This window comes from Actinophytocola glycyrrhizae (assembly GCF_042653545.1).
GTDB classification, from domain to species: Bacteria; Actinomycetota; Actinomycetes; order Mycobacteriales; family Pseudonocardiaceae; genus Actinophytocola; species Actinophytocola glycyrrhizae.
Genome location: NZ_JBHSIS010000017.1, coordinates 114171 through 171841 on the forward strand (window position 1 = coordinate 114171; position 57671 = coordinate 171841).

Annotated in this window: 42 protein-coding genes (2 of these 42 cut by a window edge); 25 read left to right on the forward strand and 17 right to left on the reverse strand. The window is 71.1% G+C overall.

What is annotated here, in order from left to right; translation table 11 throughout:
• Positions 1 to 1083, reverse strand: partial view of an NDP-hexose 2,3-dehydratase family protein gene (locus ACFPCV_RS26390; protein ID WP_378059034.1) — the 5' end (the start) only. 1314 nt of this gene lie to the left of the window's left edge; only the first 1083 of its 2397 coding nucleotides appear in the window; its start codon is at positions 1081 to 1083; its stop codon lies beyond the left edge, outside the window.
• A 194-nt stretch (positions 1084 to 1277) separates the two neighbouring features.
• Here ACFPCV_RS26390 and ACFPCV_RS26395 point away from each other — a divergent pair, with 194 nt between their 5' ends.
• Together ACFPCV_RS26395 and ACFPCV_RS26400 are read left to right on the forward strand one after the other, a co-directional pair.
• Positions 1278 to 2252: an NAD-dependent epimerase/dehydratase family protein gene (locus ACFPCV_RS26395; RefSeq protein ID WP_378059035.1), complete on the forward strand. Its 975-nt coding sequence runs from the start codon at positions 1278 to 1280 to the stop codon at positions 2250 to 2252.
• Positions 2253 to 2606: 354 nt separating this feature from the next.
• Positions 2607 to 3770: a glycosyltransferase gene (locus ACFPCV_RS26400; RefSeq protein ID WP_378059036.1), complete on the forward strand. Its 1164-nt coding sequence runs from the start codon at positions 2607 to 2609 to the stop codon at positions 3768 to 3770.
• Between the two features lie 124 nt (positions 3771 to 3894).
• Here ACFPCV_RS26400 and ACFPCV_RS26405 read toward each other — a convergent pair whose 3' ends face one another.
• Positions 3895 to 4314, reverse strand: coding sequence for a TSCPD domain-containing protein (locus ACFPCV_RS26405; RefSeq protein WP_378059037.1), 420 nt, complete (start codon positions 4312 to 4314; stop codon positions 3895 to 3897).
• A gap of 543 nt (positions 4315 to 4857) precedes the next feature.
• Between ACFPCV_RS26405 and ACFPCV_RS26410 the strand changes: the two genes are divergently transcribed.
• The 4 genes from ACFPCV_RS26410 to ACFPCV_RS26425 all read left to right on the forward strand — a co-directional run bounded on the left by ACFPCV_RS26410 (position 4858) and on the right by ACFPCV_RS26425 (position 7918).
• On the forward strand, positions 4858 to 6036 hold the full coding sequence (locus tag ACFPCV_RS26410) for an acyl-CoA dehydrogenase family protein (protein ID WP_378059038.1): 1179 nt from the start codon (positions 4858 to 4860) through the stop codon (positions 6034 to 6036).
• Positions 6037 to 6068: 32 nt separating this feature from the next.
• Positions 6069 to 6497, forward strand: a complete 429-nt coding sequence (locus tag ACFPCV_RS26415; protein ID WP_378059039.1) for an SgcJ/EcaC family oxidoreductase — start codon at positions 6069 to 6071, stop codon at positions 6495 to 6497.
• Positions 6498 to 6568: 71 nt separating this feature from the next.
• Positions 6569 to 7612 carry an NAD-dependent epimerase/dehydratase family protein gene (locus ACFPCV_RS26420; protein ID WP_378059040.1) on the forward strand — a complete coding sequence of 348 codons (1044 nt, stop codon included), beginning with the start codon at positions 6569 to 6571 and terminating at the stop codon, positions 7610 to 7612.
• Positions 7613 to 7762: 150 nt separating this feature from the next.
• On the forward strand, positions 7763 to 7918 hold the full coding sequence (locus ACFPCV_RS26425; protein WP_378059041.1) for a hypothetical protein: 156 nt from the start codon (positions 7763 to 7765) through the stop codon (positions 7916 to 7918).
• A gap of 110 nt (positions 7919 to 8028) precedes the next feature.
• Here ACFPCV_RS26425 and ACFPCV_RS26430 read toward each other — a convergent pair whose 3' ends face one another.
• From ACFPCV_RS26430 to ACFPCV_RS26440, 3 genes are all read right to left on the reverse strand, one after another.
• Positions 8029 to 11109 (reverse strand): AfsR/SARP family transcriptional regulator, encoded by a 3081-nt coding sequence (locus ACFPCV_RS26430; RefSeq protein WP_378059042.1) that lies wholly within the window; start codon positions 11107 to 11109, stop codon positions 8029 to 8031.
• A gap of 265 nt (positions 11110 to 11374) precedes the next feature.
• Entirely contained in the window at positions 11375 to 11917 is a 543-nt protein-coding gene (locus ACFPCV_RS26435) for a carboxymuconolactone decarboxylase family protein (protein WP_378059043.1), read from the reverse strand.
• Positions 11918 to 12023: 106 nt separating this feature from the next.
• A complete protein-coding gene (locus ACFPCV_RS26440; RefSeq protein ID WP_378059044.1) occupies positions 12024 to 17837 on the reverse strand; it encodes a type I polyketide synthase in 5814 nt (1937 codons plus the stop codon).
• Between the two features lie 370 nt (positions 17838 to 18207).
• On the opposite strand from ACFPCV_RS26440, the gene ACFPCV_RS26445 reads away from it, so the two are divergent.
• The 7 genes from ACFPCV_RS26445 to ACFPCV_RS26475 all read left to right on the forward strand — a co-directional run bounded on the left by ACFPCV_RS26445 (position 18208) and on the right by ACFPCV_RS26475 (position 26452).
• Complete coding sequence (locus tag ACFPCV_RS26445; RefSeq protein WP_378059045.1) at positions 18208 to 19206, forward strand: DUF1702 family protein; 999 nt, start codon at positions 18208 to 18210, stop codon at positions 19204 to 19206.
• Positions 19203 to 21173 carry a CRTAC1 family protein gene (locus tag ACFPCV_RS26450; RefSeq protein WP_378059046.1) on the forward strand — a complete coding sequence of 657 codons (1971 nt, stop codon included), beginning with the start codon at positions 19203 to 19205 and terminating at the stop codon, positions 21171 to 21173. Before ACFPCV_RS26445 ends, ACFPCV_RS26450 begins: the two co-directional genes overlap by 4 nt.
• A gap of 8 nt (positions 21174 to 21181) precedes the next feature.
• The gene (locus tag ACFPCV_RS26455) at positions 21182 to 22213 is read left to right on the forward strand and encodes an enediyne biosynthesis protein (RefSeq protein ID WP_378059047.1); all 1032 of its coding nucleotides are present in this window, start codon (positions 21182 to 21184) and stop codon (positions 22211 to 22213) included.
• 17 nt (positions 22214 to 22230) lie between these two features.
• Positions 22231 to 23589, forward strand: a complete 1359-nt coding sequence (locus ACFPCV_RS26460) for a cytochrome P450 (RefSeq protein WP_378059048.1) — start codon at positions 22231 to 22233, stop codon at positions 23587 to 23589.
• 23 nt (positions 23590 to 23612) lie between these two features.
• Positions 23613 to 24791, forward strand: coding sequence for a class I SAM-dependent methyltransferase (locus ACFPCV_RS26465; protein ID WP_378059049.1), 1179 nt, complete (start codon positions 23613 to 23615; stop codon positions 24789 to 24791).
• 3 nt (positions 24792 to 24794) lie between these two features.
• The gene (locus ACFPCV_RS26470) at positions 24795 to 25826 is read left to right on the forward strand and encodes a carboxymuconolactone decarboxylase family protein (RefSeq protein ID WP_378059050.1); all 1032 of its coding nucleotides are present in this window, start codon (positions 24795 to 24797) and stop codon (positions 25824 to 25826) included.
• Positions 25827 to 26011: 185 nt separating this feature from the next.
• On the forward strand, positions 26012 to 26452 hold the full coding sequence (locus tag ACFPCV_RS26475; protein WP_378059051.1) for a peptidoglycan-binding domain-containing protein: 441 nt from the start codon (positions 26012 to 26014) through the stop codon (positions 26450 to 26452).
• Between the two features lie 6 nt (positions 26453 to 26458).
• Here the strand turns inward: ACFPCV_RS26475 and ACFPCV_RS26480 are convergent, their stop codons facing one another.
• Positions 26459 to 27274, reverse strand: a complete 816-nt coding sequence (locus tag ACFPCV_RS26480) for an alpha/beta hydrolase (RefSeq protein ID WP_378059052.1) — start codon at positions 27272 to 27274, stop codon at positions 26459 to 26461.
• A gap of 149 nt (positions 27275 to 27423) precedes the next feature.
• Between ACFPCV_RS26480 and ACFPCV_RS26485 the strand changes: the two genes are divergently transcribed.
• The 9 genes from ACFPCV_RS26485 (at position 27424) to ACFPCV_RS26525 (ending at position 39743) form a co-directional block, all read left to right on the forward strand.
• Positions 27424 to 29079 carry an ABC transporter substrate-binding protein gene (locus ACFPCV_RS26485; protein ID WP_378059351.1) on the forward strand — a complete coding sequence of 552 codons (1656 nt, stop codon included), beginning with the start codon at positions 27424 to 27426 and terminating at the stop codon, positions 29077 to 29079.
• The gene (locus ACFPCV_RS26490; protein WP_378059053.1) at positions 29076 to 30122 is read left to right on the forward strand and encodes an ABC transporter permease; all 1047 of its coding nucleotides are present in this window, start codon (positions 29076 to 29078) and stop codon (positions 30120 to 30122) included. The genes ACFPCV_RS26485 and ACFPCV_RS26490 overlap by 4 nt, the downstream gene beginning before the upstream one ends.
• Positions 30123 to 30216: 94 nt before the next feature.
• A complete protein-coding gene (locus ACFPCV_RS26495) occupies positions 30217 to 31116 on the forward strand; it encodes an ABC transporter permease (protein WP_378059054.1) in 900 nt (299 codons plus the stop codon).
• Entirely contained in the window at positions 31116 to 32144 is a 1029-nt protein-coding gene (locus tag ACFPCV_RS26500; protein WP_378059055.1) for an ABC transporter ATP-binding protein, read from the forward strand. The genes ACFPCV_RS26495 and ACFPCV_RS26500 overlap by 1 nt, the downstream gene beginning before the upstream one ends.
• A complete protein-coding gene (locus tag ACFPCV_RS26505) occupies positions 32141 to 33124 on the forward strand; it encodes an ABC transporter ATP-binding protein (RefSeq protein ID WP_378059056.1) in 984 nt (327 codons plus the stop codon). Before ACFPCV_RS26500 ends, ACFPCV_RS26505 begins: the two co-directional genes overlap by 4 nt.
• Complete coding sequence (locus ACFPCV_RS26510; protein ID WP_378059057.1) at positions 33121 to 34158, forward strand: LacI family DNA-binding transcriptional regulator; 1038 nt, start codon at positions 33121 to 33123, stop codon at positions 34156 to 34158. The genes ACFPCV_RS26505 and ACFPCV_RS26510 overlap by 4 nt, the downstream gene beginning before the upstream one ends.
• A 19-nt stretch (positions 34159 to 34177) precedes the next feature.
• On the forward strand, positions 34178 to 35773 hold the full coding sequence (locus ACFPCV_RS26515) for an FAD-dependent oxidoreductase (protein ID WP_378059058.1): 1596 nt from the start codon (positions 34178 to 34180) through the stop codon (positions 35771 to 35773).
• 21 nt (positions 35774 to 35794) lie between these two features.
• Positions 35795 to 38215, forward strand: a complete 2421-nt coding sequence (locus ACFPCV_RS26520) for a glycoside hydrolase family 3 protein (RefSeq protein WP_378059059.1) — start codon at positions 35795 to 35797, stop codon at positions 38213 to 38215.
• Positions 38216 to 38267: 52 nt separating this feature from the next.
• Positions 38268 to 39743 (forward strand): family 16 glycosylhydrolase, encoded by a 1476-nt coding sequence (locus ACFPCV_RS26525; protein WP_378059060.1) that lies wholly within the window; start codon positions 38268 to 38270, stop codon positions 39741 to 39743.
• Between the two features lie 100 nt (positions 39744 to 39843).
• Here ACFPCV_RS26525 and ACFPCV_RS26530 read toward each other — a convergent pair whose 3' ends face one another.
• From ACFPCV_RS26530 to ACFPCV_RS26570, 9 genes are all read right to left on the reverse strand, one after another.
• Complete coding sequence (locus tag ACFPCV_RS26530; RefSeq protein WP_378059061.1) at positions 39844 to 40689, reverse strand: cytochrome c biogenesis CcdA family protein; 846 nt, start codon at positions 40687 to 40689, stop codon at positions 39844 to 39846.
• Complete coding sequence (locus tag ACFPCV_RS26535; RefSeq protein ID WP_378059062.1) at positions 40689 to 41270, reverse strand: redoxin family protein; 582 nt, start codon at positions 41268 to 41270, stop codon at positions 40689 to 40691. The genes ACFPCV_RS26530 and ACFPCV_RS26535 overlap by 1 nt, the downstream gene beginning before the upstream one ends.
• A 62-nt stretch (positions 41271 to 41332) precedes the next feature.
• Positions 41333 to 41818 (reverse strand): nitroreductase family deazaflavin-dependent oxidoreductase, encoded by a 486-nt coding sequence (locus ACFPCV_RS26540; protein ID WP_378059063.1) that lies wholly within the window; start codon positions 41816 to 41818, stop codon positions 41333 to 41335.
• Positions 41809 to 43017: an FAD-dependent monooxygenase gene (locus ACFPCV_RS26545; protein ID WP_378059064.1), complete on the reverse strand. Its 1209-nt coding sequence runs from the start codon at positions 43015 to 43017 to the stop codon at positions 41809 to 41811. The genes ACFPCV_RS26540 and ACFPCV_RS26545 overlap by 10 nt, the downstream gene beginning before the upstream one ends.
• Positions 43014 to 43577, reverse strand: a complete 564-nt coding sequence (locus tag ACFPCV_RS26550; protein ID WP_378059065.1) for a TetR/AcrR family transcriptional regulator — start codon at positions 43575 to 43577, stop codon at positions 43014 to 43016. The genes ACFPCV_RS26545 and ACFPCV_RS26550 overlap by 4 nt, the downstream gene beginning before the upstream one ends.
• Positions 43578 to 43786: 209 nt before the next feature.
• Entirely contained in the window at positions 43787 to 45265 is a 1479-nt protein-coding gene (arfA, locus tag ACFPCV_RS26555; protein WP_465251575.1) for an arabinosylfuranosidase ArfA, read from the reverse strand.
• Between the two features lie 7 nt (positions 45266 to 45272).
• Entirely contained in the window at positions 45273 to 46115 is an 843-nt protein-coding gene (locus ACFPCV_RS26560; protein ID WP_378059066.1) for a carbohydrate ABC transporter permease, read from the reverse strand.
• Positions 46112 to 46993 (reverse strand): carbohydrate ABC transporter permease, encoded by an 882-nt coding sequence (locus tag ACFPCV_RS26565; RefSeq protein WP_378059067.1) that lies wholly within the window; start codon positions 46991 to 46993, stop codon positions 46112 to 46114. The genes ACFPCV_RS26560 and ACFPCV_RS26565 overlap by 4 nt, the downstream gene beginning before the upstream one ends.
• A gap of 14 nt (positions 46994 to 47007) precedes the next feature.
• Entirely contained in the window at positions 47008 to 48324 is a 1317-nt protein-coding gene (locus ACFPCV_RS26570) for an ABC transporter substrate-binding protein (protein WP_378059068.1), read from the reverse strand.
• Between the two features lie 270 nt (positions 48325 to 48594).
• Here ACFPCV_RS26570 and ACFPCV_RS26575 point away from each other — a divergent pair, with 270 nt between their 5' ends.
• On the forward strand, positions 48595 to 49641 hold the full coding sequence (locus ACFPCV_RS26575; RefSeq protein WP_378059069.1) for a LacI family DNA-binding transcriptional regulator: 1047 nt from the start codon (positions 48595 to 48597) through the stop codon (positions 49639 to 49641).
• Between the two features lie 243 nt (positions 49642 to 49884).
• Here ACFPCV_RS26575 and ACFPCV_RS26580 read toward each other — a convergent pair whose 3' ends face one another.
• Positions 49885 to 50853: an arabinan endo-1,5-alpha-L-arabinosidase gene (locus tag ACFPCV_RS26580; RefSeq protein ID WP_378059070.1), complete on the reverse strand. Its 969-nt coding sequence runs from the start codon at positions 50851 to 50853 to the stop codon at positions 49885 to 49887.
• Positions 50854 to 50864: 11 nt separating this feature from the next.
• Entirely contained in the window at positions 50865 to 52349 is a 1485-nt protein-coding gene (locus ACFPCV_RS26585; RefSeq protein WP_378059071.1) for a family 43 glycosylhydrolase, read from the reverse strand.
• Positions 52350 to 52684: 335 nt separating this feature from the next.
• On the opposite strand from ACFPCV_RS26585, the gene ACFPCV_RS26590 reads away from it, so the two are divergent.
• Both ACFPCV_RS26590 and ACFPCV_RS26595 read left to right on the forward strand, forming a co-directional pair.
• Positions 52685 to 54499, forward strand: coding sequence for a rhamnogalacturonan lyase (locus tag ACFPCV_RS26590; RefSeq protein ID WP_378059072.1), 1815 nt, complete (start codon positions 52685 to 52687; stop codon positions 54497 to 54499).
• 393 nt (positions 54500 to 54892) lie between these two features.
• Positions 54893 to 57671: the 5' portion of an ATP-binding protein gene (locus ACFPCV_RS26595; protein WP_378059073.1), read on the forward strand. It continues 2702 nt past the right edge of the window; only the first 2779 of its 5481 coding nucleotides appear in the window; it begins with the start codon at positions 54893 to 54895; its stop codon lies beyond the right edge, outside the window.

Below are 57671 nucleotides of genomic sequence, written 5' to 3' on the forward strand. Positions count from 1 at the left end.
CCCGTGCTTCGCGGCGGCGGAGTCGGCGAGCCTGCCGGGCAGCGACAGGTCCTCGCGGGGCTCCAGCCGGATCGGAGCCGTGCCGCGGTCGCCGGCGGGCACGATCCAGGCGAACCTGCCGACCACGAAGTCACGCAGCGAGGTAGCCCTGACCGACGCGCCGTCGAACACGATCGAGTCGGTGAGCGTGGCCGCGTGGATCACGCAGTCCCTGCCGACGGCGGTGTTCGGCCCGACCTTGCTTCCCTCCACGACGGTGTCGGCACCGACGATCGCCGGCCCGACGATCCGGGACCGGACCACCCGCGCCCCGGCCGCCACCACGACCGGGCCCACCAGCTCCGTCTCGTCGTCGACGTCACCGGCGATGTCGCGGTGCAGCTCGCCGAGCATCTGGCGGTTGCACTCGAGCAGCGCGTCGGGGGACTCGACGGCACGCCAGAAGCCGTAGTACTCCTGCGAACCGATCTCGACGCCCCTGCCGTGCAACCAGCGGACCACGTCGATGACGCCGGGCTCGGTGGCACCGGAGGTGGCGGCGGAGACGGCCGCGGCGGCAGCGTGGATCTCGGCGGTGAAGAAGTACGCGCCGATGACGGCCAGGTTGGAGCCGCCGGAGTCCGCCGGGTGGTCCCGCAGGTCGAGCACGACGCCGTTCTCCCCGACCTCGGCCACGACGAACGCGCTCGGGTCCGGCACCTTGTGCACGAGCAGTTGTGCCACCGGGCGGGTGGACCTGAACTCCGCGGCCGCCGCACCGAGCCCGTCGGCGAGCAGGTTCCCGCCGGAGTACAGCAGGAAGTCGTCACCGTCGAGAAAGTCCCGGGCCGCGGCGAGGGCCGGCAGGGTCCCGGGGGCGCCATGGTGGGGAATCACGCGGACGTCGCCGCCGACCGCACCGACGGTCTGCGGCTCGCGGTCGTCGATGACGAGCCCGATGTCGGTCACACCGATGTTCCGGATGGTCTCCAGGACGTACTCGAGCAGCGGCTTGTTGGCGATCCGCACGAGGTGGGCCGGCGTGGACCGATCGACCGGGCTTCGCCAGCTGTCCCAGCCGCCCGGCAGCACAAGAGCCTTCATGAGCCCGTCCTCAGTGACCGTAACGGAGCTGGACTTCCTGCAACACACAGTGACCTGACCGGTGGTCGGCGGCATCTCCCGAGTTGCTTTCCCGCCATGGCAACGACTTCGTGCGAAGGCGCAACTCCGGAGATGCCCGGGGGACCGCCAGGAAGAAGGGTGGTAGCCGTCCGCCCGAGGTGAGGAGCCATTCCATGACCGAGCCCGAACGTCCCCTCGTCGCCGTGCTCGGTGCGTCCGGCTTCATCGGCTCGGTCGTGACCGCGGCGCTCGCCGAGCGGCCCATCCGGTTGCGCGCGGTCGGCCGCACCCGCAGCGTCGTGCCTGCCGGCGGGGCGGCCGACATCGAGATCCGGACCGCCGATCTGACCGTCCGCGGGGAACTCGAGGACGCGGTGGCCGGCGCCGACGCGATCGTCCACCTGGTGGCCCGCACCACCGGTTGGCGCGAGCCCGGGGCCACGGCGGCGGGCGAGCGGGTGAACGTCGGGGTGCTTCGCGACCTGCTCGACGTGCTGGCAAACCGCCGGGACACCAGCGGGCCCGCTCCGGTCGTCGTGTACTCCGGCTCGACGTCCCAGGTCGGGGTGCCACCGCGGACCCGGCTGGACGGCACGGAGGCCGACCGGCCGGAGATCCCGTTCGACCGGCAGAAACTCGCCGCCGAACGGCTGCTGCTGGCGGCCGGCGCGGCGGGCGTCGTCCGGGGGGTGTCGCTGCGCCTGCCGACCGCGTTCGGGCACAGCCCCGTCACCGGCGCGCTCGACTCCGGGGTGCTCACCTTCATGGCGCGCCGCGCGCTCGCAGGCGAACCGATCACGATGTGGCATGACGGGACGGTGCTGCGGGACCTCCTGTACGTGCGCGACGCCGCGAGCGCGATCGTCGCCGCGCTGGACCACGCCGACGCGCTCGCAGGCAGGCACTGGCTGGTCGGCACCGGTGTCGGCGCACCGCTTGGCGATGTGTTCCGCACGATCGCCGAGCTCGCCGCCGAGCGGACCGGGACCGAGCCGGTGCCGGTCGTGTCGGTCGAGCCGCCCGGCGTGGTGTCGGAGACCGATCTGCGCAGCGTGGTGATCGACGCAGGCGCGTTCCGCGCGCGCACGGGCTGGCGCCCGACGGCCGACCTGCGCGAGGCGTTGCGGGCCACTGTCGCGGCCGCCTGACCGTGCTCGCCGGGCCGAGGCCGGCAACGGCTACCCGACAATTCTTCGGTCGGAAATAGGGATTGTATTTTGGCTGCCATCTCCTGGTGTGCCGTGACCGGTCACGTGTCGGCATTGTTGAGGTCGGTGTTTGGCACGATGGGAGGAAGAAAAACAATTCGAAATCGATAGGGTTGGAACGTGGGATTCAGCGCCGACTCCGAGGACGTGCCCGCGGGCCGGGTCGGCTGAGCTGATGATCTCCGGCGGCCGGATCCGGGACAACTCGACGGTCGCCGGGTACACCCCGCTGCTCCAGTACGAACGCGCGACGGGGTGAGCCGGACCGCCGTGTGTCGCGTGTGGAGAGGCAAGATGCGGATACTGTTCACGACCGTTCCCCTGCCGGGGCACTTCTTCCCGCTGGTGCCGCTCGCGTGGGCGTGCCGGGCGATGGGCCACGACGTGCTGGTCGCCACCTCGGAGGACTTCGTGCCCGAGGTGCTGCGGTCCGGGCTCGCCGCGACGGCCACCGGAGCGGTCGCGAGTTTCGCCGGTCTCACCGCGGGTGGCGACCCGGACGGGCTCGCCGGGCGGCGGCACGTGAACGGCCGGGTGTTCGCGCGTATCGCGGCCGACAACCTTCCCGGCGCACTGTCTGTTGTGGACTGCTGGCGGCCGGACCTCGTGGTCAGCGAGCGCGCCGAGGTGGCGGGGCCGATCGCCGCGGCCACCTTCTCCCTGCCCACCGCCGAGCTGCACTGGGGTGTGGCGCCGCTGGTGGAGTATCGCGCGGCGGCGGCCGAACTGCTCGCCCCCGACCTTGCCGCGCTCGGCCTGTCCGCGCTGCCCACACCGGCGCTCGCGCTCAACCCGTGGCCGTCGAGCCTGCGCCTGCCCTACGCGGCGGGCCATCGGCGCATGCGCAACGTGCCCTACGACGGTGACTCCCGGGTGCCGGGGTGGGCGTTGCGCTCCCGCGAGGTGAAGCGGGTGTGCCTGACGCTGGGCACCGTGCTGCCCCGGCTCGGCGAGGACGGCGCCTACGAGACCGTGATCCCGATCGTCGAACTCCTCGCCACGCTGGACGTCGAGATGGTGATCGCCGTCGACGAGAAGATCGCGGTGAAGTGGCCCGCACTGCCGCCCGCGGTCCTGCAGGCGGGCAGGCTCCCGCTGTCGCAGGTGCTGCCCGCCTGTGACCTGGCGATCCACCACGGTGGCCAGGGCACCGCGCTGACCGCGATCGGTGCCGGCAAGCCACAACTGGTGCTGCCGATGCTGGACGACCAGTTCGACAACGCCGACGCCGTGGCCTCCTCCGGCGCCGGGCTGTGCCTGCGCCCGGAGGAGATGACCCCGAGCGGGGTGGCCGAGCACTGTCTCGAACTGCTCCACAACCCCCGGTTCGCCCAGGCCGCCACGGACCTCGCGGCCGAGATGGCGGCCCAGCCCCCACTGGTCGACCTGGTCGGTGAGCTGGCCGCCGTCGCAGATGGCGGAGCTGTCCGCGCGACCCAGGAGGGGGAGAGCACCTGAGCGGCACCTACGCCACCGGGACGACCGCGGCCGCACCGTCCCGCGGCCTGTCAAGAACGTGGTGCTGTGGGTGCTCCATGCACTGATGGCGACCCCGGCCAGGCTCGCCCGCCCGGCGGCCGGGTCACTCTGCCTTCCTGCGCACGTCGTCGAGGATGAACAGCTGCCCGGTCGTCTCGGTGTCCTCTTCGGACACGTGGTCGAGCGCGATCCGCCGCGCCACCCAGTCCACGACGCTCGTCACCTGGGGAAGGTCGGGGTCGTCGGTGCCGCCGAGCGGCTCGAACCGGATGTCGGCGAGCTTCGCCACGACCACCTCGGCAGGCACGCCGTACTGCAGGGCGAGCGACAGCACGATCGAGAACGCGTCCATCAGACCGTGCGTCGTCGAGCCTTCCTTGCCCCACTTGGCGAACACCTCGGCAGGTCTGCCGTCGGCGAACCGGTTGGCGGTCATGGACACGGCCGCACCGCCGATCACGACGGTGTGGGTGACACCGGAACGGCGCCGGGGGAGGGGCTCCCGGGAGGACGTGTGGTTCATGCCGCTACCTCCGATGTACTACTGGCCCTTGGGAACCGTAGGCCCCGCGGGTACCCGCAGCCATCTCCGAGGCTGCCGCCCCGACAGCCGCACATGGACCCAACATCCTGCCGCCCGGTCCGGGACAGGAACATCTCCGTGAGTGCGTAGGACTCTTGCGATCCTGGACCGAACAAAACCATGCCCGCACAGCACCCGCCGTGCGCCCCCGGCGTCGTGAATGGCGCATCGACGGCACAACGAGTGCCGTGAATGGGCCGTTCAGGGCGCTGAGCGCCCTGAACGCGCCTTTCAGGGCATTGCCACATGCCCCTCCGCCACCCCCGAGACCTGCCCGTCCGGCGAGGACAAAGACCCACCAGCAGGACCCTGCCGAAGCCTCACGGAGACCGAAGCCCCACGAGCGAGAAAGGTGGCCGCACGCCGGGAGATGCGCCGGAGGGCGTGCCAAGGGACTCTCGATGAAGAACAGCCGCGGACGCAGGCGCCGCCTCGCGCGACAGGTGTTCGTGCTTGTCAGAAATCCCTTGCTTGGAGGACATCTTGGCCACCACGATCCCATCGCGCGAGGACATCGTGCGCAAGGCGACGGAGCTGACCCCGCTCCTGCGCAAGCACGCGTCCTGGGCCGAGGAGAACCGCAGGCTGCACGACGAGTCGATCGAGGCGCTCGCGGACGCCGGTGTGTTCAGACTGCGGCGGCCCAAGCACTTCGGCGGGTACGAGGCGGACACCCGCACGCTCGCCGAGGTCGGTGCCGCGCTCGGCCAGGGCTGCGGCTCCACCTCGTGGGTCGCGTCGGTGTACTGGATCCCGACCTGGATGGCGTGCCAGTTCCCGGACGAGGTGCAGGCGGAGGTGTTCGCGACCCCGGACACCCGGATCTGCGGGACGCTGAGCCCGTCCGCGATGGCGACGCCCGTCGACGGCGGCATCGTCGTGAACGGCAGGTGGGGTTTCATCAGCGGCGCCCACCACGCGGACTGGCAGGAGGTCATCTCGATCCTCGTGCCGCCGGACGGTGAGCCGTACCCGGTGATGGCGCTGGTGCCGATGTCGGACCTGTTGATCGTGGACGACTGGGACACCTCCGGCCTGCGCGGCACCGGCAGCGTCAGCACGGTGGCGAAGGACCTGTTCATCCCGCAGGAGCGCGTGCTGCCGCTGCCGGTCGTGCTCGGCGGCCAGACCGCGTCCAAGCGCAACGCGAACACCCCGATCTACCGTGCGCCACTGCTCCCGGTCGCCGCCGCGTCCTCTGTCGGCACGATCGTCGGCATGGCGAAGGGCGCCATGGACGCCTTCCTGAAGCGGCTGCCCGATCGCAAGATCACCTACACGGACTACGGCAGCCAGCGCGAGGCGCCGATCACCCATTTCCAGGTGGCCGAGGCGACGCTGAAGACCGACGAGGCCGAGTTCCACGCCACGCGGCTGGCGACCCTGGTGGACGCCAAGTGCGAAGAGGGCACGGAGTGGAAGCTGGCGGAGCGCGCGCGGACGCGGGCCGACCTCGGCGTGGTGGTCCGGCTGGCCAAGGAGGCCATCGACCTGCTCGCCACGGGCAGCGGTGGATCCTCGATCTACAGCGGAATCCCCATGCAGCGGATCAACCGCGACATCCAGGCCGTGCACCAGCACGCGCTCATGCACCCCAACACCAACCTGGAGCTCTACGGCCGGGTGCTCTGCGGCCTCGAGCCCAACACGCTCTACATCTAGTCCCGGTCAGCCGACATGAGGAGGAAGCCAGGATGACCACCGATGCGGGCAAGGCCGCGGTCGCCGCTCTGACCCAGAAACTCCTGGCCGCGTGGGCCTACAACGATGCCGACGCGTTCGCGGACCTGTTCGTCGAGGACGGCACCATGATCCTGGCCGGGGTGTTCTGCTCCGGTCGCGACGAGATCCGCGAGCACGTGGCCAAGGAGTTCGAGGGCCGCTGGAAGGGCACCCAGGTGACGGGCACGCCGATCAGCATCCGCTCCCTCGGCCCGGACGTGACGCTCCTGCTGAGCAACGGCGGCATCCTGGAGGCCGGGGAGACCGAGGTCTCCGAGGACAGCGCGATCCGCGCTTCCTGGCTGGCGGTCCGCCGCGACGGGGAGTGGCGGCTCGCCGCGTACCAGAACTCCCCGCGCCACGACGCGAGCGCCACCGGTTCCGCCGCCCGCGCGGCCTGACCGACGAGCGTCCACCTGGGCCGTTGCCCGTCCCCGACGGGCGACGGCCCTTGTCGCACCGGAGGCATTCGATGTTGGTGAGCGTCACCGGCGGCACCGGGCTCGTCGGTTCGCACACGGTCGCCGCGCTCGTGGCCGACGGGCACCGGGTGCGGCTGCTCGCCCGCGACGAGTCCACGGTGGACCGTGCGCTGTCGCCGCTCGGGGTCGGTGCGGGCGCCGTCGACGTGGTCACCGGCGACGTGCTCGACGAGTTGTGCGTCGCGCGGTTCGTGCACGGCGCGGACGCGGTGCTGCACGCGGCGTCGGTCTACTCGTTCGACAGCAGACGGCACCGGGAGATGGGTGCGGTCAACGTGGCGGGTACGGCGGCCGTCCTGGACGCGGCGCGCCGGGCGGGTGCCGGCCGGGTCGTGTACGTGTCGAGCTTCGGCGCGCTGCTGCCCGCCCGTGGCCGGGTGCTCGGCCCCCGGTCACCGGTCGGCCGCCCTCGGGAGCGCTATCTGGCGACCAAGGCCGCCGCGGAGACCGTCGCCCGCGAACACCAGGCGGCTGGCGCGCCGGTATCGATCACCTATCCGCCCGCCCTGCTCGGCCCGCACGACCCCAAGATGGGGGACCAGACCACCCGGCTGCTCAACACGCTGCGCGGCCGCATGCCGATCTGGCCGCTCGGCGGGCTCCCGGTCGGGGACGTGCGCGACACGGCCGCGCTGCACGCCGCCCTGCTCGCCGCCCCGGGGAACGGCTGGGAACGCGTGTTCGGCCCCGGCCACCACCTGACCACCCGCGCGTACGTGCGGACGTTGCGCGAGGTCACCTGCCGTGCCCTGCCCACGGTCTACCTGCCTGCCCGCGCCATGTTGCCGGTCGGCGTGCTCGCCGGCCTGCTGCAGCGGGTGTGGCCGTGGCACATCCCGGCCGAGTACGGCGCGATCTACACCTGTGCCTGTGCGGCGCGGGTCGACGCCGGCGCGGACACCGGCGGGGTGACCGCGCGGCCGGTGGCCGAGACGTTCACCGACACCGTGCGCTGGCTGCACCGCGAGGGCCACCTGTCCGCGCGGGCGGCCGGTGCCGCCGGTGTGCGTGTGCATGCGGGTGAACCTCGCTGATGGTTCTACCCGGTTCTTATCCGGTCGCTGTTACCCGCCGATAGCGGACCCTAAACCTCTTCAACATCAACTGAAGGCGTGCCGTCGTTGACTCGTTCTCGAGCGGGACCCCCGCCGAAACGGAAATCAACGAAGTCTCGGAGGCATTCCATGTCTGCCATTCGCAAGGTTGTCGTGTCCGCCGCCATGCTGTTCCTGGGCCTGTCAGGCGTGTTCCTGGCGGCCGGTGTGGCGTCCGCCGCGACCACCGAGAGCCGGGCGTACGCCATCGAGTGCGACGACGACTGGCAGACCCCCTGCCCGTGAGTCGCCGCAGTTGAGCCGCAGGTGAGATGACGCGGTGGCAGGCGACGACTCGGGGGAGTCGTCCTGCCGCCGCCCCGATGGCTCGACAGCTCGATGGCCAGCTCGACAGGTCAGTGGAAGATGGCGCTGCGGCGGTTGTGTTCCAGCTCCTGGCGCAACCGGACGGCCTCGGTGGACTTCACCGTGCCGAGCAGCTCGATGGCCTCGTCGAGGTCACGGGCCGCGCGGGCCTCATCGCCCCGGCCCAGGTGCAGGTCCGACCGCAGGACCAGCGTCTTCGCCTGCCAGATCGTGGTGCCCAGCTCGGTGAACAGCGTGCGTGCCGCGTCGACGTGGTCCGCCCCGGCCGCCTCCTGGCCGCGGGCCAGTGCGATCTCGCCGAGCGCGTAGTGCGCGCTGCCGGCCACCATCCGCTCGCCGACCTGGGTGGCCAGTGACAACGCGTGCTGCAGGGTCGTCTCCGCGTTGTCCAGCCGCCCGGAGCGCTGGCGCACCACCCCCAGCCGGTACAGCGCGTGCGCCTCGCCGATGCGGTCACCGATGTCCCGCACGATCAGCAGCACCCGGTTGAGCGCCTGGTGCGCCTGTTCGATCTGGTTGCCGAACAGGTGCAGCTCGGCGAACCGGTTCATCGCCTGCGCCTCGCCACGCAGGTACCCGACCCGGCGATAGCACTCGAGTGCCGTCTCCAACAAAGCTTGCGCGCGGTCGGCGGCCCCTTCGTCGATGCACACCTTGGCCATGTACTGCAGGACATGGGCCTCGCCGACCATGTCGCCGACCGCGCGCATCTTCTCCAGCGCCTTCTCGTACTTCGACATCGTCGCCGCGGTCCCGTACCGCAGCCGGTCGAGGGTGGTGGCGTTGCGCAGCGCGAGCGCGTAGCCGTGGTCGTCGCCCAGCCGTTCGAACAGCTCGAGCGCGGTGGCATAGCAGCGCTCGGCCTCGCCCCACCTGGTCTGCTGCGAGTGCATCCCGCCGAGCGAGTACAGCATCGCGGCCCGGCCGCGTTCGTTGCCGGTCTCCTCCGCCGCGGCCAGTGCCCGCTCCGCGGTCTCGCGCCAGTCGTCGAAGTGGCTCTTGACCTGGAACAACGTGACCCCGGTCAGTGCGAGGTCCCACGCCGCCTCCGACATCCCGTACTCGGTGGCGAGGTGGACGGCGGACACGAGCGAGCGGCGCTCGAGCTCCAGCCACTCCATGTGATCGCCCATCTCCTCGGCCTCCTCCAGCTCCGGCCCACCCGGCCAGCGCGGGAAGGTGCCGTGGAGGATCGTGTAGTCGCCGCCGTACTCCTTGCGGTGCGCGTGCTCCGCGCGGCCGAGCCAGGCACCGAGCAGCCGTGCGACCGCCTCGGTGCGTTCGTCCTCGGACTCGGCGGCACGCAGCTGTTCGGTGGCGTACACCCGGATCAGGTCGTGGAACCGGTAGCGCAGCCGCTCGCCCGGGTACTGCACCGTGTCCAGCAGCTGCGCGTCGACCAGCGTCTCCACGATCTCGAACGCGTCGAACGGGTCGATGTCCAGCAGCGCGGCCGCGCTCCACCCCGGGAAGTCCGGGGTGCCGATCAGCGCGAACCGGCGGAACAGGCGCCTGCCGAGCTCGGAGAGCGCCAGGTAGCTCTGGTCGATGTTGGAGCGCAGCACCAGGCCGCGGAAGGACAGCTCGTCGAGCCTGCGCACGCTGTTGCGCAGTCGCGTGACCAGCAGGTCGACCCGCCAGTGCGCGCGGGAGGCGAGCCGCGCGCCCGCGATCCGGATCGCCAGCGGGAGGCCGCCACAGAGGCCGACCAGCTCGCGGGTGGCCGCAGGCTCGGCCGCCAGCCGGTCCGCGCCGACGATCGTGGTGAGCAGCTCCAGCGACCGGTCGAAGTCGAACACCTCGACGTCGACCTGGTGGGCACCCGGCAGGCCGGACAGCCGCGCCCGGCTGGTCACGATCACCGCGCAGCCGGGGCCCGCTGGCAGGAGCGAGATGACCTGCTCCTCGTCGGTGGCGCCGTCGAGCACCACCAGCACGTTCTTGTTGGCCACCCGGCTGCGGTAGAGCTCGCCGCGTTCCTCGTCGTCGTCGGGCAGCGCCTTGCCGTCGACGCCGAGGGCACGCAGGAACCGTGCGAGCACACCGCGCACCCGGTCCTCGCCGTCCGGCGACTCCAGGTCGCCGTAGAGGTGGCCGTCCGGGAAGTCGGCACGCAGCTCGTGGGCCGCGCGCAGGGCGAGTGCGGACTTGCCGACGCCACCCTTGCCGGAGATCGAGACGATCCGGGTGCCGTAGTTGCCGTCCTGCGCCGCGCCGTCGTTGCGGAGCACGCGCTTGATCTCGGCCAGGTGGGCTTCCCGGCCGGTGAAGTCCGCGATGGTCGCCGGCAGCCTGCGCGGCACCACCGCCTGCGGCTCCACCACGGCATGCGCGCCCCCGGTGGCGCCGCCCACCTCGACGTCGAGCTTGGGGCTGCGGTTGAGGATCGCCGTCTCGAGCCTGCGTGTGCTCTCGCCGAGCTCGATGCCGAGCTCGTCCATCAGCGTGGCGCGGGCCCGCCTGCACACCTCCAGCGCCTCGGCCTGCCGCCCGCAGCGGTACAGCGCGAGCATCAGGTACTCGTACAGCCGCTCCCGCAGCGGGTGCTCCTTGACCAGCGCGAGCAGCTCCCCGACGACCTCCTCGTGCCTGCCGAGCTCGAGGTCGAGCCGGATCCGCTCCATCACCGCGGACACCTTGGCGTCCTCGAGCTGAGCCGCGCTCCTGCGCAGCGGCTCCGAGTTCATGCCCGCCAGGGCCGTCCCGCGCCACAGCGACAGCGCACTGCGCAGCGTGGCGACGGCCTCGGACAGGTGCCTGGCCCCGACGTGCGCCCGCGCGGCGCTCACCAGGCTGTTGAACCTGGCGACGTCCAGGTCGTCCTCGGGGATCTCGAGCAGGTAGCCGGGCGGCCGGGTGCGGATGAGCGCCGTCCCGCCCGCCGCGGCGAGCACCCGGCGCAGACCGGAGACGCAGATCTGGATCTGCACCCGTGCGGTGGTCGGTGGCGCGTCGTCCCAGACGGCGTCGATGAGCGACTCGACCGGCACCACGCGGTTGGCGTTGAGCGCCAGCATCGCGAGCACGATCCGCTGCCGGGCGCCGCCGAGGTCATGCTCCTCGTCGTCCGAGGACAGCGTGAGCGGGCCCAGCAACCGAAGCGCCAGCACCTCTCGCCCCCAGTCTCCCCGACTTCGTCCTGGTCACGCCGCCGCGCCCCCGCGACTCACCCGTTAAATCGACGACCAGTTTTCCCGCCATTCTCTCATACCGTGCGGATATCCCGGACGTACCGGTTTCCGTGGCAGCGCTGCCATTCCGGGCCGACACGGCGCTGTTGCTGTGTGTGATCGACGGTGTCGACGGCCATTTTTCGTGAATGGGCCGCCGGGTTCCGGTCCGAAAAGGGCGTTTCCGGTTTAGTGCCTTCGCCGGTCAGCTGTGGTAGCCGTGGCGCGTGATGCGGTCCGCCGCGTTCGCGTACGCCTGGGGGTCGGTGGGGGCGAACGTGCCGAGCCCGTCGACGTAGCGGTTGTACATGCAGAACGCGGCCGCGATCAGCACGGTGTCGTGGACCTCCAGGTCGGTGGCCCCCTCAGCGCGTGCCGCCGCCACCAGGTCGCGCGTGACCCCGCGGCCCGAGGCCTGCACGGCGGCGGCGATGCGCAGCAGCGCGCGCAGCTTCGCCGAGACGGGCGCGGCGTCCAGCCCGGCCCGGACCAGGTCGACGACCGTCGCGCCGTCCTCGAGCTGGGCGGCGGCGAACGCGGCGTGGGAGTTGCCGCAGTAGTCGCACTCGTTGAGCCAGGAGACGTAGGCGGCGATCAGCTCGCGCTCACCCTCCGACAGCGGGTGCGGGCCGCGCAGCAGCGCCTCCGCCAGGTCGAGCAGCGGTTTCCCGGTCTCCGGGCGGTACCGCAGCGGCCCGTTGATCCCGGGGAACCGGGTCTCGTCGAGGCCGAGGTCGATGTGTGCCATAACGTCCTGCTTCCTTGGTCGTTCCGATGTGCCCGGACCGGGGAAACGGACGAGGCGGCCGGCCGGGGGATCCCCGGCCGGCCGCCTCGTCACATGGTCGGATCGATCACTCCGTGCCGGACAGCACGGCGAACGCGACCGGGTTCTCGAGGTCGTTGAACGTGGTCACCCAGGTGGCGATCCTGGCTTCCCCGGCCGACAACACCACCCAGCCGTCCTCGTGGATCCGGTACACGGTCAGGGTCCGGTCGGTGACGCCCACCTTGCGCAGGCACTCCAGCGCACCCCACACCCTGGTGGCGGCCCGGTCGGCGTCCTCGCCGGTCTCGGTGGCCACCAGGTCACGGACGCGGACCAGGTCGGCGCCGAGCAGCCCGGCCCAGTCCTCGTCCGTGCGCGCCACGACGCTCTCCACGTCGCAGCCGAGCCTGCCTTCCCCGGTCACGACCAGGCTCACCCCGGCGCCGTGCGACGCCGAGATCGAGGCGCCGTCGACCTCCGGCTTGCCATCCGGCCGGTGCCGCACGTTCACCGGACCGCCGAGCGCGCGGCTCGCGGCGAGCTGGGTCTGCGCCCGCCGGTCCGACGGCACGTCCGGCCCGGGGCCGGGTTCGACGACCACGGCGCGGCTGCCACCGATGACCCGCTCCAGCGCCCGCTCCAGGTAGCCGGACAGCATCGAGGGCACCCACGGGCCGGAGCTGTCCTTCTTCCGCACCGCCCGCAGCGTCAGGCCCTCCCAGCGTTCCACCACCGTGCCGGACGGCTCGAGCACGTCGATGTCGTAGACGTAGCTGTCGCCGTCCTGCGACCGCTCCCGCGCGTCGAGCAGCACGTACTCGACGTACTGGGCGGTCGGGTTGGCCAGGTGCAGCTTCTCGACGCCCTGCGGCAGCAGCGTCGCGTCCGGGACACAGCACTGGAGCGCGTGCATCACCGCGTCGCGGGTGCCGGGGTCGGCCAGCACCAGGTCCTGCGGCAGGTAGGGCGCGAACCAGGGCGCGGGTGTCGTCGTCGACAGCTCCGCCACCGCGTGCCGGGCACTCGCCCGCCGGTAGCCGAGCACCCGCTGGAACCGCTTGCCCTGGAACATCACCCCGCCGTACAGCTCGGTGATCGGGTCGACCGGCACCGGCGAGAGCTGGGTGGCCTCGCGGGTGATGCCGTTGTCGGCCAGCTCGGGCCGGGGCAGGCGCAGCGTCGCCCGGAAGTGGTCGGCGCTGAACCCGGTGTCCTCGGCGCGGATGGCGACGGTCACCGTCTCCTCGTCGCGGACCAGCGCGGCGAGCCGCACCGCCGTCGTGGAGCCGGGCCGGACCACGACCGGCCGCAGGAACTCCATGTTCTCCAGCAGCGGCGTTGCGGTCCTGCCGAGCACGGCGGCCGCGACCTGGGTCATGGCCTCCATGCCCACCACGGCGGGGAACAGCAGGTCGCCGTCCAGTTCGTGGTCGGACAGGTACGGGTCGCTGCCCGCGGACAGCTCCACCTCGGTGATCAGCTCGACGTCCGGGTAGTGGACCAGGATCCGGTCGACGAAGCGGGTCAGCGGCAGCTCCTGGCTCATGTCCAGCGGCAGCGTCGGCAGCCCGCCCATCCGGCCGGTGATCGTCACGATCGGCCCGGCGTCCGGGTCGGCGAGCACCTGGCGCAGCACGGCGAGGCCGTCCTCCACCGAGATCGGGGTGATGCCGTCGCGCACCAGCGCCTCGACGACACCCAGCCGCTCACCCATGCCGGCGCCCGACCAGACCGACCACTCCATGGCGAGTGCCTTGGCCTCCGGGTGCCTGCGCTGGAAGTCGGCGGTCAGCTCGGACATCCAGTCGTTCGCGGTCGAGTAGTGCGCCTCGCCGCGCAGGCCGGCCCGGCCGATGATGCTGCCGAACGTGACCAGCAGCTTGACGTTGTCCTCGCCGACCGCGTCGAGCACCGTGCGCAGGCCCGCGATCTTGACGGCCAGCGTCTGGTGGAACCGCTCCTCGGTCAGGTTGGTCAACGCGGAGGGCTCGTTGCGCCCGGCGCCGTGCATCACGCCGGTCACCGGGCCGAGGCCGACCTCGAACGCCGCCACCGCGGCGGCGACCTGCGCCGCGTCGGTGACGTCAGCGCGCTCGTACTGCGCACGCACGCCCGCGGCCGCCATCCGCGCCAGGTTGGCCGAGATCTCCTCGTCGTCGGCCGGGTCGTCCCGGCCGATCAGCGCGAGGCTCGCGCCGGAGTCCTGTGCCATCGCCAGCGCGCACTCGGCGGTGATGCCCTTGCCGCCACCGGTGACCAGCAGGACGTCCGAGCTGTTCAGCGGGGTGCCGGTGCGCTCGTCGGCAGGTGGCTGCAGCACGTGCAGCACCGGCGTCCTGCGCTGGCCGTCCGCGTTGTAGCGGACCTCGCTGAACTCGGTGGTCGCCGCGGCCTCGGTGATGACCCGCCGCACCGCCTCGTCCACGTCGGCCGCGGAGGACGGCGCGAGGTCGGGCAGGGAGACGATCGTGGTCGGCACGCCCTGCGTCTCCAGGAACGCCGTCCGTGCCAGGCCGGAGGCGCCGTAGCGGTGCTGCACCACGACGAACCGGCTGCCCGGCTCCGCCGCAGCGGCCGTCTGGCCGGCCGACAGGATCAGGTCGACGTGCTCCTCACCGCTGTCCGGGAGGCACAGCAGCACACCGTCGCCGATGCCAGCCTCCGCCAGCGCGACCCGCAGCCGCTCGGCGAGCGGGTGACCGGCCGGTGCGAACACCTGCCAGCTGCCGACCGGGCCGGTGCCGACGGTCACCCTCGGTGTCCTGGCCGGCACGTAGTCGACGGAGAAGGGCCGCACCCACTGGCCGACACCGGCGACCTCGGTGCTGCCGCCGCCTGCCCCGCCACCCTCGGCGGCCTCGGCCATCTCGTCGATCAGCACGGCGAGCTCGCCGAGGGTGACGGTGGCGAAGTTGGTCGTCGCCTCCAGCGTCGGCAGGCCGAGCTGGCGGGTCACCTCGTTGACGATCTGGCCGACCGTGATCGAGCTCAGGTGCAGGTCGTCGAGCGGGTGGGTCGCCGCGGTCACCGTCTCCAGCGGCAGTTCGACGCGCTCGGCGGCGAGCTGGCGGAGCAGGTCGAGGGTGGACGTGCCGTCCTCGGCCGCACCGGCCTGACCCTCCTCCGCCGCACCGGCCGGGGCCTGCGCGCCGAACTCGGTGAGCCCGACCGCCAGGTCGGGTGCCGCCTCGCAGGGGCTCGCGAGGAACGTGAAGCTGCCATCCAGCTGCAGCGGGCGCAGCACCCGGTCGGCGAACAGCGCCTCGGCGTCCACGGCCGCACCGAGTGCGAACGCGGCGCCGACGACCGACAGCAGCGGGGTCAGCGACTGGCTGTCCGTGTCGACCGACAGCACCGGCACCTCGGGTGCGATGTCGCGCAGCAGCCCGGAGAGCACCCGGCCGGGGCCGATCTCCACCGCGAGGTCCGCGCCGTCGGTGGCCTTCGCGGCCGCCTCGTGGAAGCGGACCGGGAACACGATCTGGTCGCGCAGCAGCACCCGCAGGTCGGCGCCGGGGTCGAGCACGTCGCCGGTCACCGCGGACACCACGGTCCGCGTCGGCGTGGCGAAGTCGAAATCGGCGAGCCTGCCGGTCATCGCGTCGGCCGCGGGCTGGACCAGTGGCGAGTGGAAGGCGTGCGAGACGTTGATCCGGTTCGCGGTGACACCGGCGGCCCTGGCCCGGTCGCACACGCGGTCCACCGCACTCGCGTCGCCGGCGATGACCGTCTGCTTCGGCCCGTTGTACCCGGCGATCACGACCTCGTCGTCGCCGAACAGCTCCCTGGCCTTGTCCGCCGTGGTGGCGAGACCGGCCATCGCGCCGCCGCCCTGGCTGGCGTTGGCCATCACCGCGCCACGTGCCTTCGCCAGGCGCACGACGTCCTTGCCGCCAAGTGCGCCTGCCCACGCCAGCGCGGTCAGCTCGCCGAGGCTGTGCCCGACCGCGACGTCGGCGTCCACGCCGAGGGTGTGCAGCACCCGCAGGGCCGCGACGGACCCGGCGACGATGCGCGGCTGCGCGACCTCGGTGGCGACCTGGTCGCCGCCCGTGGGAACGTCCGCGTGGGTGAACACGGTCTCGGCCGCGGCGAACCGGCGCCGGATGGCACCGACCGAGCCCCGTCCCGAACCCTGACCGGGGAACAGGTAGGCGATCCTCGGCGAGTTCTGCCCTCGGTCGAGGTACACGCCGTCGGCGGTGAACAGGCGCTCACCCTCGTCGAGTGCGGCACGCACCCGCGCCAGCTTGGCGATGGCGTCCTCGGGGCTGGCGGTCACGATCGCGACGCGGACCGCCCCGCCGGACAGCTGCCCGGCCAGTGCCCCGGCCAGGTCGGCGACCTCGGCGAACGACAGCTTCTCGATGACCTCGGAGAGCCCGCTGATCCGCTCGGCGAGGCTCGCGTCGTCGTCGGCGTCGAGCAGCAGCAGTTCCACGTCCTGCCTGCTGCTGTTCAGCGCTGCCGTCTCCCTGGGCAGTTCCGCGCGCCGCGTGGTGCCCGGCGCCTGCTCCAGCGCGATGTGCGTGTTGATGCCACCGAACCCCATCGCCGAGACACCGGCGCGGATCGGGTGGTCCTGCGGCCACAGCTCCGGCTCGCTCGGCACGTACAGCGCCGGGGAGTCGCCGATGAGCTTCGGGTGCGGGTCGTAGTGCCCGGTCGCGGGCGGGATGACCTGGTGGTAGACCGACAGCGCGGCCTTGATCAGCCCGCCGACACCAGCGGCCGCCTTGGTGTGGCCGATGTTGCCCTTGAGCGAGCTGATCGCGGCCGGCCGGGCCGCCGGGTCGGAGTTGCGCCGGGCCGAGCCGATCGCCTCCAGCTCGGTGGCGTCGCCCAGTGCGGTGCCGGTGCCGTGGCCCTCGAAGTAGGCGACGGTCTCCGGGCCGTACCCGGCGCGGCCGTACGCGCGGCTGATGGCGAGCCGGTGCCCGGCCGCCTCCGGCCGGGTGATGCCGCCCTTGCCGTCCGAGGACATGCCCCAGCCGGTGATCGAGGCGTAGATCCGCAGTCCCCTCGCGATGGCGTCCTCTTCGCGCATCAGCACGACGACACCGGAGCCCTCACCCGGCCAGAAGCCGTTCGAGTCGGCGTCGTAGATCTTCATCTCGCCGGTGGACAGCGCGCCGGTCTTGGCGAACCCGATCACCTCGAACGGGTCGATGGACAGGTCCACGCCACCCGCGAGGCAGACGTCGAGGTCGCCGTCGGTCAGTGCCTTGGCCGCGGTCGCGATCGAGATCAGCGACGACGAGCAGGCGCCGTCGACGGTGTAGCCACCGCCGCCGAGGTCGAAGTAGTTGCAGACCCGGCCCGCGATGGTGTTGGCGAGCCCGCCTGCGAGGGTGTCCTCGTCGATCGCCGGGAACGGTGCCTTGTACACCGGTTCCAGGTCGCGCAGGAACGCGCTCGTCTCGTCGTCGTCCCAGCCCTTCGCGGCCAGGGCCGCCGCGAGCGTGCGCCGCACGTACGGCCAGCGCAGCCGCATGAGGTTGGCACGCGCGAACTCACCGGTGAGGCTGTTGCCGAAGACGACACCCGTGGCCTGCCGGGGGAGGCCCTCCGCCTCGGGGAAGCCGGCGTCGGCAAGAGCCGTCGCCGCGACGTCCAGCGCGAGCCAGTGGGTGAGGTCGGTCGACCGGTAGGTGCTGCCCGCCACCTTGTACTTGAGCCGGTCGAACTCGAAGTCCCGCAACACGGCCGCTTTCTTCGCATAGAAGCGGTCCGGTGCGGCCTGGTCGGGGGAGTAGTAGTCCGCCTGGTTCATCCGCTCGTCCGGGAGCCTGCGGAACGCACGGCGTCCGGCGAGGATGTTCTCCCAGAGGTCCTGGGTGCTGGCGGCGTCGGGGTAACGAAGTCCGATGCCGACGATCGCGATTCGTTCGGTGCTCAACCTGTACCGCCTATTCTCGACGACCATCCGAACGAATCGGCGCGGATTACGCCGGCCGCAGACCGCGGCGATAAGACCGAAGTTCGGCGACAGTCCTCGACACGCTTTTCCCAATGCCGTCTCCAAGGCTGCCCGACTGGTACGGCCTCTGCCATCTCCTCAAGTGCCATCCGATTACTTCTTCGAAAATGACACGAGACCGCATCGCCGGAGATGCGCGCCGCCGTTTGCACGACTGACTCTGACAATGTCACCTCGGACATCAGGAACGCCGGGGACGCGGCATGCGTGAAGTCGTGGCCGGTGCCCGTGGTGGGTGACGATTGTGGACGAATCACGAGGCCGTTTGCCGACGGTTAGGGGATGGAACTTGACCAGTTCATGGCGGGCGCTGCGGCGGCGCCTACTGACACCGAATGTCGCCGAGACCACTCTCGACAAGCGCGGCTTCCACAAGAAATCTCCCGCCGCACAGGAACGGCTCGAGAACGTCGGAAAGGCATTCATCACCGGTTACGCGCACGCGGTCGAGGCGCGCACGTCCGCCGACGCGATGGCGCGGATCGAGGAGCTGCCGGACTGGCTGCACGGCTTCGCCTGCGAAGGGGCGGCGATGGGCCTCGCGGTGCTCGACGGCCTGCCCTTCGGCCGCTCGGACAACGTGCGCCGGTTCCTCGCGACCCCGGGCGGGGCGGCCTACCAGCACCTGGCCTACGTCGGCATCGGCTGGGCGATGGCGCGGCTGCCGCGGTTCCGCTGGCCGAAGCCCTCGTCGCTGGACCCGGTGCTGGCGCCGCTGGTGCTCGACGGGTACGGGTTCCACCAGGCCTACTTCCACACCGCGCGCTACGTGGACGGCAAGTACCAGGACCAGAACTTCCCCTGGCCGGGCGGTCGGCACGGGTCGTATGCGAACAACGCGATCGACCAGGGCATCGGGCGCGCGTCGTGGTTCGTCCGCGGCACCGACCCGGTCCTGGTCGCCGACCTGCTCGACACGTTCCCGGAGCGGCGGCGCCCCGACCTGTGGGCAGGCGTGGGGCTCGCGGCCACCTATGCGGGAGGCGGGGACGACCGCTCCGTGGCCGAGCGGGAGCTGCGGACGCTGCGCGCAAGGGCGGGCGACTACCGCGGCAACCTCGCGCAGGGCAGCGCGTTCGCGGCCAACGCACGGGTGCGCGCGGGCGTCGTCCCCGCGCACTCGGCACTGGCCACCCAGGTGCTCTGCGGCAGCACGCCGCAGGAGGCGGCACGGCTCACCGACGAGCTCCGCCCCGGCTATCAGCCAGACGGCGACAAGCCGGCGTACGAGGTCTGGCGGCAGCGGCTCGCCGACGCATTCGTTTCTCTTGGAGGTGTGAACACATGACCGCGGTACTTGGCATGCTGCGCAGGCAGCTGACCGGTGTCATCGCGCTCGTGGTCGTCGTCGCTTTCTACTTCGTGGTCACCTTGCCGCAGAGTTCGGCGGACACCAGGAACGAGATGGCGAGCAACTACGCGTTCAGCGAGCACAGCGTGGCGTTGCCCGCGTCGGACAAGCAGCAGTCGATCCGGCAGGTCAACCAGGCGTACAAGCACATCGACGCGTGGATGTCCTCGGTCGGCGCCGCTGTGGCGATGAACGACCTGGACGGCGACGGCCTGCCGAACGACCTGTGCGTGGTCGACCCGCGCACCGACCAGGTGATCGTCACGCCGGTGCCCGACGCGCGGGGCGACCGGTACGAGCCGTTCGAGCTCACCCCGGCCCCGTTGCCGGTCAACGACGTGATGGCGCCGATGGGCTGCGTGCCTGCCGACCTCAACGAGGACGGCAGACTGGACCTGCTGATCTACATGTGGGGCCGCACCCCCGTCATCCACCTGCAGACGGCAGACCACGGCTCGCTCTCGCCGTCGGCGTTCGTCGCGACCGAGGCGGTGCCGGGCAACAACACCGCTCCGGACGGGCAGTACAACGGTCCACAGTGGAACTCCAACGCGGCGACCGTCGCGGACTTCGACGGTGACGGCCACGACGACATCTTCGTCGGCAACTACTTCCCCGACAGCCCCATCCTCGACCCGGACAAGGACGGGGGCGTGGAGATGAACCACTCCCTGTCCCACGCGCAGAACGGCGGCGGGAAGCACATCCTGCTCGGCAAGGGCGCCACGGCGGGTGCGAACCCGACCGCGACGTTCGAGGCGCTGCCCGCGGACACGCTGCCGGAGGAGGCACGCAACGGCTGGACGCTGGCGGTCAGCGCGAACGACCTCGACGGCGACCTGCTGCCCGAGCTGTACATCGCGAACGACTTCGGTCAGGACCGGTTGCTGTACAACAGGTCCCAGCCGGGCAAGGTGAGCTTCGACAACCTCGAGACGACCCGCACCCCTGGCACGCCGAAGTCGAAGCGGATCGGTGAGGACTCGTTCAAGGGCATGGGTGTCGACTTCGGTGACACCAACCACGACGGCCTCTACGACGCGTTCGTCTCCAACCTGACCGTCACCTGGGGCATCGTGGAGAGCAACTTCCACTACGTCAACACTGCCAAGGACAAGGCGGATCTGCGCACGCAGCTGCAGGACGGCGAGGCGCCCTTCGCCGACGTCAGCGGCGAGGACGGCACCGCGTGGTCGGGCTGGTCCTGGGACAACAAGCTCGCCGACTTCGCCAACCGGGGTGAGCTGGACATCGCGGTGACCAACGGCTTCATCCGCGGTTCCACGAACCGCTGGCCGCAGCTGCAGGAGCTGGCGATGGCCAACGACGCACTGGTGTCCAACCCGTTCTTCTGGCCCAACGCCAACGCCGGCGACGACATCGCGGGCAGTGAGACGCTGCACTTCTTCGTCAAGGGTGAGGACGGCCGCTACGTCGACCTCGCGCCGGAGCTCGGCCTCGCCGTGCCGATCCCGACCAGGGGCATCGCCACCGGCGACGCGGACGGCGACGGGCGCCTGGACCTCGCGGTGGCCCGCCAGTACGGCGAGCCGGTGTACTACCACAACGAGGCACCGGACCCGGGTGGCTACCTGAACCTGCTGCTGACCCACGAGCAGGAGGAGACGGTCGGTGGCGCACCCGCACCCGGCTCGCCCGCGACCGGCGCGCAGGTCACGGTGACCACGCCGGATGGCAAGAAGTACATCCAGCGCGTCGACGGCGGCAGCGGCCACGGCGGCAAGCGCAGCAGTGAGGTACACATCGGACTCGGTGACGTCGACGGCCCGGTGGCGGTCCGCCTCGAGTGGCGGGACCGCGACGGGAAGGCGCACAAGGAGGAGTTCGAGCTGGAGCAGGGCAGGCACGCGTTCGCGCTCGGCGACACGGCCGAGGAGAAGTGAGGGACGAAATGGTTGTGCAGGAAGCAAAGCCGGGCGGTCAACCGCCTGCCGGCGGGCCGCCGAAGCTGCGTGAACCCAAGCACATCACCGCGCTGCGCAGGTTCGCCATCTCGATCACGCTCTTCAACGTCGCCGGGTACATCTTCCTCGGCTTCGAGCAGCCGTGGATCTGGCCGATCGTCGCCATCGCCACCGGGTACACCGTCGAGCTGGTGCTGGAGAAGATCGGGGCACGGGTCGAGGGGCGTGACCCGCGCTACGCGGGCAACGGGTTCAAGGGACTGATGGAGTTCCTGTTCCCGGCGCACATCACCAGCATCGCGCTGAACATGCTGATCTACGTCAACGACCGGATCTGGGTGATGATGTTCGCGGTCACCCTCGCGGTGGCGGCGAAGTGGATCCTGCGCGCCCCGGTGCGCGGCAAGCTGAAGCACTACATGAACCCGTCGAACTTCGGGATCCTGATGGTGCTGGTGCTGTTCCCGTGGGGCAGCATCGCGCCGCCCTACCACTTCACCGAGGGCCTGAACGACTGGGGCAGCTGGATCCTGCCGGGCATCATCATCATCACGGGCACGATGCTGAACGCGAAGCTGACCGGGCGGATGTGGCTGATCGCCGGATGGCTGAGCTTCTTCGCGCTCCAGGCGATCCTGCGCGGCATCGTGTTCGACACGGCGATCCCCGGCGCGCTCGCGGTCATGACCGGTGTCGCGTTCATCCTCTACACCAACTACATGGTGACCGACCCCGGCACCACGCCGTCCAGGCCGGCCGCGCAGTTCGCGTTCGGTGCCGGTGTCGCGCTGTTCTACGGCCTGTTCATGATCATGCACATCGCCTACGGCCTGTTCCTCGCCACCGCGGTCGTGTGCCTGATCCGCGGGATGTTCCTGTGGAGCCAGCACTTCGTGAACAAGGCGGCGGATCAGCGGGCCAAGGACGAGCGGGAGAAGGCGTCGGCACCGCCGATCGCCGCGGTCCCCGACAGCGGCGACGGGGCAGGCGGGCCGCAGGCCCGTCCCGCGGCGGCGTGACCGTGAACGGTGGCCGAGTGCCTCCAGGGCCGCCCCGGCGGGCGGCCCTGGGGATCCTGCGCCAGCTCCGCGCGGACCGCCTCGGCCTGATGAGCGGGGCGGTCCGGGAGTACGGCGACGCGGTACGGGTGGCGATCGGCCCGAAGAAGCTCTACATCTTCAACCACCCCGACCACGCCAAGCACGTGCTGGCGGACAATGCGGCCAACTACCACAAGGGCATCGGCTACACCGAGGCCAAGCGCGCGCTCGGTGACGGGCTGCTGACCAGCGAGGGCGCGCTGTGGAAGGAGCAGCGGCGCACCATCCAGCCGGTGTTCCAGCACAAGCGGATCGCAAGGCAGGCCGACGTGATCGTGTCCGAGGCGCTCGGCATGGTCGAACGGCTGCGGGCGCGGCTGGGCGGCGACGAGCCGGTGGACGTGCTGTCCGAGGTCACCGGGCTCACGCTCGGGGTGCTCGGCAGCACGCTGCTCGACGCCGACCTCGGCGAGTTCGAGTCGGTTGGCCACTCGTTCGAGGCCGTGCAGGACCAGGCCATGTTCGAGATGGAGACCCTCGGGATGATCCCGAGGTGGCTGCCGACGGCGGGACAGCGGGCGTTCCGTTCGGCCCGGTCGGACCTCGAGCGGATCGTCGGCGTCCTGGTGGCGCACCGCGCGGCCAACCCGGTCGAGTCCGGCGACGACGTTCTGACCCGGCTCATCGCGTCCACCGCCAAGGAGGCCGACCGCCGCGTCGCCGACCGCCGCATGCGGGACGAGCTGGTGACGCTGCTGCTCGCCGGGCACGAGACGACGGCCAGCACGGTCGGCTGGACGCTGGACCTCGTGAGCAGGCACCCGGAGGTCCGGGCGCGGCTGCACGAGGAGGCGGTGGCGGTCTACGGCGACCGCCGCCCGGCCTACGAGGACCTCACCAGGCTCCGGTACACGCACATGGTGCTGCAGGAGGCGATGCGCCTGCACCCGCCGGTGTGGATCCTGCCGAGGCGGGCGCTCGCGCAGGACGAGGTGGGCGGCTACCACGTGCCCGCGGGCGCCGAGGTGCTGATCTGCCCGTACACCCTGCACCGGCACCCGAGGTACTGGGTGGACCCGGAGCGGTTCGACCCGGAACGGTTCGACCCGGACATCCCGTCGGACCGGCCGCGCTACGCGCACATCCCGTTCGGCGCCGGTCCCCGGTTCTGCGTCGGCAACCACCTCGGGATGATGGAGGCGACGTTCATCATCTCCACGCTGATGCGGGACCTGAGGCTCGGTGCGGTGCCAGGTTTCCAGGTCAAACCGGAACCGATGATGTCGCTGCGCCTCGGCGGTGGCCTCCCCATGACCGTCCACGACTGGTCCGCGCCCGCGAGCCGCGCGGCCTGACCGATCGAAAGTCGGTGAACGCCATGTCCAACCCCGAACACCCCAAGGCGGAGGAGTTCGCGAAACTCCAGGCCGCCATCGCCGACGAGCGGGTCCGGGAGCTCTTCCCGTTCCGGTTCCTCGCGGCGAACGAGAACTTCTCGCGACTCGTCGACGCGACCGCGCACCGCATCCTCTCCTCGATCGGCGCGCTGCCAGGGACGAACGGGATCTCGGTCCAGCAGGCGAAGAGGGACCTCTCGATCCCGTGGCGCAGGACGATCCCGCTGAAGTTCCTGTACGAGAAGCTCACCATCGCGGGCGTCTTCGAGCACGAGGGCGGCCGCTACTACCCTGGTGCGCTGACCGAGCCCGACTTCGAGACCGTCGCGGCCGAACTGGCGCAGCGGGAGCCGGGGGTGGCCGTGGCCGCGGACATCCTGCGCACGCTGGTCGACGAGGCGAAGACGTTCTTCTCGGGCGAGGCAACGGGCGACGAGATCCTGTTCGCACCGGCCAAGTTGCCGCTGTGGCTGAAGTACTTCTCCAACGACAACCTCCTCTACGCGATCAACAACACGGTCGGCGCGGAGGCGGTGTCGCGGCTCGTGCCCCCGGGCGGCGGCCCGTTCGAGGTGCTGGAGATCGGCGGTGGCTGCGGCAGCGCGGCCGAGTACGTGCTCCGCAAGCTCGGCCCGGCCGTGACGCGCTACCGGTTCACCGAGGTCGCCGAGACCTTCGCGCGGCACGGTGAGCGGGCGGCGAACGCGGCGGCGGACCCGTCGACGGTCGTCGAGTCGGCACGTGTCGACATGACGCAGCCGTGGGAGCCGCAGGGGGTCGAGCCTGGCACGTTCGACGTGGTCTACTCGGTCAACTGCTTCCACGTGGCGCCGGACCTCGACTTCGTCATCCGCGAGGCGGCGAGGGCGCTCAAACCGGGCGGCACGGTCGTGGTGAGCGAGTGCATCCGCCCGACCAAGCTCGCGCGGCCCATCCACGCGGAGGTCATCTTCGACTTCCTGGACAGCTTCACCGACGTCGCCACCGACCCGGTGCGGCGCCCGACGCACGGTTTCCTGACACCGGCCGCGTGGCGCGCCACGTTCGAGGCGGCCGGGCTCGGCGACGTGCGGGTTCTGCCGGACGTCGACGGGATCGCCGAGCAGTACCCGGACTTCGTGGTGGGCGCCGTGATGGCCCGTGCGGAAGGTCGGGGGTAGGCGATGGTCGCGGGTCTGGTCCGGTTCGCGGTGCGCCGGTCGCTGAACGACACCCGGCACGTGCGGGTGGTCAAGCGGCGACACGCCACGGGGTTGGTCGCCGAGGTGTACCGGCAGGTGGAGCGTGACTTCAGCATGCTCGCGCCGCCGGTGGCGCTGCACTCGGCGTCGCCGGACGTGCTGGCCGCGTCGTGGATGATCCTGCGGGAAACCCTGCTGGCACAGGGGTTCGCCGACCGCGCGGGCAAGGAGGCGGTGGCGACCGGTGTCTCGCTCGCCAACGACTGCCCGTACTGCGCGGACGTGCACGGGATGACGCTGGCGGCCATCCCGGACGCGGGGTCCGAGGTGGCGGTGCTGACGGAGTGGGCACGCGCGTCCTCGGTCGCGGAGCCGGTCGCGGCGCCGTTCTCGCCGTCGCACGCGGCCGAGCTGATCGGGGTCGCGGTCGCGTTCCACTACTACAACCGGGTCGTGAACGTGTTCCTCACCGAGTCGCCGTTCCCGTCGCACGTGCCGGAGTCCGCCAAGCCGAAGGCCAGGAAGGTGCTCGGCGGGGTGCTGCGGCCCGGTCCGGGCGGGGCGGCCGCCGGGGAGTCGCTGGAGTTCCTGCCCGCCGTGCCGCCGCGGGACGACCTGGGGTGGGCCCGGTCGAACCGGGTGGTCGCCGAGGCGTTCGCCCGTGCCTACGCGGCGGTCGACGCGGCCGGTGCCCGGTCGGTGCCCTCGAGTGTGCGTGCGCTCGTCCTTTCTCGGCTGTCCACGTGGGACGGACGGGCACCGGGGCTCAGCAGGGCATGGGCCGACGACGCGGTCGCCGGACTTGCCGAGGAGGACCGGGCGGCGGGGAAGCTGGCCCTGCTGGTCGCGTTCGCCTCCTACCAGGTCGACGACGCCCTGGTCGAGGAGTTCCGCCGCACCGCGCCCGGCGACGACACGCTCGTCGAGCTCGCCGCGTGGGCCGGGATGGCGGCGGCGCGCCGGATCGGCACGTGGCTCGCCGGGGCGGCGCCCGCGCGGGAGGCGGCCGCCTGAGGCACGGTCGGCACGGTCAGGGCGCTGGGCGCCCTGAACGGCCCATTCACGGCACTCGTTGTGCCGTCAACGCGCCTTCACGGCGGGGCGGCGGAGTTTGGTTTCATCCTCGCGAAAGTGCTGGGAAAGGGCGTCGCGGCAGCATCTGCTCCGGGTCACAGGGGGTGACCGTCGAAAGGAGCGACATGCGAAGGGTTCTCGCCATGGTGGCGGTCACGGCCGCGCTGGTCACCGGGGGGATCAGCCTCACAGGCGCCACCGCGTCGGCGGCGTCCTCGGTGGGGTGGTGCGACGGTGTGAAGGCGGTCAAGGTCAACGCCAGGGGCGACTACGTGCGCCAGCCCTACCACAGGGGTACGGGCAGCAGGAACTGCACGCTCGCCGAAGGTGCCCAGGGTGGTGCGGTCGTCGTGCTGCAGACGGCGCTGAAGTCGTGCAACTACGCGTCCAACCTCGGCATCGACGGTGACTTCGGGCCCAACACCAAGAAGGCCGTTGCCTACGCGCAGTACAGGTGGCGGATCGGGCAGGACGGGATCTACGGTCCCGAGAGCCGCAGGGCGTTCGCGTGGCCGATGTACTTCGCGGGCAACAACCCGTCCGGGAAGTGTCTCCACGTCGGCTGATTCGCCTCACGGTCGCGGCGGGGTGAGCCACCTCGTCGCGACCGCGACCGCCGCCGCGGTCCACTCGCGACTCTTCGCCACCTCGGCGGGTGAGTCGCCGGCGGGGGAGAAGCCGTGGCCCGCGCCGTCGAGGACGACCAGTTCGTGCTCGGCCGTCAGGTCCGCTGCCGCCTTCTCCGACGATGCGAGGGGTATCGTCGGGTCGGCCGAGCCGTGGATCAGCATCGTCGGCGCCACCAGGTCGCGGAACACCTCGTCCGGACGGAGCCAGAACACCTCGTTGAGCATCGCGCGCCCGAGCGGGAACACCGGCGTGTGCTCGACATGTCCTTGCCTGTCAAGGGTTTCCGCTGCCTCGCCGGTCACCTCGGTGCCGGTCCACCACGGTTTCCCGAACACGAACCGGCGCCGGTAGTCCAGCAGCGGGTATAAGAGCACGAGCCGGTCCACGATCTCCTCGCGGTGCGCCGCGAAGTACGCCGAGACGCCACCCGACAGGCTCGCCGCCACGATGCCGGTCCTGGCCAGTCCGGTCAGCGCCGCCACCTTCGCCGTTGCCGCGTCGAGCGCGTTCAGCAGGCCGGAGAGGGTCAGGTCGGCCCGCCTGCCGCCGCTCGTACCGTGGCCCGGCAGGTCCAGTCGCAGGCTCGCCACCCCGGCTGCCGCGAGTGCCTCGGCGAGCAGCGGGTAGAGGCCCACTTCGTCGCGGGTCACGCCCGCCCCGTGGACCATCAGCACCGCGCGCCGCGGTTCCTCCGGCGTGGTGAACGTGCCGGACAGGCGGGTGCCGTCCAGCGTGCGGACCGAGACCTCGACGGACATGAAGGTTCCTCCCGGATGGTTGACGTGGACCGAGCGCGCTGCCTAACATCCTCGCTCATACGTAGTACCAGACTCCGAGCCGTTTCGGACGGAGCGTTGCTCATACGTATTCGCAAGCAGATTCCCGGCAAAGGAGCAGGGTGACCGAGATGGTGACGACCAACCCCTTGTCCAGGCGCGCGTTGCTGCTCACGGCCGCGGTCGCCCTCGCCGCCGGGGCGTGCGCGGCGCCAGGGAACACGGCGGGCGGCGGTGCCGACACGCTCGTCATCGGCAAGACCGACGCGGGCACGACCTACCCGCGCAACTTCAACGTGGTCGGCCCGGCCACCCAGAAGACCCCCGGTGCGAGCCTGATCTACGAGCCGCTCGTCCGCACCGACTACAGCGACGGCGCCACCACGAAACCGTGGCTCGCCGAGAGCTGGGAGTTCTCCGACGGCGGTGCGACGCTGAGCTTCACGATCCGCGAGGGCGTCACCTTCTCCGACGACCGGCCGCTCACCGCCGACGACGTCCACTTCTCGCTGAACCTGCCGCTCGACCAGCCCCAGTTCAACATCGCGGGCGTCACCTACACCGCGGTCGAGAAGGTCGACGACAAGACCGTCGCCGTCCACTTCGCACAGCCCGCGTACAGCGAGCTGAACCAGTTCGCCAACCCGCAGCTGCCCATGGTGCCCAAGCACATCTGGGCGGACCAGGACCTCAACACGTGGACCAACCCCGACCCGGTCGGCACCGGTCCGGTGACCCTCGCGAGCTTCTCCGCGCAGCAGGTCACCCTCGCCACCCGTGCCGACTACTGGGGCGGCACACCGAGGATGAAGACCGTCAAGATCATCCCGACGAGCCAGGACGCGGTGAAGGCACAGCTCCTGCGTGGTGAGGTCGACTGGGCCGCGACGTCCTGGCCGGGTGCGGACAAGGAGTACGTCGCCGTCGACCCCGAGCACCACCAGTACCAGCAGTACGCGACGGGCCGTGCCTACGCGCTGGTCTTCAACGCCGCCAGGACACCCTTCGACGACCCGGCACTGCGCCGCGCGCTGTCGCTCACCATCCCGCGCACCGACATCGTGGCCACCCTCAACCGGCCGGGCACCGAGGCGGGCCCGACCGGGCTCGCCGAGCAGGTGTACGGCGACTGGCTCAAGGCCGACTACCGCGACGCCGACCCGGCGATCGACGTGGAAGGTGCGCGGAAAGCCCTGTCGGATGGCGGTTTCACGGTCGAGAACGGCGCGCTGACCAAGAACGGGCAGAGCTTCACCCCGACGCTGTCGTTCAACCAGGACTACGGTTGGGGCGCCTACGCCGACATCATCGTCAACAGCTGGCGCAAGACGTTCGGCCTCACCGTGAAGACCGTGGGCGTGCCGTCGGTGAACCTCTACGAGCAGCAGCAGCTCGGCGACTTCGACCTCACCGTCGCCGAGATCGGCGGACCAGGCGTGTTCGCCACCTACGCCGGGTTCAACAGCAAGTACACCAAGCCGCTCGGCCAGAAGGCGCCCGCCAACTTCGGCCGGTTCACCGACCCCGACCTCGACGCGGCCATCCAGGCGATGGCAGGCACCGACGACGAGGGCAGGCTGAAGGAACTCGCCAAGGACGCGCAGACGGTCGTCGTGGAGCAGGTGCCGTTCGCGCCGATCTACAACTCGTACTGGTTCATCAACATCAACTCCAAGCGGTGGGGCGGCTGGCCGGACCCGCAGGACTTCGACCGCGTGCCGTTCCCCGACCTCGGCCCCGACGCCGCCCGCACCCTGCTCGGCCTGACCCCCACGGGCCGGAAATGACCACGACGGCTCCGGCGGCCGCGCAGCCCCGGCGGGCCGCGAAGGCGGCCCGCCGGTGGCGGTTCCTCGCCCGCAGGCTCGGGTTCTACCTCGCGGCGCTGTGGTCGGCGGTGACGCTGAACTTCCTGCTGCCGCGGCTGATGCCGGGGGACGCGGCCGTCGGCATCATCGAACGGCTGGAGCGGGTCAGCGGGCAGCAGGTGTCACCGAGCGCGGTGGAGTCGATCCAGCGCCTGTTCGGCGACCCGGACGCGAACCTGCTGCGGCAGTACTTCGCCTACCTCGGCCAGATCGTCCGGCTCGACTTCGGGGTGTCCGTGCAGAGCTTCCCGACCCCGGTCTCAGACCTGCTCGCGCAGAGCCTGCCGTGGACGGTCGGACTGGTCGGCGCCACGACCGTGCTCGCGTTCGTGCTCGGCACCGGGCTCGGCGTGCTCGCCGGCTGGCGGGCGGGCAGCCGGTTCGACGCGGTCGTCAGCCCACTCACGACCTTCGTGTCGTCGGTGCCGTACTTCTGGGTCGCGCTACTCGCCCTGTGGGCCTTCGGTTTCCTGCTCGGCTGGTTCCCGCTGTCCGGCGGGTACGACCCGGACGCGGCGAGCGGCCCGGCGTTCTTCCTCTCGGTGCTGCACTACGGCGCGCTGCCCGCCGCGACGATCGTGTTCTCCGCGTTCGGTGGCTGGCTGCTCGGGATGCGCAACATGATGGTCACCACCGTCCGCGAGGACTACGTGCTGCTGGCCAAGGCGAAAGGGCTCTCCCCGCGCCGCGTGATGCTGCGCTACGCGGCACGCAACGCGATCCTGCCGAACTTCACCGGGTTCGCGCTCGCGCTCGGCGGCGTGCTCGGCGGCGCACTGCTCACCGAGATCGTCTTCAGCTACCCCGGCATGGGCTACCTGCTGTACTCGGCGCTCAACCAGCGCGACTACCCGGTGATGCAGGGCGTGTTCCTGCTGATCACGATCGCGGTACTGATCGCGAACCTGCTCGCCGACTCGGTCTACGCGTTGCTCGATCCGCGCATCAGGGAGGGCCGGTGAACGGAGCTTGCGGAGTGAGCCATCGGCGGCTGCCCGGAGCTTGCGGAGTGAGCCGTCAGCCACAGCGGCTCCCCGGAGCCCGCGAGGGGGCGGCATGACCATGTTCCTGCGTGGCTGGAAGGTCCGGGTCGGCCTGACGGTACTGGGTTTCTTCACGTTCCTCGCGGTCTTCGGACCGTGGCTGACCGAGCACGTGGTGGGTATCGACCCGAGGGCCAACGACATCACCGCGATCGCCGCCCCACCCGGCGGCGACCACCTGCTCGGCACCACCCAGTTCGGACAGGACGTGCTCGCGCAGGTGATCGCGGGCGCACGCGGGTCGCTGTTCGTGGGTGTGCTCGCCGCCGCCATCGGCACCGCGCTGGCGATCCTCGTAGGCGTCACGTCCGGCTACTTCGGCGGCACGGTCGACAACGTGCTGAACCTGCTCACCAACATCGTGCTGGTGCTGCCGGGGCTGCCGCTGCTGCTGATCATCGCCGGGTACCTGCAGGGCACGGGGCTGTGGGTGATCGCGCTGGTGATCGGCCTGCTGGGCTGGCCGGGCGGCGCGCGCACGCTGCGGGCGCAGTCGCTGAGCATCGCGAACCGGGACTTCCTGGTCGCGATGCGGATGCTCGGCGAGAAGCGGCGGCGCCTGGTCTTCTTCGAGGTGCTGCCACACCTTTCCGGCCTGATCGCGTCGATGTTCCTGCACGCGATGATCGGCGGCATCATGGCGGAGGCCGGGCTCGCGTTCCTCGGCATCACCGACTCCTCGGCGGTCAGCTGGGGCACGATGATCCAGGCCGCCCAGCAGCAGAGCGCGGTCCTGCGTGGCCTGTGGTGGTGGTTCGTGCCACCCGGGCTGTGTATCGCGTTGATCGGCACCGCCGCGGCGCTGGTGAACTTCGGGGTCGACGAGCTGGCGAACCCCAAGCTGCGGGCCGCGACGAGGTCGGCGACCAGGCGGGCCCGGGTGGCCGCACGGGCGGCGGGAGGCGAGGCGTGATGTCGGTGCGGGTGGCGGACGAGGTCACCGCGGTGGAGACCGCGACGGTACTGGACGTCGATGGACTGAACGTGGAGTACGTGACCGGGGACGTGCCGGTGCGGGCGTGTGTCGACGTGTCGTTCTCGTTGCGGCGCGGGGAGATCCTCGGCGTCGCGGGCGAGTCCGGCTCCGGCAAGTCGACGCTGATCACCGCGTTGACCCGGTTGCAGCGGCCGCCCGCGGTCATCACCGGCGGGCGGATCCTGTTCCACCCCGAAGGCAGGCGCGCACCGGTCGACCTGGTCTCGGCGTCCGACCGGCAGCTGCGGCGGCTGCGGTGGACGTCGCTGTCGATCGTGCTGCAGAGCGCCATGGACGCGCTCAACCCGGTGGCGCGGATCGGCGCCCAGTTCGTCGACGTGCTGCGCGCCCACGACCCCGGCCTGTCCAAGCAGGCGGCGCGGGAGCGGGCCGTCGAGCTGCTCGGCATGGTCGGCATCTCCGCGGACCGGGCCCGCAGCTACCCGCACGAGATGTCCGGCGGCATGCGGCAGCGTGCCACGATCGCGCTCGCGCTGGCGTGCGAACCCGAGCTGGTCGTCATGGACGAGCCGACCACCGCGGTCGACGTGGTGATGCAGCGGCAGATCCTGGCCCAGGTGCTGCGGCTGCGGGCCGAGCTGGGGTTCGCGGTGGTGTTCGTGACCCACGACCTCTCGCTGCTGCTGGAGCTGGCCGACCGGATCGCGATCATGTACGCGGGCCGGGTGGTGGAGATCGGCGCCGCCGAGTCGATCTACCGCGCGCCACGCCATCCGTACACACGCGGGCTGCGTGACTCGTTCCCGCCGCTGTCCGCGCCGCTGCGCACGCTGTCCGGCATCCCCGGCAGCCCGCCGGACCTGCGCCGCCCACCCGGCGGCTGCCCGTTCCACCCCCGGTGTCCCGACCGGTTCACCGGCTGCGAGGAGCACCTGCCCGTCATGTCCACGGTGGACGACGGACTGGTCGCGTGCCGCCTGCACGAGAGCGGAGGGGTGTCATGACGGCGCCGATCCTGGAAGCCCGCGACGTGAGCATGCACTTCACGGTGCGGGGCGCGTTCGGGCAGACCGCCGTCGTGCGTGCGGTCGAGGGCGCGACGCTCGCGCTGCGGCCCGGCGGGATCGTCGCGCTGGTGGGGGAGAGCGGCAGCGGCAAGACCACCCTCGCCCGTCTGCTTGCGCGGTTCCACCGCCCGACCTCCGGTGAGATCCGGTTGCGTGGCGAGCCGGTCGGCAAGCGGGGCGACCGCGCCTACCACCGCGACGTGCAGATGGTCTTCCAGGACCCGTTCGGCTCGCTGAACCCGCTGCACCGCGTGCGCTACAACCTCGAACGCGCGCTGCGGTTGCACCACGGCGTCAAGGACAGGGCCGAGCTGGAGCGGCGGGTCGTCGAGCTGCTGGAGCGGGTGAGCCTGGTACCCGCGCGCGACTTCGTCGACAAGTTCCCGCACGAGCTGTCCGGTGGGCAGCGGCAGCGGGTGGTGATCGCCCGCGCGCTCGCCGTCGAACCGGCGGTCCTGCTCGGCGACGAGCCGATCTCCATGCTCGACGTGTCGATCCGGCTCGACATGCTCAACCTCCTCGCGCGGCTGCGGGAGGAGGAAGGCCTCGCGCTGCTCTACATCACCCACGACATCGCGAGCGCCCGCTACCTGTGCGACGAGATCGTCGTGATGTACGCGGGCCGCATGGTCGAGGGTGGCCCGAAGGAGGACGTACTCGCCCGGCCGCTGCACCCGTACACGCGGCTGCTGATCGAGTCCTCACCCGACCCGGACCGCGGCCGCGCGGCACTGTTCGACGGCGCCGACGAACTGGGGGAGCCGCCCAGCCTCATCGACCCGCCAGCCGGATGCCGGTTCCACCCGCGCTGCCCGTTCGCGATGGCGCGCTGCCGCACCGAGGCGCCTCCCCGCACGACCGTCTCCAGTGGACAGTGGGCACACTGCTGGCTGCTCGACGGACAGGAGACCACATGACCACGAAACGCAGAGCGCCGAGACAGTCCGACGTGGCGCGGGCCGCCGGCGTCTCCCAGTCCGCGGTGTCGCGGGTCATCAGCGGCGACACCGACACCGCGCGCATCCCGGAGGAGACGAGGCGGCGGATCCTCGACGCCATCTCCGAGCTGGGCTACGTGCCCAACGCGGCGGCACGCAACCTGCGCAACAAGAGCAACCGGCTGCTCGGGGTGCACACCTTCGAGTCGGTGTTCCCGCACGCCCGCAGCGACTTCTACTTCGAGTTCCTGCTCGGCATCGAGGAACGCGCCGAGGAGGTCGGCTACGACCTGGTGCTGTTCACCTCGACCGGCACCAGGGACGGCCGCCGCCGCATCTACCGCGACGGCACCAACCGGCTCAACCTGGCCGACGGCAGCGTCCTGCTGGGTGTCGCCACGAACCGGGAGGAGCTGGCCCGGCTCGCCGCCGAGGACTACCCGTTCGTCCACATCGGACGTCGCGAGGTGCCGGGCGCGGACATCCCGTGCATCGTGCCCGACTACGCGGACGCGGCAGGCGCGATCGTCGACACGCTGGCACGGCGCGGGCACCGCGACATCGCCTACGTCCGCGAACCGTTCGACCAGGAGTCCTACCTGGACCGCCGCGCGGGCTACGAGGAGGCGGTGCGCAGGCTCGGCCTCACCGACCGGTCCCCTGGCGCCCGCGGTGAGCCGAACCTGACCGAGGAGTGGCTCGACGACCTCGTCGCCGGACCGGAGACCGCGGTGGTCGCCGAGAGCGTCCGGCTTGCCGAGGAACTGCGCACCGGGCTCGCCGCCCGCGGCGCCACCATCCCCGGCGACCTGTCGGTCGCGGTGCTGGAGGGCGTGTGGCCGGGCACCAGCGCGGTCTGGGACTGCCTGCAGGTGCCACGCAAACAGATCGGCCGCCTCGCGATCGATGCGCTGGTGGCCATGGTGGAGGACCCGGCACAGCGGGCCAGAAGCGTGCTCGTGCCGTGCGAAGTGGTACCCGGCGAGACAGTCGCCGACCCGCGCACCGACTAGAAAGAGGAGTACAGGGGGCATGGCAGAACTCCGTACGGACGTCCTGGTCGTCGGTGGCGGGCTCGGGGGTGTGGCCGCCGCGCTCACCGCCGCCCGGCTCGGCGGCTCGGTGGTGCTGACCGAGCAGACCGACTGGCTCGGCGGGCAGCTCACCGCGCAGGCGGTGCCGCCGGACGAGCACCCGTGGATCGAGGGCCCGTACGCCGCACCCGGCTACACCGAGCTGCGGCAGCGGATCCGCGAGTACTACCGGCGCAACTACCCGCTCAAGCCCGAGGTCGCCGCCGACCCGCTGCTCGACCCGGGTCGGGGCATCGTCAGCCGGTTCTGCCACGAGCCGCGCGTCGCGGCCGCCGTGCTGGCGGAGATGCTCGCCCCGTGGCGTGCCTCGGGGAAGATCACCGTGCTCACCGAGCACGTGCCGGTCGCCGCGCACACCAGCGGCGACGAGGTCGACGCGGTCACGCTGCTGCACCTGCGGGACGGGCGCGAGGTGACCGTCGCCGCCGCCTACACCGTCGATGCCACGGAGCTGGGCGACCTGCTTGAGCTGGCCGGGGTGGAGCACGTGATCGGCGCCGAGGGCGCCGAGGACACCGGTGAGCCGCACGCGCCACCGGTCGCGGACCCGCTCGACCAGCAGGCCGTGTCGTGGGTCCTCGCGCTCGACCACCGGCCGGGCGAGCACCACGTGGTCGACCGCCCCGCCCGGTACGACCACTGGCGCACCAGCGTCTCGTCGTTCTGGCCCGGCCCGCAGCTGTCGTTCACCGACATCGCGCCGGAAACCCTGCTGGTGCGGGAGTGGCGGCTGTTCGAGGACAACCCCGAGCAGCACTCGTACTTCCCGCTGTGGACCTTCCGCCGGGTCCTGTCGGCCGCCAACTTCGCGGAGAACTCGGGCATCGGCGACATCACGATCGTCAACTGGCCCCAGATCGACTACTGGGAGGCGCCGGTCCTCGGCGTGGACGAGGCGGCGGCAGCCCGCGCGCTGGCCGCGAGCCGTGAGCTGTCGCTGTCGTTCCTGTACTGGCTGCAGACCGAGGCGCCACGCCGGGACGGCGGCACCGGCTATCCCGGCCTGCGGCTGCGCCCGGACGTCACCGGCACCAGCGACGGTCTCGCCAAGACCGCCTACATCCGCGAGTCGCGGCGCATCGCCGCCGAGTTCACGGTGCTCGAACAACACGTCGGCGTCGAGGCGCGGCCTGAGGGGGCGGGCAGCGCGGTCTTCACCGACAGCGTCGGCCTCGGCCGGTACCGGATCGACCTGCACCCCAGCACCGCGCAGCGGACCTATGTGGACATCGAGGCCTACCCGTTCCAGATCCCGCTCGGCGCGCTGATCCCGGTCCGCGTTGAGAACCTGTTGCCCGCCAACAAGAACATCGGCACCACCCACGTCACCAACGGTTGCTACCGGCTGCACCCGGTCGAGTGGAGCATCGGCGAGGCGGTCGGCGCACTGGTCGCCTTCTGCCTGGACAAGGGCCTGCCGCCACGCAAGGTCCGCTCCGACGCCACGCACCTCGCCGACTACCAGCGGCTGCTCACCGACACCCTCGGCACCACCCTGTCCTGGCCGGACGACATCCGCACCCGCACGCACTGATCCCGTTCGAGGAGCCCGATCATGACCGAGTCGCCCGACCCTGCCCTGAAACCACTGCTCGACCGGCTGGGCCTCGATCAGAAGGTGCGGCTGCTGACCGGCGCCGACATGTGGGGTGTGCACGCGGAACCGGCGATCGGGTTGCGCAGGATGGTGCTGTCCGACGGCCCGTCCGGCATCCGGGGCGAGAGCTGGGACGAGCGGGAGACGGCGCTGAACCTGCCGTCCGCGACCGCGCTCGGCGCGTCGTGGGACCCCGGCCTCGCCTACCGGTACGGCGCGGTGCTCGCCGCGCAGGCCCGGCGCATGGGGGTCGACGTCGTGCTCGGGCCCACCATCAACCTGCACCGCAGTCCCCTTGGCGGCAGGCACTTCGAGGCATACAGCGAGGACCCGCTGCTGACCTCGCGGCTGGCGCGGGCCTACGTGCGTGGCGTGCAGGACGGCGGGGTCGGCGCCACCCCGAAACACTACGTCGCCAACGACTTCGAGACCGAGCGGTTCACCGCGGACGTGGTCGTGTCCGAGAAGGCGCTGCGCGAGGTGTACCTCGCCGCGTTCGAGGACACCGTGACCTCGGCGCACCCGTGGCTCGTGATGTCGGCGTACAACTCGGTCAACGGCACCACGATGACCGAGAACCCGCTGCTGGCCGAGCCGCTGTGCGGCGAGTGGGGCTTCGACGGGGTCGTCGTGTCCGACTGGTGGGCCACGCGGACCACCGAACCGGCGGCGCTGGCCAGGCAGGACCTGGTGATGCCGGGTCCCGGCGGGCCGTGGGGGGACGAGCTGGTGGCGGCCGTGCGGGCGGGGCGGGTGCCCGAGTCCGTGGTGGACGAGAAGGTGCTGCGGCTGCTGCGGCTCGCCGCCAGGGTCGGTGCGCTGCCCGGGTTCCGGCCAGCCACACCATCCGTTGTGGACGGCCCGGCGTTCGCTCGGGAGGCCGCCGCGGCGGGCACCGTGCTCGTGCGCAACAACGGCGAACTGCCCTGGCGCGCGACGCGGCTGCGGTCGGTCGCGGTGATCGGGCACAACGCCTTCCTCGCCCGCAACCAGGGCGGCGGCAGCGCGCTCGTCGAACCGGAGCACGTGGTCTCGCCGCTCGACGGGCTGCGGGCCGCGTTGCCCGGCGTCGACGTCACCTGGCACCTGGGGGCGGAGTCGCAGCGGGGCATCGCGCCGCTGCCGCACCAGGACCTCACCGACCCGGTCGACGGCGAACCGGGGGTGCGCGCGGTGTTCCGCGACGCGAACGGCGGTGTGGTCCTCGACGAGCGCCGCCGCACCGTCGACCTCGCCCGTCTCGGCGGTGCGCGGCTGGGCGGCACCACGTCCATCGAGCTGACCACCCGCTACCTGCCGCGCGAGAGCGGGACCGTGCGCCTGGGCATCGCCGGGGCCGGGCACGCGACGCTCCGCGTGGACGGCGTCCCGGTGCTCGACGCGTCGCTGGTGCACGACGGGCAGGAGTTCGGCGGCGGGCTGGTCGCGCCGCCGTCGGCGAGCGCGCCGGTCGCGCTGACCGCGGGCGTGCCGGTCGCGCTCGTGGCCCGCCTGGACCTGCCTCCCCGCGAGAAGCCGGACGCCGGGGTCACCATGACCGTCGGGTTCGACCTCGCGCCCGCCGCGCCGGACGAGGCGATCGCCTCCGCGGCAGCGGCGGCCGCCGCCGCCGACGTGGCGCTGGTCGTCGTCGGCACCAGCGCCGAGGTGGAGAGCGAGGGGTTCGACCGCACGTCGCTCGCCCTGCCCGGCCGCCAGGACGACCTGGTGGCCGCGGTCGCCGCCGCCAACCCGCGCACGGTCGTCGCGGTGAACGCGGGCGCTCCGGTGGTGCTGCCGTGGCGCGAGGACGTGGCGGCCATCCTGCTCACCTGGTTCGGTGGCCAGGAAACGGGACACGCGCTGGCCGACGTGCTCCTCGGCGCCGTCGAGCCGGGCGGGCGGCTGCCCACCACGTGGCCGTCCGCCGAGACCGACGTTCCGGTCCTCGACACCACCCCGGTCGCCGGGGTCGTGCGCTACGACGAGGGCGTCCACATCGGACACCGGGCGTGGCTGCGGGCCGGCGTCGAGCCCGCGTACCCGTTCGGGCACGGACTCGGCTACACCACGTGGGCGCTGTCGGACCTGTCCGTGGGCGAAACCGAGGTCACGGTGCGCGTGCGCAACACCGGCGGACGCGCGGGCAGGCACGTCGTCCAGATCTACCTGTCCAAGGAGGACTCGACGGTCGACCGGCCGGTGCGATGGCTCGCCGGATTCGCTCCCGTGCACGCCGAAGCGGGTGCTTCGCGGACGGTGACGGTGCCGCTGGCGCCGAGGGTGTTCGAACACTGGGACGGCGGCTGGCGGCGTGAGCCGGGCCGCTACACCGTGCACGCCGGGTCGTCGGTGACCGACCTGCCGCTGCACGCGCACCTCGACGTCGAAGGGAGGTGACGAGGCCGAATCAGGGGGTCCGCTTCGACCGACAACCCGGAAAGGACACACCGTGCAGAAGCGATCAACGGTGCTCGCCGCGATCGTGGCAATGCTGTTATCCCTGGCGGGGGTGACGACGACCTCGGCGGCCTCGGCCGCCGAGACCGGCGCCACCTTCATGGAGCAGTTCGACGGTCCGCTCGACACCTCCTTCTGGTACGTCTCCGACGGCTACAACAACGGGGCGCACCAGAACTGCCAGTTCAACAGGGACAACTCGAAGGTCGCGAACGGGCTGCTGTCGCTGTCCATCGACGACACCGCCTACGGCGACCGCCAGTACTCGTGCGGGTCGATCCAGACCAACCAGAAGTACCACTACGGCACGTACGAGACCAGGATGAAGGCGGGCAAGGCCAGCGGAACGAACTCGTCGCTGTTCACGTATGCCGGCCCGTACCAGGGCATTCCGCAGTCACACGAGATCGACTTCGAGACGCTGGGCAAGGACACCACACGCACCGAGGTCAACTCGTGGGTCAACGGCGCCGCGAAGGGCCCCGGCGTCGTGCCGCTGGGACTGGACAACTCCACGACGTGGGTGGACCTCGGGTTCGTGTGGCTGCCAGGGCAGCTCGACTTCTACGTCGACGGTGTGCACAAGTACTCGTTCACCGGTTCCGACGTGCCATACGAGCCGCAGCTGATCCTCACCATGATCTGGTCCACCGGGACGCTCATCGACTGGATGGGCCAGTTCACCTATCCCGGGTCGCCGATCGTGTCGCAGTACGACTACGTCGCGTTCACCAGGGCCGGGGACCCGTGCCAGTTCGCCACGTCCGTCGCGTGCGGGGTGCAGGCACCCACCACGTCCTTCGTGGACGACTTCGACACGCTCGACACCGACCGCTGGTACGTGTCGAACGGGTGGAACAACGGCGCGGGGCAGAACTGCACGTGGGACGCGGCGCAGGTGTCGGTCGCCAGTGGGCGGCTGAACCTGTCGTACACGAAGAAGGCGGCCGGTGACCGCGAGTACGCGTGCGCCGAGGTCCAGCACCGCGCCAAGCGCGGGTACGGCACGTACGAGGTGCGGATGAAGGGAGTGCGCGGGTCCGGGCTGATGGCGTCGATGTTCACCTACGTCGGTGGCACGCCGTCGGAGGCCACGGACGTCAAGCTGCTCGGCAAGGACACGGGGAAGGTCAAGTTCAACACGTGGCGGGACGGGCAGCCACAGGGCCCGGTGCTGGTGGCCCTGCCGTCGGCGGCTGACGCCGGGTTCGTCGACTACGGTCTCGAGTGGACGGCCACGCGGATGGACTTCTACGTGAACGGGCAGGTGGTCCACTCGGTCACGGACGCCGCGAAGATCCCCGACCGGGACGCGAACCTGTTCCTGAACCTGTGGGGCAGCGAGAACAACCCGGACATGGGGACGTTCGTGCCGCCCTCGGGCACGGTCACCTTCCAGGTGGACAGGGTGGCCTACACCGCACCCGGTGACCCGTGCCAGTTCACGGGCTCGATCGCCTGCGCGTGAGCCGTCGGCACTGCCCCGAAAGGCGCGTTCAGGGCGCTCAACGCCCTGAACGCGCCTTTCAGGGCGGTAAGCAGGCCACGGCCCGACCGGAACGCGGGCGCTACTCGACGCGGGGCCGGCGCCTGCGTGCGACCAGCACCCCGCCCGCCACCAGCGCGGCCAGCGCGACGATCATCGGCACCGGGCCGATCGCGTCGACCCAGCCGACCAGCGTGGACTGGATCTCGCGGGCGGCGTCGACCACCGGGTCGGCCGCGTTGCCGCCGCCGTGGAACAGGCGCAGCTCGTAGTAGCCGTAGTAGCCGACGTAGGCGCCCGTCACCAGCAGCAGCACGCCACCGATCTTCGGCACGTACGGCAGCACCCGGCGGATCCCGGTCGCCACCGCCGTGCTCGCCAGCGCGGCCGCGACGGCAAGCACGGCGACCACGAGGCCCATGCCCACCGCGTACGCGACGAACGTGGTGATCCCCGTGGTGAGGTCGCCGCCGCGCAACGCGATGCCGGTCGCGGCGAGGAACGGGCCGATCGTGCAGGACAGCGACGCGACCGCGAACGCGACGCCGTACCCGGCCATCGACACGATCCTGGTCGACGGCGCGCCCCGCGCGGGTTTGGGCAGCAGCAGGGTGAGCTGCCTGCCCGCGAGCAGCAGCACGCCGACCACGACCATGACCACACCGATGACCATCGTCACGATCGGCAGGTACTGCTGCAGTGCCCCGCGCAGCGGGAGGCTCAGCAGACCGAAGACCCCGAACACGACGACGAACCCGGCGGTCATCAGCGCGCTCGCGGCCAGTGCCCGGCCCACGCGGGCGACGCGCGTCGCCTCCCCGTTGCCCGCGATCACCATGGTCAGGTAGCCGGGCAGCATCGCGAAGCCGCACGGGTTGACCGTGGCGAGCATGCCGGCGCCGATCGCGTAGGCCAGGCCGTCGTTCATCAGCTCAGCGCACCGAGGCGGGCGAGCAGTTCGTCCTTGTCGAGCTGGTCGGTCTCCGTCTCGACCTTCCCGTCCGAGCTGACGAACGCGTACGCGGGCTGGTAGGTGACGCCGAACCGCTTCCACACCGCCGCGTCGGTGTCGGCGATGTGCGTGAACGAGCCGAGGTCGTAGCGCTGCACGAACTCGCGCATCGCCGGCACCTCGTCCTGCGCGGCCACGCCGACGAACTCGACGTCGCCCGCGGACCGCGCCGCCGCCGCGATGGTCGGCGCCTCGGCCTGACAGTTGGGGCACCACGGCGCCCAGAACCACAGCACGGCGGGTTTCCCGGCCAGCGACTCACCGGAGAACTCCTTGCCGTCCACCGTCTTCGCGGTGAACCGCAGCTCCTCGGCCACCACGGGCGCGGGCGGCGTGGTCACCGGCGCGTCGTCGGCGGGGGTGCCCGGGGTGGTGGGCGCTGTGGCCGGGGTCGACGTGGGGGTGCTGCCGCCCGCCGCCGGCTGGTCGTCACCACACCCGGCCAGTACGAGTCCCGCACCGATCACCAACACCGACACCGAGCGCAACCGTGCCATCAAGGTCCTCCCTTGTCCGTTTCGTCCACCGCATCATGCCGTGCGGCCCGCTCGGCAGACCCTTACGAACTTGTGACGTGCGGCGTGAACGCGATCGCGTTCACGGTGGCGGCGACCTCCGGCCAGCGTGGATCCGCCGGGTCGGCGGGGAAACCGAGCAGCGGCGCGAGCCGTTTCCATGCCCGGGGATGGGCCCGCCGGTAGGCGAGCAGCACGCGGTGCGTCTCGGCGGCGTCGAGGTGCCGGTGGTCCGGGCCGGGCCACCGCTGCCTGCCCAGCCGGACCTCGATCGCCGGTGCGGCACGCAAGTTGCGGTACCAGTCGGGCGTGCCACCCCAGGCGGCGACCACCACGGCCGCCGGCACCGCGGGGTCGTAGCGCACGGTCTCCACGACGACCTCCCTGCGCGCGCCGGTGCGGCGGCCGCGGTGGGCGATGTAGATCAGCCGGTGCCCGAACAGGCCACCCAGCCCGGCGCGGTAGAGCCGGATCGGCGCGCGCAGCAGGATGCGCAGCAGGCCGCGGGGTTTCCGGTCGGTCACCGCCATGCCGGCACCCCCGCGTCGCGGGACCGGCGGTCGAGGTCGGTGATGACCGCGGTGGGTTTGCCCGCCAGTGACCGCGCGACGAGGTGTTCGAGGCCGGGCAGCCGCGACAGTGCCAGCATCGCCCGCCTGCCCAACAGCTCCATGGTGGACCGGGGGAGGAACCAGCGGGCCCCGTTGCGGGCGGTGAGCTGTTTCTCCGCCATCACCGGCCGCCACAACCGTTCGTAGCTCCCGAGACCGTCGGCGACGGTGCGTGCCCGGTGGAGCTGGTCGGCGAGCAGGTAGGCGCCCGCGATGCCGAGCGAGGCGCCCTGCCCGGCGAGCAGGGACACGGCGGCGCACGCGTCACCGGCCAGCACCACCCGGTCGCGGTGCCAGGCGGGCACCTCGATCTGCGCGACGTGGTCGTAGTACACCGCGTCGGCGGGTGGGCACCGCGCCAGCGCCTCCGGTGCCACCCAGCCCAGCCCGCCGTACTCGGCGAGCAGCGCGGCCCTGGGGTCGGCGGGCAGCTCCCGGTCGGTGGTGCGGTGGACGGCGAAGGCGGCGACCCGGCCGTCCCGCAGCCCGTACAGGCCGAGCTGCCGGTCCACGGAGTCGGTGAGACAGAACCGGTCACCCACCCTGGCGCGGATGGCGGCGTCGTCGAAGGTCCACGCCGCGGTGTGGAAACCGAGGTGGCGCAGGAACGTCCGCTCCTCGCCGAACACCATGCCGCGCACGGCGGAGTGGATGCCGTCGGCGCCGACGAGCAGGTCGGCGTCGAGCCCCTCGCCGTCGGTGAGCGTGACCCGCACGCCGTCGGCGCGGTTGCCGATGTGCGTGATACTGGTGGCGAACCGCAGGTCCACCTCGGCGGGCAGGCTCTCCCGCAGCGCCGACTCCAGGTCCGGGCGCATGATGCTGAGCAGCCTGCCGTCCACCGTCCTGGCGAACTGCGCGAAGCTCAGCCGGGCCCTGGGCCTGCCGTTCGCGTCGACGAACCGGGCCTCCTCGAGCACGTACCCGAGCTCACGCAGCCGGGGCAGGAGTCCCATCGCCTCGGCCGCGTCGTAGCCTGCGCCGAAGAAGTCGATCATGTAGCCCTGGCTGCGGGGCCCCGGTGCCTTCTCCGCCACCACCACCTCCCAGCCCAGCACCGCGAGCCGCTGTGCCAGCGCCAGGCCGGTGATACCGGCACCACAGATCACCACTTTCATGACTGTCCTCCCAGCAATCGAGTGAGTACGGGCGCGATCGTCCCGGCGGTCAGCGAGGGGTCCAGTGCGCGTTGCAGCACCAGCCCGTCGATGGCACCGCCCACCACGGCGGCGGTGGCCTCGGGGGCGGCGACCCCGTGAGCGCGAAACCATTCGGCGAGCCGTGCCCGGAACTCCGTGATGACCTCGGCGACCGCGGCACGCAGCGCCGGGTCACGGGTCGCGGCCAGGTAGGTCTCGACGAACAGCACCGACGTGGGGTCGTCACCCGTGTAGGGGTCGAGCGCCGACGTCAGGGCCGCCACCGCTTCCGCCGGTGTGCTCGCCGCGGCGAGGGTGGGCTCGAGCACCGCGGAGACCGCACGCATGACCCCGACAGCCGCCTCGGAGAGCAGTCCCTGCACCGACGAGAAGTGGTAGTGCACGAGCCCTGGCGCGACCCCGGCGCGCTCGGCCACGACCCTCGTGCTCACCGCGGTCCAGCCCCGTTCGGCGATCAGCTCCACCGCCGCGTCGAGCAGCTTGCGCCGCACCGCCCGGCCACGCTCCGCTGATGTCATGTCTCCGCCTTGGTCACTCGCCCTGGACGATCGCCCAAGACTAACACGTGTGAGTGGTAATGCCCTGAAAGGCGCGTTCAGGGCGCTGGGCGCCCTGAATGGCCCATTGACGGCACTTGTTGTGCCGTGGACGCGCCTGTCGGTGCTCGTTGCGCGGGCAGGTCAGGCATCTCGGGCTTTGCCGGAGGGCTGGGGCTTCCGGGGAAGCGCTACGCGAGCCGGAGCGCGTTCCAGGACACCGGCGGCAGGACCACGTGCAGAACACCATCGGACAGCTCCGCGGGCAGATGACGAGGCACGACACGATTCGGGTCCGCCGCCGTGTTGGTCGCCGACGGGTCGGCGTCGTGCAGGGTCCACGACTCGGCGACGGCGCCCGCCGTGGCCATGGTCAGCTCGACCGGCTCGGACCGGTGGCGGTTCACGACGAACACGACCGTCTCGCCGGTCGCGGGGTCGTGGGTGGCGACCGCGTCGACCACCGGGACCTCGCCGTAGCGGGCCGTCGTGTGCACCGGGGACGTGATCTCGGTGCGCAGCACCTGCCCGCCGGCGAGCCGGGACGTCAGCGCGAACGGGTGGAAGGTCGTCTGCCGCCACGCCGGGCCGCCGGGTTCGGTGCGGATCGGGGCGATGACGTTGACCAGTTGCGCCTGACAGGCGGCCACCACCCGGTCGCTGTGCCGCAGCAACGAGATCAGCAGGTTCCCGACGACGACGGCGTCGGTGACGTCGTAGGTGTCCTCGATGAGCCGGGGCGCGACCAGCCAGCCGGTCGGCGGCGCGGCCTGGAAACGGCTCTGGTACCAGACGTTCCACTCGTCGAACGACAGTCCGATCCGCTTGTCGCTGCGCAGGCGGGCGCCGACGGCGTCCGCGGTGGCGACCACGCTGTCGATGACGTGGTCCATGTCCACAGCGGACGCGAGGAAGCTGTCGACGTCCCCGTCGATGGGCTCGTAGTAGGCGTGGCAGGAGATGTGGTCGACCTGTTCGTAGGCCAGTTCGAGGACCGTCGCCTCCCACTCGCCGAACGTCGGCATCCCCGAGTGCGAGCTGCCGCATGCGATCAGCTCCAGCCCCGGCTCCGCCTGGCGCAGCGCCCTCGCCGTCTCCGCCGCGAGCCTGCCGTACTCGTGCGCGGTCTTGTGCCCGGTCTGCCACGGTCCGTCCAGCTCGTTGCCGAGACACCACAGCCGCACGCCGTGGGGGTCCGGGGTGCCGTTGGCGCGCCGCAGGTCCGACAGGTGGGTGCCGCCCGCGTGGTTGAGGTACTCGTGCACGTCGAGCGCCTCCGCGACGCCCCTGGTGCCGAGGTTGACCGCGTACATGACCTCCGCGCCCGCCTTGCGGGCCCAGCGGGCGAACTCGTCGATGCCCACCTCGTTGGTCTCGACGCTGTGCCACGCGAGGTCCCTGCGCACCGGCCGGTCCGGCCCGACGCCGTCCTCCCACCGGTACCCGGAGACGAAGTTCCCGCCCGGGTACCGGACGAGCGTCACCCCGAGCTCGCGGGTCAGCGCGAGCACGTCGCGGCGGAAGCCGTCCTCGTCGGCGGCCGGGTGGCCCGGCTCGTGGATGCCGGTGTACACGCACCGTCCCATGTGCTCGACGAACGAGCCGAACACGCGGCGCCGCACCGGCGCGACCACGAAGTCGGGGCTGATGGCGATGGCGGCACTGAGCACGGGTCTCCTATCGGAGTGCGCCGGTGGCGGCGCCACTGCGCCAGAACCGTTGCAGGAGGACGAAAGCGATGACGAGCGGCACGATCGCCAGCAGCGAGCCGGTGACGACCAGGTCGAACAGCACCCGCGTGCCCGCCTCCTGCTGCGCGGTGTTGAACCACGTGGTCAGCCCGACCGTCAGCGGGAACAGCTCGGTGTCGCTGAGCATCACCAGCGGCAGGAAGTAGTTGTTCCACGTGGACACGAGCGTGAACAGGAACACCGTCACGAGCACGGGCCGGATCATCGGCACCACCACCTGCCAGAAGATCCGCAGCTCGCTCGCCCGGTCGAGGCGGGCCGCGTCGAGCAGCTCGACCGGGACGCCCTCGGCCACGTACACCCGCACGAGGTAGGTGCCGAACGGGCTGAGCAGCGAGGGCAGGATGACCGCCCACGCGGTGTTGACCACCTCCAGCTCGGACAGGATGAGGTAGGTCGGCAGGACCAGCGCCGTGGCGGGCACCATGATCATGCCGAGCAGTGCCGTCTCGAAGAACCGCTTGCCCCAGAAGGAGAAACGGGCGAGGCCGTACCCGGCGAGCGCCGCGAGCAGCGTCGCGCCCACCGCGCTCGCCCCGGAGTACAGCGCGGTGTTGGCTAGCCAGTGGCCGTACACGCCGTCGTCCTCACGGAACAGCCTGCCGAGGTTGTCGAACAGGTTGAACGTGTCGCCGAACCACATCGCCGGGCTCGCCACGAGGTCGGCCTGGCTCTTCGTCGCGGCGATCACGATCCACAGCAGCGGCACCAGGAAGTACAGCATGCCCGCCGCCATGATCAGGTGCGGCAGCCGCGTCCTCGGTGTCATGACGACCGCCGTTTCCTGGTCAGCAACACGAACACGTACGCGGCGACGAACACCACGAACCCGAGCGAGAAGGAGATCGCGGCGGAGTAGTGGAAGTCCGAGTAGGCGAAGGCCTGGTTGTACGCGTACAGGTTCGGGGTGTACCCGGCGGAGATCTGGGGCGCGAACCGGGCCATGACGTAGGGTTCGACGAAGAACTGCATGGTCCCGATGACCGTGAAGATCGCCGCCAGTGCGATCGCCTGCCTGATCGCGGGCACCTTGATCCGCAACGCGATCTGCACCTGGGACGCGCCGTCGATCATCGCCGCCTCGTACATCTCCCTCGGCACGGCACGCAGCGCCGAGTACAGCACGATCATGTTGTAGCCGGTCCACGCCCACGTCACGATGTTGCCGAGCGACAACAGCAGCAGGTCCGTGCTGAAGAACTCGACGGGCTCGCCGCCGACCACCGTGGGCAGTTCGGCGAACGGGCCGAACGTCCTGCTGTACAGGAAACCCCACATGAGCGCGCCGAGCACGGCAGGGACGGCGTAGGGCATGAACGCGACGAGCCGGAACGCGACCGCGAACCTGGTGGTGACCGCGTCGAGCATGAGCGCACCGGCGAGCGCGAGCCCCAGCATGACCGGGATCTGCACGGCACCGAACACGACCACCCGGAGGACGCCGTCCAGCAGCACGGGATCGGAGAACGCCCGTACGTAGTTGTCGAACCCGGTGAAGCGCTCACCGAGCGCCAGGCTCCTGCTGGACAGGCTGAGCCAGAACGCGTACCCGAGCGGCACGACCAGGAACGCCAGCACCACCAGGAAGAAGGGGAGTACGAACAAGGCTCCGGCGACCGGGTGGTCGGTCATGCGCGTGCGCCGCACGGGGGACCTCCTCGCTACCGGGTGACCGTGAAGCCCTGTTTCTCCGCGTAGTCCACGACGTTGTCCTGGGTCGCGTCGAGCACCGTGTCCCACTCCCGTTTCCCGGCGACGGCTTCCGCGCACCGGTCGAGCAACTCGTCGAACACGAAGTCCTGGAACGGGGTGTAGTCGAAGTCGCCCAGTTTCTCCGACACCGGCACGAAGATCTCGTTCACCTTCTGGCCCGCGAAGAACTCGTAGGACTTGCCGGTGAACGCCGGGTCGGCCGCGACGTCCTTCACCAGCGGGTACAGGAACGCCTTGTTCAGGCCGATGTCCCAGGCGTGCTCCGAGGTCCCGAACAGCTCGCGCGCCACGACGGTCGCCGCCTCGGGGTTGTCGGCCTGCTTGGTGACCGTGAACGTCGAGCCGCCCCAGTCGCCGTGGGCGTCCTCGCCCTTCTCCCACTGCGGCATGGGCGCGACCGCCCACTTGCCCGCGGTGTTCTTCAGCGAACCCGCGACGTAGCCGGGAGTCCAGCCGGCGGCCGCCCACGTCCAGTACTTCCCGGAGTCGAGCGCGGCCGTGGCGTCGGCGGTGAAGAACGGGTCGGTGGCCATGAGGTCCCGCTCGACCAGGTCGCCGTAGAACTCGATCACCTTCGCGCAGTCCGGGGCCGTCAGGTCGATCTTCACGCGATTCCTGGCCTCGGTGATCGAGTAGCCGTACGGGCGGCAGCCCGCCTGCCACATCAGGCCGTTGAGCCAGCCGCCGTCGCTGCCGAAGCTCGCGATGTGGGCGTCCGGGTCGGCCGCCTTCATCCTCTCGGCGGCGGCCGCGTACTCCGCCCACGTCGTCGGCACCGGGATCCCGTGCCGGTCGAAGAGGTCCTTGCGGTACATCAACGCCATCGGCCCGCCGTCGACGGGGATCGCGTACACCTCGTCGCCGTCGGTCGCCTGCTGCCAGGCCCATTCCGCGTACAGGTCCTCGTCCTCGCCCGCACCGTACTGGCCCATGTCGACGAGCGCGTCGAGGATGAGGAACGTGGGGATCTGCTGGAACTCCACCATCGCGACGTCCGGCGCGCCGGTGCCCGCAGTGAACGCCGTCTTCAGCTTGGCGTACTGGTCGGGGCCGGTGCCGACGTTCGTCCAGTCCACCTGGATGTCGTCGTGGGAGGCGTTGAACGCCTCGACCACGCCCTTGAACTCCGGGTACCAGGCCCACACCGACACCCGAACGGGCCCGCCCGCGTCGCCTTCGCCGGAACCACCGCACGCCGCGACCGCCAGCAGCCCGACCGCGGCGAACAGGGAACCGACCTTGCGTAACCGGTTGATGCCGAGCATGAGACAGCGCCTTTCCGCATGGCACGCGGCGACCACCGGCAGGGAAGACATCGGGGACGCCGAGCAGATGGCAGGGACCGAACGGTGCTGCGCGCCACGGCGATCCGTGACTGCCGCCGTGGCACCTGGTTTTGCTGCGCTGCAAAACAGTATGAACGCCGGTTTGCCGCGCTGCAAGCCCTCGTTTCGACGGCATAACCGGGTTGTCGTCTCGATGGGCGCCGTGCACACTTCTCGATGGCCGCCCCACCAGCACCGAAGGAGCACGCCATGCGCGATGCCACCCTGCGTGACGTCGCGCGGCTGGCGGGGGTGTCCGCCCGTACGGTGTCGAACGTCGTGAACGGCTACGCCCGCGTCTCGGAGCGAACGCGGGAGAAGGTCGAGCGGGCGCTGCTCGAACTGAACTACCGGCCGAACGTGCTGGCCCGCAACCTCGCGCGGGGACGGTCGGGACAGATCGCGGTCGTGGTGCCCTACCTGGACACGCCGTACTTCGCCGAGCTGCTGCAGGCGATCATCCCCAGGGCGCGGGAGAGCGGGTACAACGTCCTGATCGACCAGACCGACGGCGACGCGGCACACGAACGGGAGCTGATCAGCCGTGGTGCCCGGGCGTTCCTCTTCGACGGGATGATCTTCAGCCCGCTCGGGCTCGCGCAGGAGGACCTCGTCGAGATCGACCCGGACCTGCCGTTGGTGGTCCTCGGCGAACGGGTGTCCAACGGCGTCTTCGACCATGTCGGCATCGACGACGTCGCGGCGTCGCGGGCGGCCACCGCGCACCTGATCGGCCTTGGGCGCAAGCGGATCGCGGCCATCGGGGACCAGCCCTACCCCACGGGCGAGGCCGCGCAGCTGCGCACCCGCGGCTACCGGCAGGCACTCGCGGCCGCCGGGCTGCCGGTCGACGAGTCGCTGATCATTCCGACGCCGCGCTTCAACCGGGCCGACGGCTCCCGCGCCATGCGTGCGCTCCTCGCGCGCGACGACCCGCCCGACGCCGTGTTCTGCTACAGCGACCTGGTCGCGCTCGGCGCCCTGCACACCGCGCTGGAACTCGGCCTGCGGGTGCCGGAGGACCTCGCGCTGATCGGCTACGACGACATCGAGGAGGGGCGCTACTCGAACCCCACGATCAGCACGATCTCCCCGGACAAGGTCGCCATCGCGGCCACCGCGGTGGACCGGCTGCTGCGGCGCATCGACAGCGCGGAGCCGGTGCCCGGCATCGAGGTACGCGCCGAACACCGGCTCATCGCCAGGGAGAGCACGATCGGAAAGCCCTCGACGATTGATTCCGTGAAGATCATGTGACGTGGTTTTGCGTACGAATCGGTCATCAGGCATGCCCCCCTCTGCGGTCGCCCGACGGGGCTGGTCCGATGCCGTGAATGGGCCGTTCAGGGCGCTCAGCGCCCTGAACGCGCCTTTCAGGGCATTGCCACCCCACCGCCGCCGACGCGAACCGCAGCCAGCACACCCGACCGAAACCGATCCGACGCGACCAGCACACGACGACCGACCGCCCACTCACACCGACTTCACGGAATCAATCATCTAGTACAGCGTCGGCCAGCCGCCGCTCCAGCTGACGAGGTTGACGCCCAGCCTGCTGCCGGAGGACGTGTAGTAGTGGTAGGCCATCAGCCACCCGTCGGTGTCGGGCATGAGCGCGGGATGGCCGGGGCCGCGGATGTTCCCGTGCGTCGCGAGGACCTCCGTGCCGCCGCCGCTGGTCATGCGCGCGCCGTTGCGGTCGGTGTATGGCCCGGTGATCGACGTCGACCGGCCGACCATGACGCGGTAGGTGCTGCTGGTGCCCCGGCAGCAGTGGTCGAACGACACGAACAGGTAGTAGTAGCCGCTCCGGTGGACGATGAAGGGCGCCTCGACCGCACCGTCGGCGCTTGATGGCCGCTGCGCCAGGCTGTACCGCGTGCTGTTCGCGGGTTTCCCGGTCGCCGCGTCGATCCGGACCATCTTGATGCCGGACCAGAACGAGCCGTACGTCAGCCACCACGCGCCGGCGGCGTCCACGACGAGGTTCGGGTCGATCGCGTTGTGGTCGCTGGAGTTGTTGGTCTGCACGACGACACCGTGGTTGGTCCAGCTGCCCGGTTGCGCCGTCGTGCTGGTCGCCAGGAAGATCGCCGAGTTGCGGGAACCGAACGTGGACGCCGAGTAGTACAGGTAGTACCGTCCATTGTGGAAGGAAACGTCCGGTGCCCACAGGTTGTCGCTGCCGCCGGTGAACGGGTGCGCCCACGACGCACCGTTCGGGAAGACCGCGCCGGCCCGGCGGAAGGCGGTCCGGTCCGGCGACGTGCGGATGTCGATGCCGTTGCCGGTGGAGAACAGGAAGTACGTGCCGTCCGCGGCCTTGACCATCGCCGGGTCGTGGACCGCGATGTCGCCGGTCACGAGCCCGGGGTTGGGGTACTCGGCGGCCGAGGCGGGGGCCTGCGCCACCGCGACGGTCAGCAGGGCCGCGGCGAAGATGCCGGAAACGCGACGCCAGGATCTCATGGGATGTCCTTTCACACGGGCTGGAGACGCCACTGCTGGCAGGTGTTGTTCAGCCACGTCCACTGCCGCACGGCCGCGCCGTCGGCGGTGCCGCAGTCGGCGACGTCGAGCACCTTGCCGCTGTTGAGGTTGGTCAGCCGGACCCAGCCGCCCTGCTCGGTGACCACCGGGCGGAACCGCTGGCAGGTGTTGTCCAGCCAGGACCACTGCCGGGTCGCGGCGCCGTCGGTCGTGGCGCAGTCGGCCACGTCGAGCACCTTGCCGCTGCCCGCGTTCACCACGCGGCTGGTGTCGTCGGCGAGGTCGTCGAACCGCCACCGCTGCCCGCTCGCCCCGGTGCACGCCGCCTGGGTGGTGGCCGCGCCGTCGGCCGATCCGCTGACCTGCAGGCACTTGCCGCTGTTGCGGTTGACGATCGTGTAGGCCGCCGGGGTCGCCGCGGTTTCCCCGGACGGTCCGGCCAGTGTGGTCCCCAGCCGGACGGGGGTGCCGAAGTTCGGCGTGCCGTCGGCGTTCCAGGTGAACCGCTGCGCCCGCGTGGTGCGGTTGTTGTCGCACCCGTCGCCGACGCCGTCGTTGGCGTGGTAGACGATCCAGTCCTCGGTGCCGTCGGGCGAGGTGAAGAACCCGTTGTGGCCGGGGCCGAAGACGCTGTTGGCGTCGCTGCGCTGGAACACCGGCTGCGGGGCCTTCGTCCACGACGACGCCGACAGCGGGTTGCCGCCGTTGTGGGTCAGCAGGCCCAGCTTGTAGTTCGGCCCCCAGCAGGCGCTCGCGGAGTAGACGATGAACGTCTTCCCGTTGTGGTACAGCGGTTCCGCTCCCTCGTTGACCGTGCCGTCCTGCCGCTCCCACGAGTGCGTCGGCGTCGAGATCGTGGTCAGCGCGCCGCTCACGGTGTACGGGTTGCTCATCGGCGCGATCACGAGGTTCTGTGTGGCTCCCCAGACGCTGCCGAGCAGGTAGCGCTGACCGTTCAGTTCCAGCACGCTGCCGTCGATCAGCCCGACGTCGTTGCCGGGCGCGAAGAGTTTGTTCTTGTACGTGTACGGGCCCATCGGGTCCGACCCGGCGCTCTCCAGCACGTGCGTCCGCTGGTCGCGGGCGTAGTCGGTGCCGGACGGCCCGCCGCTGAAGTACAGGTACCAGCGCCCGTTCGCCGGATGCAGCTCCGGGGCCCAGAAGTTGCAGCACCGCGAGGACTGGTCACCGGCCCACACCTGCACGCTCGGCGCCGTCGCCAGTCCGGCCAGCGTCGGCGACTTGCGCATGGTCAGCACGGACGTCCACGACGTCGTGACCAGGTAGTAGTTGCCGTCGTGGTACTCGATCCAGGGGTCGGCGCCCTTCTGCGCCTTGACCGGGTTGGTGAACGGCCTGCCGGGGGCGGCGCTGTTCTCACCGGTGTCACCGGTGGCGACACTCGTGAGCGACAGGGCGAGCGCGACGGCCAACACGGCCCTGGACAGCGTCCGGCGAAGCGAGGTTCGAGGCATCGTTGCCACCCTCTGGGGTCCGATTGACAGGGAAAGCGCTTGCCGTCGGACGGTAGAGCCCGGGAACAAAAGCCGTCAACAGCCGGTGATCGTCGCGAGGCGCTCAGTGATCACGAAAGCGATCGGGTCCCCGCGCTTCTGGAGCGCTCCCAGCAGCGGTTTTGTTGTTAACGCTCACACTTAGGTGGGCGCAGAAAACTCGCCGAGAAAATCTTGCCTCTTCCCGCAGGCTGTCGACCTGCGTTGACACCCTGGAATCGGAGTGCTACCAATTTTCACAAGGCGACCTGATAGCGCTCCCAAAACACGCTCCCCCTGCGACTCGGAGTCCAGTCATGCCCAGAACAGCTCGAACCGCCACGCTGTGCGCGGCGGTCTCCCTGCTCGGCGCGCTCGTTGTCGGCACCCCCGCACACGCCGGCCAAGCGGTTCCCCACGCCTCGGCCGGAGTGGACGCACTGGACCGCGGGGTGGTGAGCGTCCGGTCCGGGGACGGCAACTTCGTCAGCTGGCGACAGCTCGCGGCCGACGAGAAAGGCCTGCGGTTCAACGTCTACCGCGACGGCCGGAAGGTCAACGCCGCCCCGGTGACCACGAACTTCGTCGACGCGGACGCGCCGGTCGGCGCCGCGTACACCGTCCGTCCGGTACGCGGCGGCGTGGAAGGTCTGTCCTCCGGCGAACCGGTGACGTTCCTCGCGGACTCGATGGACGTGCCACTGCAGATCCCGCCCGGTGGCACGACACCCTCCGGCGAGAACTACACCTACAACGCGAACGACGCGAGCGCGGGCGACCTGGACGGCGACGGGCAGTACGAGGTCGTGCTGAAGTGGGAGCCGAGCAATGCCAAGGACAACTCGCAGTCCGGCTACACCGGCAACACCTACCTGGACGCGTACAGGCTGAACGGGACGAGGCTGTGGCGGATCGACATGGGCCGCAACATCCGCTCGGGCGCGCACTACACCCAGTTCCAGGTCTTCGACTACGACGGCGACGGTCGCGCCGAGGTCGCGGCGAAGACGGCCGACGGCACCCGCTCGGGCACCGGCCAGGTCATCGGCAGCGCGAGCGCCGACCTCCGCAACTCCTCCGGCTACATCCTGGCCGGCCCCGAGTACCTTTCGGTGTTCCGCGGCACCGACGGTGCCGTGCTGGACACCGAGGACTACGTGCCACCAAGGGGAAACGTCGCTTCGTGGGGCGACAACTACGGCAACCGGGTCGACCGGTTCCTGGCCGGCACGGCCTATGTGGACGGTGCGAGGCCGAGCATCGTCATGGCCCGCGGCTACTACACCCGATCCGTGGTGTCGGCATGGGACTTCCGGAACGGAGCGCTGACCCGCCGGTGGACGTTCGACTCGAACTCCTCGACGAACGGCTCGGCGTGGACCGGAAAGGGCAACCACCAGCTGTCGGTGGCGGACGTGGACAACGACGGCCGCGACGAGATCATGTACGGCTCGATGGCGATCGACGACGACGGCCGGGGCCTGTGGCAGAACAACACCCACCACGGCGACGCGTACCACGTGGGTGACCACATCCCGTCCCGAGCCGGGCTCGAGGTGTTCAAACCATCCGAGTCGGGTAGCAACCCCGCGCACTGGATGGGCGATGCCCGCACCGGCCAGATCATCTGGAGCGCCCCGGCCTGCAACTGCGACAACGGGCGAGGCGTGGCAGCCGACATCTGGGCAGGCAACCCGGGCGCGGAGGCGTGGTCCTCGGCGGTGTCCGGCCTGCGCAGCGGCGCCACGGGGAACCAGGTGGCGTCCCGCAAACCGGGCTCGGCGAACTTCGTGATCTGGTGGGACGGCGACGCGCAGCGCGAGTTGCTGGACGGCACGCACATCGACAAGTACGGCACCGGCGGCGACACCCGTCTGCTGACCGGCTCTGGCGTGGCGTCCAACAACGGCACGAAGGCCAACCCGGCCCTGCAGGCCGACCTCCTTGGCGACTGGCGCGAGGAAGTCGTCTGGCGCACCGGCGACAACCGGGCACTGCGCATCTACTCGACCACCGACCCGACGAGCATCAGCCGCCCGTCGCTCATGCAGGACCGCCAGTACCGGGTAGCGGTGGCGTGGCAGAACACCGCCTACAACCAGCCCCCACACCCCAGCTTCGCGATCAACTGACAAGAGACGGCCCTGAAAGGCGCGTTGAGGGCGCCGAGGCCCTGAAAGCGCCTTTCAGGGCCTCGGCCACTCCCGGGCGCGCGCCGCTGGTCAGCGTCGCCTGACCGGCGCGCGAGCGAGGCTCATGCCCCTGCCCATATCGTGGGGGCGCACCGCTGGTCCCGTATCACGCCGCGGTCGCTGTTTGTCGCAGACCTTGCGTCAAATGGCGGCAGCGAGGTGTGGCCAGGCTCGCTTTTTGTAGGGTTCCGACAAAGCATCGGCCTCGGCATGCGCGACACAGGACATCGGTGTACCCGGCGGTAATCGAGCAGGGTTGGAGACAGGTGCAGGCGACGCTCCGGAACCCGGGTCGTCGCCTGCTGTGCGCGTGGTACTTGGGAGGCTCAGCCGGTGTTCAGTCGTGTCGCCATCGTCAACCGTGGAGAGGCCGCGATGCGGCTCATCCACGCTGTCCGGGACCTTTCCGCGGAGACCGGGACGCGGATCGAGACGGTCGCGCTCTACACCGACGCCGACCGCAACGCGACCTTCGTTCGCGAGGCCGACGTCGCCTACTCGCTGGGGCCCGCGTCGGCGCGGCCCTACCTCGACCTCGCAGTCCTGGAGCGGGCGCTCCTGGCGACCGGCGCCGACGCCGCGTGGGTCGGCTGGGGCTTCGTCGCGGAGGACCCCGCGTTCGCCGAGCTGTGCGAGAAGATCGGCGTCACGTTCGTCGGCCCGAGCGCCGACGCGATGCGCAAGCTCGGCGACAAGATCGGCGCGAAGCTGATCGCCGAGGAGGTCGGTGTCCCGGTCGCGCCGTGGAGCCGGGGCGAGGTCGCCACGCTCGAGGAGGCGTTGCGGGCCGGTGACTCGATCGGCTACCCGCTGATGCTCAAGGCCACCGCGGGCGGCGGCGGGCGCGGCATCCGGATGGTCGCCTCCGCCGAGGACCTCACCGAGGCCTACGAGCGGACCAGCCAGGAGGCGCTGCGCGCGTTCGGCTCCGGCATCGTGTTCCTTGAGCGCCTGGTCACCGGCGCCCGGCACGTCGAGGTCCAGGTGATCTCCGACGGCACGACGGCATGGGCGCTTGGCGTCCGCGACTGCTCGGTGCAGCGGCGCAACCAGAAGATCATCGAGGAGTCCGCGTCGCCGGTGCTGGCACCGGAGCAGACCGCCGAGCTGAAGGCGTCGGCCGAGCGGCTCGCGGTCGCCGTCGGCTACCGCGGCGCGTGCACCGTGGAGTTCCTGTACCACCCCGGCGAGAAGCTGTTCGCGTTCCTCGAGGTCAACACCCGGCTGCAGGTCGAGCACCCGATCACCGAGATCACCACCGGCACCGACCTGGTCAAGCTGCAGCTGCACGTGGCGGAGGGCGGCAAGCTCGAAGGCACCCAGCCCGCCGAGCTGGGCCACGCCGTCGAGGCGCGGCTCAACGCGGAGGACCCGGACCGCGACTTCGCCCCCTCACCCGGCCGCATCGCGCGGCTCGCCCTGCCCGCGGGCCCCGGCATCCGCGTCGACACCGGCGTGAGTGAGGGCGACACCATCCCCGCCGACTTCGACTCGATGATCGCCAAGATCATCGCCTACGGCCGCGACCGCGACGAGGCGCTCGGCCGCCTGCGCCGCGCGATGGCCGAGACCACCGTGATCATCGAGGGCGGCGCGACCAACAAGAGCTTCGTGCTCGACCTGCTCGACCAGCCCGAGGTGATCGAGGCGACCGCCGACACCGGCTGGATCGACCGGGTCCGCGCGGAGGGCCGCCTGGTCACCCACCGGCACTCCGCGGTCGCGCTCGCCGCCGCCGCCATCGAGGCATACCAGGACGAGGAGGAGGTCAGCCGCCAGCGGCTGTTCTCCACCGCGCACGGCGGGCGCCCGCAGGTGCAGCACGACAGCGGCAGGCCACTGGACCTCAAGCTCCGCGGGGTCGGCTACCGCGTGAGCGTGGCCCGCACCGGCCAGACCCGCTTCCGCGTCGGCGTCTCCGGTGGTGGGGACGTGCACCCGGCCGACGTCGAGGTCGAGCGGTTCGACGCGCACAGCGGCGTGATCGTGGTCAACGGGCACCGTTTCCGGCTCACCTCCGCCACGCACGGCCCGATCCACCTGGTCGAGGTCGACGGCGTCACCCACCGGGTCAGCCGCGACGAGGGCGGCGTGGTCCGCTCGCCTGCACCGGCGCTGGTCGTGGCGACGCCGCTGTCGGCAGGCGACGAGGTCGAGGCGGGCGCGCCGATCCTGGTGCTGGAGAGCATGAAGATGGAGACGGTGCTGCGTGCGCCGTTCCGTGCCAAGGTCCGCGAGTGCCCGGTGTCGGTCGGCAGCCAGGTCGAGACCGGCGCCCCGCTGATGCGCCTGGAACCGCTCGCGGACGATGGCGCGGAGACCGAGGCCGATGGCGCGGGGGAGGCCGTCGAGATCGACCTGCCCCAGCCCGCCGACGTGCCCGCGGCCGAGCGGCTGACGCGCTGCCTGCAGGACCTGCGCAACCTGCTGCTCGGGTTCGACGCCGACCCGCACGACGGCAAGCGGGCGTTGACCGGTTACCTGGCCGCGCGTGCCGAGCTGGGTGGCAGGCCGGTCGAGGGCGAGCTGGACCTGCTGACCGTGTTCGCGGACCTCTCGGAGCTGTCCCGCAACAAGCCGGGCGGCGAGATCGAGATCGAGCCGGCGAGCCCGGTGCACAGCCCGCGCGAGTACTTCCACAGCTACCTGCAGAGCCTCGACGTCGAACGCGCCGGGGTCACCGAGGCGTTCCAGACCAGGCTGGCGCAGGTGCTCGGCCACTACGGCGTCACCGACCTCGACCGCACGCCGGAGCTGGAGGCCGCGGTCTTCCGGATCTTCCTCGCGCAGCAGCGGATGTCGACCAACGTCGCGGTCGTCTCGGAGCTGCTGCGGGAGTGGCTGGCAGGCCCGCCGCCCGCGGCGGTGCTGCGTGAGCGGGCCGGTCTCACCCTGGAACACGTCGTCGAGGCGACGCAGGTCCGGTTCCCCGCGGTGTCGGACCTGTCCAGAGGTGTGGTGTTCCGCTGGTTCGCCCAGCCGCTGCTGCGCCGCAACCGGGCGCGGGTCTACGCGGCGGTGCGCAACGACCTGCGGTACCTGGACCACAACCCGGACGCGCCGGACCGCGCGGACCGGATCCAGGCCATGATGGCCGGCTCCCAGCCGCTGG

Excerpts from the sequence above, each read along its gene's own strand:
- ACFPCV_RS26395 (WP_378059035.1), top strand. The coding sequence starts at position 1,278 with ATGACCGAGCCCGAACGTCCCCTCGTCGCCGTGCTCGGTGCGTCCGGC.
- ACFPCV_RS26400 (WP_378059036.1), top strand. The coding sequence starts at position 2,607 with ATGCGGATACTGTTCACGACCGTTCCCCTGCCGGGGCACTTCTTCCCG.
- ACFPCV_RS26405 (WP_378059037.1), bottom strand. The coding sequence starts at position 4,314 with ATGAACCACACGTCCTCCCGGGAGCCCCTCCCCCGGCGCCGTTCCGGT.
- ACFPCV_RS26415 (WP_378059039.1), top strand. The coding sequence starts at position 6,069 with ATGACCACCGATGCGGGCAAGGCCGCGGTCGCCGCTCTGACCCAGAAA.
- ACFPCV_RS26420 (WP_378059040.1), top strand. The coding sequence starts at position 6,569 with ATGTTGGTGAGCGTCACCGGCGGCACCGGGCTCGTCGGTTCGCACACG.
- ACFPCV_RS26425 (WP_378059041.1), top strand. The coding sequence starts at position 7,763 with ATGTCTGCCATTCGCAAGGTTGTCGTGTCCGCCGCCATGCTGTTCCTG.
- ACFPCV_RS26435 (WP_378059043.1), bottom strand. The coding sequence starts at position 11,917 with ATGGCACACATCGACCTCGGCCTCGACGAGACCCGGTTCCCCGGGATC.
- ACFPCV_RS26450 (WP_378059046.1), top strand. The coding sequence starts at position 19,203 with ATGACCGCGGTACTTGGCATGCTGCGCAGGCAGCTGACCGGTGTCATC.
- ACFPCV_RS26455 (WP_378059047.1), top strand. The coding sequence starts at position 21,182 with ATGGTTGTGCAGGAAGCAAAGCCGGGCGGTCAACCGCCTGCCGGCGGG.
- ACFPCV_RS26465 (WP_378059049.1), top strand. The coding sequence starts at position 23,613 with ATGTCCAACCCCGAACACCCCAAGGCGGAGGAGTTCGCGAAACTCCAG.
- ACFPCV_RS26470 (WP_378059050.1), top strand. The coding sequence starts at position 24,795 with ATGGTCGCGGGTCTGGTCCGGTTCGCGGTGCGCCGGTCGCTGAACGAC.
- ACFPCV_RS26475 (WP_378059051.1), top strand. The coding sequence starts at position 26,012 with ATGCGAAGGGTTCTCGCCATGGTGGCGGTCACGGCCGCGCTGGTCACC.
- ACFPCV_RS26480 (WP_378059052.1), bottom strand. The coding sequence starts at position 27,274 with ATGTCCGTCGAGGTCTCGGTCCGCACGCTGGACGGCACCCGCCTGTCC.
- ACFPCV_RS26485 (WP_378059351.1), top strand. The coding sequence starts at position 27,424 with ATGGTGACGACCAACCCCTTGTCCAGGCGCGCGTTGCTGCTCACGGCC.
- ACFPCV_RS26490 (WP_378059053.1), top strand. The coding sequence starts at position 29,076 with ATGACCACGACGGCTCCGGCGGCCGCGCAGCCCCGGCGGGCCGCGAAG.
- ACFPCV_RS26495 (WP_378059054.1), top strand. The coding sequence starts at position 30,217 with ATGACCATGTTCCTGCGTGGCTGGAAGGTCCGGGTCGGCCTGACGGTA.
- ACFPCV_RS26500 (WP_378059055.1), top strand. The coding sequence starts at position 31,116 with ATGTCGGTGCGGGTGGCGGACGAGGTCACCGCGGTGGAGACCGCGACG.
- ACFPCV_RS26505 (WP_378059056.1), top strand. The coding sequence starts at position 32,141 with ATGACGGCGCCGATCCTGGAAGCCCGCGACGTGAGCATGCACTTCACG.
- ACFPCV_RS26510 (WP_378059057.1), top strand. The coding sequence starts at position 33,121 with ATGACCACGAAACGCAGAGCGCCGAGACAGTCCGACGTGGCGCGGGCC.
- ACFPCV_RS26515 (WP_378059058.1), top strand. The coding sequence starts at position 34,178 with ATGGCAGAACTCCGTACGGACGTCCTGGTCGTCGGTGGCGGGCTCGGG.
- ACFPCV_RS26520 (WP_378059059.1), top strand. The coding sequence starts at position 35,795 with ATGACCGAGTCGCCCGACCCTGCCCTGAAACCACTGCTCGACCGGCTG.
- ACFPCV_RS26530 (WP_378059061.1), bottom strand. The coding sequence starts at position 40,689 with ATGAACGACGGCCTGGCCTACGCGATCGGCGCCGGCATGCTCGCCACG.
- ACFPCV_RS26535 (WP_378059062.1), bottom strand. The coding sequence starts at position 41,270 with ATGGCACGGTTGCGCTCGGTGTCGGTGTTGGTGATCGGTGCGGGACTC.
- ACFPCV_RS26540 (WP_378059063.1), bottom strand. The coding sequence starts at position 41,818 with ATGGCGGTGACCGACCGGAAACCCCGCGGCCTGCTGCGCATCCTGCTG.
- ACFPCV_RS26545 (WP_378059064.1), bottom strand. The coding sequence starts at position 43,017 with ATGAAAGTGGTGATCTGTGGTGCCGGTATCACCGGCCTGGCGCTGGCA.
- ACFPCV_RS26550 (WP_378059065.1), bottom strand. The coding sequence starts at position 43,577 with ATGACATCAGCGGAGCGTGGCCGGGCGGTGCGGCGCAAGCTGCTCGAC.
- ACFPCV_RS26560 (WP_378059066.1), bottom strand. The coding sequence starts at position 46,115 with ATGACACCGAGGACGCGGCTGCCGCACCTGATCATGGCGGCGGGCATG.
- ACFPCV_RS26570 (WP_378059068.1), bottom strand. The coding sequence starts at position 48,324 with ATGCTCGGCATCAACCGGTTACGCAAGGTCGGTTCCCTGTTCGCCGCG.
- ACFPCV_RS26575 (WP_378059069.1), top strand. The coding sequence starts at position 48,595 with ATGCGCGATGCCACCCTGCGTGACGTCGCGCGGCTGGCGGGGGTGTCC.
- ACFPCV_RS26580 (WP_378059070.1), bottom strand. The coding sequence starts at position 50,853 with ATGAGATCCTGGCGTCGCGTTTCCGGCATCTTCGCCGCGGCCCTGCTG.
- ACFPCV_RS26585 (WP_378059071.1), bottom strand. The coding sequence starts at position 52,349 with ATGCCTCGAACCTCGCTTCGCCGGACGCTGTCCAGGGCCGTGTTGGCC.
- ACFPCV_RS26590 (WP_378059072.1), top strand. The coding sequence starts at position 52,685 with ATGCCCAGAACAGCTCGAACCGCCACGCTGTGCGCGGCGGTCTCCCTG.